General features: G+C 60.9%; 49 protein-coding genes (1 of these 49 running past the window's edge). 30 read left to right on the plus strand and 19 right to left on the minus strand.

Going from position 1 to position 56,758, the window contains the following annotated elements:
* The 3 genes from gabD to MKZ87_RS13230 form a co-directional block, all read left to right on the plus strand.
* On the plus strand, positions 1–1,214 hold the 3' portion of the coding sequence (gabD, locus tag MKZ87_RS13220) for an NADP-dependent succinate-semialdehyde dehydrogenase (protein ID WP_085697961.1). 229 nt of this gene lie to the left of the window's left edge; 1,214 of the gene's 1,443 nt are visible here — the last part of the coding sequence; its start codon lies beyond the left edge, outside the window; it ends in the stop codon at positions 1,212–1,214.
* 186 nt (positions 1,215–1,400) lie between these two features.
* Complete coding sequence (gabT, locus tag MKZ87_RS13225; RefSeq protein ID WP_085697962.1) at positions 1,401–2,678, plus strand: 4-aminobutyrate--2-oxoglutarate transaminase; 1,278 nt, start codon at positions 1,401–1,403, stop codon at positions 2,676–2,678.
* Between the two features lie 141 nt (positions 2,679–2,819).
* A complete protein-coding gene (locus tag MKZ87_RS13230) occupies positions 2,820–4,031 on the plus strand; it encodes a response regulator (RefSeq protein WP_234206225.1) in 1,212 nt (403 codons plus the stop codon).
* A 138-nt stretch (positions 4,032–4,169) separates the two neighbouring features.
* On the opposite strand, the gene MKZ87_RS13235 is transcribed toward MKZ87_RS13230, so the two are convergent.
* Entirely contained in the window at positions 4,170–5,159 is a 990-nt protein-coding gene (locus MKZ87_RS13235) for a GGDEF domain-containing protein (RefSeq protein ID WP_085697964.1), read from the minus strand.
* Positions 5,160–5,304: 145 nt separating this feature from the next.
* Positions 5,305–6,489 carry a delta-9 fatty acid desaturase DesA gene (gene desA, locus MKZ87_RS13240; protein ID WP_085697965.1) on the minus strand — a complete coding sequence of 395 codons (1,185 nt, stop codon included), beginning with the start codon at positions 6,487–6,489 and terminating at the stop codon, positions 5,305–5,307.
* 146 nt (positions 6,490–6,635) lie between these two features.
* Here desA and dibA point away from each other — a divergent pair, with 146 nt between their 5' ends.
* The 6 genes from dibA to MKZ87_RS13270 all read left to right on the plus strand — a co-directional run bounded on the left by dibA (position 6,636) and on the right by MKZ87_RS13270 (position 12,952).
* A complete protein-coding gene (gene dibA / locus MKZ87_RS13245; protein WP_266201065.1) occupies positions 6,636–8,555 on the plus strand; it encodes a phosphodiesterase DibA in 1,920 nt (639 codons plus the stop codon).
* A gap of 190 nt (positions 8,556–8,745) precedes the next feature.
* Positions 8,746–8,928 (plus strand): sulfur starvation response protein OscA, encoded by a 183-nt coding sequence (oscA, locus tag MKZ87_RS13250; RefSeq protein WP_022643503.1) that lies wholly within the window; start codon positions 8,746–8,748, stop codon positions 8,926–8,928.
* A 140-nt stretch (positions 8,929–9,068) separates the two neighbouring features.
* Entirely contained in the window at positions 9,069–10,082 is a 1,014-nt protein-coding gene (locus MKZ87_RS13255; protein WP_085702780.1) for a sulfate ABC transporter substrate-binding protein, read from the plus strand.
* A gap of 172 nt (positions 10,083–10,254) precedes the next feature.
* Entirely contained in the window at positions 10,255–11,073 is an 819-nt protein-coding gene (cysT, locus tag MKZ87_RS13260; protein WP_007952818.1) for a sulfate ABC transporter permease subunit CysT, read from the plus strand.
* 13 nt (positions 11,074–11,086) lie between these two features.
* Positions 11,087–11,959, plus strand: coding sequence for a sulfate ABC transporter permease subunit CysW (gene cysW / locus MKZ87_RS13265; protein WP_007952817.1), 873 nt, complete (start codon positions 11,087–11,089; stop codon positions 11,957–11,959).
* Between the two features lie 3 nt (positions 11,960–11,962).
* On the plus strand, positions 11,963–12,952 hold the full coding sequence (locus MKZ87_RS13270) for a sulfate/molybdate ABC transporter ATP-binding protein (RefSeq protein WP_085697968.1): 990 nt from the start codon (positions 11,963–11,965) through the stop codon (positions 12,950–12,952).
* 182 nt (positions 12,953–13,134) lie between these two features.
* Here MKZ87_RS13270 and MKZ87_RS13275 read toward each other — a convergent pair whose 3' ends face one another.
* A complete protein-coding gene (locus MKZ87_RS13275) occupies positions 13,135–13,659 on the minus strand; it encodes a DUF962 domain-containing protein (RefSeq protein WP_085702778.1) in 525 nt (174 codons plus the stop codon).
* A gap of 85 nt (positions 13,660–13,744) precedes the next feature.
* Between MKZ87_RS13275 and MKZ87_RS13280 the strand changes: the two genes are divergently transcribed.
* On the plus strand, positions 13,745–14,428 hold the full coding sequence (locus MKZ87_RS13280; RefSeq protein ID WP_234206228.1) for a Crp/Fnr family transcriptional regulator: 684 nt from the start codon (positions 13,745–13,747) through the stop codon (positions 14,426–14,428).
* 123 nt (positions 14,429–14,551) lie between these two features.
* On the opposite strand, the gene uraH is transcribed toward MKZ87_RS13280, so the two are convergent.
* Together uraH and MKZ87_RS13290 are read right to left on the minus strand one after the other, a co-directional pair.
* On the minus strand, positions 14,552–14,962 hold the full coding sequence (gene uraH / locus MKZ87_RS13285) for a hydroxyisourate hydrolase (RefSeq protein WP_234206230.1): 411 nt from the start codon (positions 14,960–14,962) through the stop codon (positions 14,552–14,554).
* Between the two features lie 16 nt (positions 14,963–14,978).
* Positions 14,979–15,461: a GlcG/HbpS family heme-binding protein gene (locus tag MKZ87_RS13290; RefSeq protein WP_234206232.1), complete on the minus strand. Its 483-nt coding sequence runs from the start codon at positions 15,459–15,461 to the stop codon at positions 14,979–14,981.
* A 136-nt stretch (positions 15,462–15,597) separates the two neighbouring features.
* Between MKZ87_RS13290 and MKZ87_RS13295 the strand changes: the two genes are divergently transcribed.
* Both MKZ87_RS13295 and MKZ87_RS13300 read left to right on the plus strand, forming a co-directional pair.
* The gene (locus MKZ87_RS13295) at positions 15,598–16,278 is read left to right on the plus strand and encodes a heavy metal response regulator transcription factor (protein WP_085697973.1); all 681 of its coding nucleotides are present in this window, start codon (positions 15,598–15,600) and stop codon (positions 16,276–16,278) included.
* Positions 16,268–17,653 (plus strand): heavy metal sensor histidine kinase, encoded by a 1,386-nt coding sequence (locus MKZ87_RS13300; protein WP_234206233.1) that lies wholly within the window; start codon positions 16,268–16,270, stop codon positions 17,651–17,653. The genes MKZ87_RS13295 and MKZ87_RS13300 overlap by 11 nt, the downstream gene beginning before the upstream one ends.
* A gap of 131 nt (positions 17,654–17,784) precedes the next feature.
* Here the strand turns inward: MKZ87_RS13300 and MKZ87_RS13305 are convergent, their stop codons facing one another.
* Positions 17,785–18,789, minus strand: a complete 1,005-nt coding sequence (locus MKZ87_RS13305; protein ID WP_085697975.1) for an AraC family transcriptional regulator — start codon at positions 18,787–18,789, stop codon at positions 17,785–17,787.
* Positions 18,790–18,889: 100 nt separating this feature from the next.
* On the opposite strand from MKZ87_RS13305, the gene MKZ87_RS13310 reads away from it, so the two are divergent.
* Entirely contained in the window at positions 18,890–19,966 is a 1,077-nt protein-coding gene (locus tag MKZ87_RS13310) for a fatty acid desaturase (protein ID WP_085697976.1), read from the plus strand.
* A 118-nt stretch (positions 19,967–20,084) separates the two neighbouring features.
* On the opposite strand, the gene MKZ87_RS13315 is transcribed toward MKZ87_RS13310, so the two are convergent.
* The 3 genes from MKZ87_RS13315 to MKZ87_RS13325 are packed head-to-tail and all read right to left on the minus strand — an operon-like array spanning position 20,085 to position 24,120.
* The gene (locus MKZ87_RS13315) at positions 20,085–21,695 is read right to left on the minus strand and encodes an arylsulfatase (RefSeq protein ID WP_234206235.1); all 1,611 of its coding nucleotides are present in this window, start codon (positions 21,693–21,695) and stop codon (positions 20,085–20,087) included.
* Between the two features lie 14 nt (positions 21,696–21,709).
* Entirely contained in the window at positions 21,710–22,525 is an 816-nt protein-coding gene (locus MKZ87_RS13320) for an ABC transporter ATP-binding protein (protein WP_085702770.1), read from the minus strand.
* Positions 22,522–24,120: an ABC transporter permease gene (locus MKZ87_RS13325; protein ID WP_085702769.1), complete on the minus strand. Its 1,599-nt coding sequence runs from the start codon at positions 24,118–24,120 to the stop codon at positions 22,522–22,524. The genes MKZ87_RS13320 and MKZ87_RS13325 overlap by 4 nt, the downstream gene beginning before the upstream one ends.
* 303 nt (positions 24,121–24,423) lie before the next feature.
* On the opposite strand from MKZ87_RS13325, the gene MKZ87_RS13330 reads away from it, so the two are divergent.
* Positions 24,424–25,437, plus strand: coding sequence for an ABC transporter substrate-binding protein (locus MKZ87_RS13330; protein WP_085702768.1), 1,014 nt, complete (start codon positions 24,424–24,426; stop codon positions 25,435–25,437).
* A gap of 39 nt (positions 25,438–25,476) precedes the next feature.
* Here MKZ87_RS13330 and MKZ87_RS13335 read toward each other — a convergent pair whose 3' ends face one another.
* Positions 25,477–26,397: a LysR family transcriptional regulator gene (locus tag MKZ87_RS13335; protein ID WP_085702767.1), complete on the minus strand. Its 921-nt coding sequence runs from the start codon at positions 26,395–26,397 to the stop codon at positions 25,477–25,479.
* Positions 26,398–26,578: 181 nt separating this feature from the next.
* Between MKZ87_RS13335 and MKZ87_RS13340 the strand changes: the two genes are divergently transcribed.
* Complete coding sequence (locus tag MKZ87_RS13340; RefSeq protein WP_007952791.1) at positions 26,579–27,499, plus strand: TauD/TfdA dioxygenase family protein; 921 nt, start codon at positions 26,579–26,581, stop codon at positions 27,497–27,499.
* Positions 27,500–27,627: 128 nt separating this feature from the next.
* Here the strand turns inward: MKZ87_RS13340 and MKZ87_RS13345 are convergent, their stop codons facing one another.
* The gene (locus MKZ87_RS13345; RefSeq protein WP_234206237.1) at positions 27,628–29,238 is read right to left on the minus strand and encodes an alkaline phosphatase family protein; all 1,611 of its coding nucleotides are present in this window, start codon (positions 29,236–29,238) and stop codon (positions 27,628–27,630) included.
* A 322-nt stretch (positions 29,239–29,560) separates the two neighbouring features.
* On the opposite strand from MKZ87_RS13345, the gene MKZ87_RS13350 reads away from it, so the two are divergent.
* Both MKZ87_RS13350 and MKZ87_RS13355 read left to right on the plus strand, forming a co-directional pair.
* The gene (locus MKZ87_RS13350; protein ID WP_085702765.1) at positions 29,561–30,607 is read left to right on the plus strand and encodes an AAA family ATPase; all 1,047 of its coding nucleotides are present in this window, start codon (positions 29,561–29,563) and stop codon (positions 30,605–30,607) included.
* Position 30,608: 1 nt separating this feature from the next.
* The gene (locus MKZ87_RS13355; RefSeq protein WP_085702764.1) at positions 30,609–31,112 is read left to right on the plus strand and encodes a hypothetical protein; all 504 of its coding nucleotides are present in this window, start codon (positions 30,609–30,611) and stop codon (positions 31,110–31,112) included.
* Between the two features lie 35 nt (positions 31,113–31,147).
* Here MKZ87_RS13355 and MKZ87_RS13360 read toward each other — a convergent pair whose 3' ends face one another.
* Positions 31,148–32,092, minus strand: a complete 945-nt coding sequence (locus tag MKZ87_RS13360) for a LysR family transcriptional regulator (RefSeq protein WP_085702763.1) — start codon at positions 32,090–32,092, stop codon at positions 31,148–31,150.
* A 165-nt stretch (positions 32,093–32,257) separates the two neighbouring features.
* Here MKZ87_RS13360 and MKZ87_RS13365 point away from each other — a divergent pair, with 165 nt between their 5' ends.
* The 9 genes from MKZ87_RS13365 to MKZ87_RS13405 all read left to right on the plus strand — a co-directional run bounded on the left by MKZ87_RS13365 (position 32,258) and on the right by MKZ87_RS13405 (position 41,600).
* The gene (locus MKZ87_RS13365) at positions 32,258–34,618 is read left to right on the plus strand and encodes a TonB-dependent receptor (protein ID WP_234206239.1); all 2,361 of its coding nucleotides are present in this window, start codon (positions 32,258–32,260) and stop codon (positions 34,616–34,618) included.
* A gap of 24 nt (positions 34,619–34,642) precedes the next feature.
* Positions 34,643–35,986, plus strand: coding sequence for an aryl-sulfate sulfotransferase (locus tag MKZ87_RS13370; protein ID WP_234206241.1), 1,344 nt, complete (start codon positions 34,643–34,645; stop codon positions 35,984–35,986).
* 181 nt (positions 35,987–36,167) lie between these two features.
* Positions 36,168–36,494, plus strand: a complete 327-nt coding sequence (locus tag MKZ87_RS13375) for a hypothetical protein (protein WP_007952780.1) — start codon at positions 36,168–36,170, stop codon at positions 36,492–36,494.
* Positions 36,495–36,873: 379 nt separating this feature from the next.
* Positions 36,874–37,686 carry an energy transducer TonB gene (locus MKZ87_RS13380; RefSeq protein WP_266201076.1) on the plus strand — a complete coding sequence of 271 codons (813 nt, stop codon included), beginning with the start codon at positions 36,874–36,876 and terminating at the stop codon, positions 37,684–37,686.
* A gap of 86 nt (positions 37,687–37,772) precedes the next feature.
* Positions 37,773–38,498 carry a MotA/TolQ/ExbB proton channel family protein gene (locus MKZ87_RS13385; RefSeq protein WP_227234097.1) on the plus strand — a complete coding sequence of 242 codons (726 nt, stop codon included), beginning with the start codon at positions 37,773–37,775 and terminating at the stop codon, positions 38,496–38,498.
* 1 nt (position 38,499) lies between these two features.
* Positions 38,500–38,901 carry an ExbD/TolR family protein gene (locus tag MKZ87_RS13390; RefSeq protein WP_227234098.1) on the plus strand — a complete coding sequence of 134 codons (402 nt, stop codon included), beginning with the start codon at positions 38,500–38,502 and terminating at the stop codon, positions 38,899–38,901.
* A gap of 168 nt (positions 38,902–39,069) precedes the next feature.
* Positions 39,070–39,651: an alpha/beta hydrolase gene (locus MKZ87_RS13395; RefSeq protein ID WP_085702757.1), complete on the plus strand. Its 582-nt coding sequence runs from the start codon at positions 39,070–39,072 to the stop codon at positions 39,649–39,651.
* Between the two features lie 54 nt (positions 39,652–39,705).
* Positions 39,706–40,638 carry a sigma 54-interacting transcriptional regulator gene (locus MKZ87_RS13400; RefSeq protein ID WP_085702756.1) on the plus strand — a complete coding sequence of 311 codons (933 nt, stop codon included), beginning with the start codon at positions 39,706–39,708 and terminating at the stop codon, positions 40,636–40,638.
* Between the two features lie 164 nt (positions 40,639–40,802).
* The gene (locus MKZ87_RS13405) at positions 40,803–41,600 is read left to right on the plus strand and encodes a MetQ/NlpA family ABC transporter substrate-binding protein (RefSeq protein WP_266201077.1); all 798 of its coding nucleotides are present in this window, start codon (positions 40,803–40,805) and stop codon (positions 41,598–41,600) included.
* A gap of 412 nt (positions 41,601–42,012) precedes the next feature.
* Here MKZ87_RS13405 and MKZ87_RS13410 read toward each other — a convergent pair whose 3' ends face one another.
* Complete coding sequence (locus MKZ87_RS13410) at positions 42,013–43,173, minus strand: AAA family ATPase (protein WP_266201078.1); 1,161 nt, start codon at positions 43,171–43,173, stop codon at positions 42,013–42,015.
* A gap of 144 nt (positions 43,174–43,317) precedes the next feature.
* Here MKZ87_RS13410 and MKZ87_RS13415 point away from each other — a divergent pair, with 144 nt between their 5' ends.
* The 4 genes from MKZ87_RS13415 (at position 43,318) to MKZ87_RS13430 (ending at position 50,887) form a co-directional block, all read left to right on the plus strand.
* Positions 43,318–44,421 carry an efflux RND transporter periplasmic adaptor subunit gene (locus MKZ87_RS13415; RefSeq protein ID WP_085702754.1) on the plus strand — a complete coding sequence of 368 codons (1,104 nt, stop codon included), beginning with the start codon at positions 43,318–43,320 and terminating at the stop codon, positions 44,419–44,421.
* Complete coding sequence (locus MKZ87_RS13420; RefSeq protein WP_266201080.1) at positions 44,418–45,482, plus strand: efflux RND transporter periplasmic adaptor subunit; 1,065 nt, start codon at positions 44,418–44,420, stop codon at positions 45,480–45,482. Before MKZ87_RS13415 ends, MKZ87_RS13420 begins: the two co-directional genes overlap by 4 nt.
* A complete protein-coding gene (locus MKZ87_RS13425; protein WP_085697984.1) occupies positions 45,479–48,544 on the plus strand; it encodes an efflux RND transporter permease subunit in 3,066 nt (1,021 codons plus the stop codon). Before MKZ87_RS13420 ends, MKZ87_RS13425 begins: the two co-directional genes overlap by 4 nt.
* A 90-nt stretch (positions 48,545–48,634) precedes the next feature.
* Positions 48,635–50,887 carry a glycoside hydrolase gene (locus tag MKZ87_RS13430; protein WP_085702751.1) on the plus strand — a complete coding sequence of 751 codons (2,253 nt, stop codon included), beginning with the start codon at positions 48,635–48,637 and terminating at the stop codon, positions 50,885–50,887.
* Between the two features lie 3 nt (positions 50,888–50,890).
* On the opposite strand, the gene MKZ87_RS13435 is transcribed toward MKZ87_RS13430, so the two are convergent.
* The 6 genes from MKZ87_RS13435 to MKZ87_RS13460 all read right to left on the minus strand — a co-directional run bounded on the left by MKZ87_RS13435 (position 50,891) and on the right by MKZ87_RS13460 (position 56,751).
* On the minus strand, positions 50,891–51,517 hold the full coding sequence (locus MKZ87_RS13435; RefSeq protein WP_085697986.1) for a class I SAM-dependent methyltransferase: 627 nt from the start codon (positions 51,515–51,517) through the stop codon (positions 50,891–50,893).
* A 48-nt stretch (positions 51,518–51,565) separates the two neighbouring features.
* Positions 51,566–52,210, minus strand: a complete 645-nt coding sequence (locus MKZ87_RS13440) for a methionine ABC transporter permease (RefSeq protein WP_065261159.1) — start codon at positions 52,208–52,210, stop codon at positions 51,566–51,568.
* Positions 52,200–53,324, minus strand: coding sequence for a methionine ABC transporter ATP-binding protein (locus MKZ87_RS13445; RefSeq protein WP_085702750.1), 1,125 nt, complete (start codon positions 53,322–53,324; stop codon positions 52,200–52,202). Before MKZ87_RS13445 ends, MKZ87_RS13440 begins: the two co-directional genes overlap by 11 nt.
* 2 nt (positions 53,325–53,326) lie before the next feature.
* A complete protein-coding gene (locus tag MKZ87_RS13450) occupies positions 53,327–54,136 on the minus strand; it encodes a MetQ/NlpA family ABC transporter substrate-binding protein (RefSeq protein ID WP_085702749.1) in 810 nt (269 codons plus the stop codon).
* Between the two features lie 69 nt (positions 54,137–54,205).
* A complete protein-coding gene (locus MKZ87_RS13455) occupies positions 54,206–55,558 on the minus strand; it encodes an LLM class flavin-dependent oxidoreductase (RefSeq protein ID WP_266201082.1) in 1,353 nt (450 codons plus the stop codon).
* Entirely contained in the window at positions 55,558–56,751 is a 1,194-nt protein-coding gene (locus tag MKZ87_RS13460; RefSeq protein WP_266201083.1) for an SfnB family sulfur acquisition oxidoreductase, read from the minus strand. Before MKZ87_RS13460 ends, MKZ87_RS13455 begins: the two co-directional genes overlap by 1 nt.
* Positions 56,752–56,758 lie beyond the last annotated feature (7 nt).

Here is a 56,758-nt window from a genome sequence, read left to right on the forward strand (position 1 = left end):
GTCGCTGGTTCGAACTGATGATCGAGAACCAGGACGACCTCGCTCGCCTGATGACCCTCGAACAAGGCAAACCACTGGCCGAAGCCAAGGGCGAAATCGTTTACGCCGCTTCGTTCATCGAGTGGTTCGCCGAAGAAGCCAAACGCATCTACGGTGACGTGATTCCGGGCCACCAGCCGGACAAGCGCCTGATCGTGATCAAGCAGCCGATCGGCGTGACCGCCGCCATCACCCCGTGGAACTTCCCGGCGGCGATGATCACCCGTAAAGCCGGTCCTGCGCTGGCCGCCGGTTGCACCATGGTGCTCAAGCCTGCTTCGCAAACGCCGTTCTCCGCCTTCGCCCTGGCTGAACTGGCCCAGCGCGCCGGCATCCCTAAAGGTGTGTTCAGCGTCGTGTCCGGCAGTGCCGGCGACATCGGCAGCGAGCTGACCAGCAACCCGATCGTGCGCAAACTGTCCTTCACCGGCTCGACCGAAATCGGCCGTCAGCTGATGTCGGAATGCGCCAAGGACATCAAGAAAGTCTCCCTGGAACTGGGCGGCAACGCGCCATTCATCGTGTTCGACGACGCGGACCTGGATAAGGCCGTCGAAGGCGCGATCATTTCCAAGTACCGCAACAACGGCCAGACCTGTGTTTGCGCCAACCGTCTGTACATTCAGGATTCGGTCTACGACGCATTCGCCGAGAAGCTGAAAGTGGCAGTCGCCAAGCTGAAGATCGGCAACGGTCTGGAAGAAGGCACTACCACTGGCCCGCTGATTGACGAGAAAGCCGTGGCCAAGGTGCAAGAGCACATCGCTGACGCCGTGGGCAAAGGCGCAACTGTGCTGGCCGGTGGCAAACCGATGGAAGGCAACTTCTTCGAGCCGACCATCCTGACCAACGTGCCAAAAGACGCAGCTGTCGCCAAGGAAGAAACCTTCGGTCCGCTGGCGCCTCTGTTCCGCTTCAAAGACGAAGCCGACGTGATCGCGATGTCGAACGATACCGAGTTCGGTCTGGCCTCGTACTTCTACGCTCGCGACCTGGGCCGTGTGTTCCGTGTGGCTGAAGCCCTGGAATACGGCATGGTCGGCGTCAACACCGGGCTGATCTCCAACGAAGTGGCGCCGTTCGGCGGCATCAAGGCCTCGGGCCTGGGCCGTGAAGGCTCCAAGTACGGCATCGAAGATTACCTGGAAATCAAATACCTCTGCCTGGGCATCTAAGCCTCGGTAGAAGATCGCTGTAAACGCAAAGGGCACGAGAGCGCTGTCCCTTTGCGTCGTTTCAAACCGGAATTTTCTCTGCGGCCGGGAACGCCGTGGCAGTCGATCATCGCATGCTGCCACCGCCGATTCCTCCCGCTTAATCCTTGAACCACGCCGCCCGATGAGCGGCGAATGAGGACTGTAATGAGCAAGACTAACGCTGATTTGATGGCCCGCCGTACCGCTGCTGTTCCACGTGGTGTTGGCCAGATTCACCCGATCTTCGCCGAGTCCGCGAAGAACGCGACCGTGACCGACGTTGAGGGTCGTGAATTCATCGACTTCGCCGGTGGTATCGCCGTACTGAACACCGGCCACGTGCACCCGAAAATCATCGCCGCCGTGACCGAGCAGCTGAACAAGCTGACCCACACCTGCTTCCAGGTGTTGGCCTACGAGCCGTACGTCGAGCTGTGCGAGAAAATCAACGCTCGCGTACCAGGCGACTTCGCCAAGAAAACCCTGCTGGTGACCACCGGCTCCGAAGCCGTTGAAAACGCCGTGAAGATCGCCCGTGCCGCCACTGGCCGCGCTGGCGTGATCGCCTTCACCGGCGCTTACCACGGTCGCACCATGATGACCCTGGGCCTGACCGGTAAAGTCGTGCCTTACTCGGCCGGCATGGGCCTGATGCCAGGCGGCATCTTCCGCGCGCTGTACCCGAACGAACTGCACGGCGTGAGCATCGACGACTCGATCGCTTCCATCGAGCGCATCTTCAAGAACGACGCCGAGCCGAAAGACATCGCCGCGATCATCATCGAGCCTGTGCAGGGTGAAGGTGGTTTCTACGTCGCACCGAAAGAATTCATGAAGCGTCTGCGTGCCCTGTGCGACCAGCACGGCATCCTGCTGATCGCTGACGAAGTGCAGACCGGCGCTGGCCGTACCGGCACTTTCTTCGCCATGGAACAGATGGGCGTTGCTGCCGACCTGACCACTTTCGCCAAATCCATCGCCGGCGGCTTCCCGCTGGCCGGTGTGTGCGGCAAGGCCGAATACATGGACGCCATCGCACCAGGCGGCCTGGGCGGCACCTACGCCGGTAGCCCGATCGCTTGCGCCGCGGCCCTGGCCGTGATGGAAGTGTTCGAAGAAGAAAAACTGCTGGACCGCTGCAAGGCTGTCGGCGAGCGTCTGGTCACCGGCCTGAAGGCCATCCAGGCCAAGTACCCGGTGATCGGCGAAGTCCGTGCCCTAGGTGCCATGATCGCAGTCGAGCTGTTCGAAAACGGCGACAGCCACAAGCCAAACCCGACCGCTGTCGCGGCTGTCGTGGCCAAGGCGCGTGAAAAGGGCCTGATCCTGCTGTCCTGCGGCACCTACGGCAACGTTCTGCGCGTCCTGGTACCGCTGACTTCGCCGGACGAGCAACTGGACAAAGGCCTGGCGATCATCGAAGAGTGCTTCTCGGAGCTGTAATCCGTAGCACCGTGTGATCGGATCGACAAAAAACCCGCTTCGGCGGGTTTTTTCATGCCCGGAGAAACACTTGCGCGGTTTTCAGGTTGTACCGAAACGCAAGCATTGGCTAAGGTTCAAGCATTGCAAGGGAGGGCGAGCATGACTGCCGTCGATTTACCCGCTGTACCCCGGGTGCTGATTGCCGAGGCCGATCCCTGGTCGCGTGATCTGCTCAAACAAGTGCTGCTGAATGTGCGCTGCGATGCGCGGCTGGACCTGTGCGCCGATGGCCAGGAGGCGATGTCGCTGCTCAGCGAAGTCCCGTATGACCTGGCGATCGTCGACTGGGAATTGCCCGGCGTCGATGGCTTGAGCGTGTTGCGCAGTGTCCGCCAGCGCAAACGCAACCCGCCGCTGCCGTTCATTTTGATGAGCAGCCGCAACGACAGCGCCAGCGTGCGCGAAGCCCTGCCGATGGCGCCGACCGCCTACCTGGCCAAACCCCTGAACATGGAAAGCCTGACCGAGCGTTTGCAGGGACTGCTGCTGAACGCCGGCGAGGAAGTGTTCTGTGAAGTACCTGCACTGGCGCCGGGCATGACCCTCTCGGTATTCCTCGAACGTCGCCGCGAACAGGCCGATGGCGCACCGCTGATGACCGACGTGCAGGTGGCAGTCAAACGCAGCCTCAATCCCGTTGGCCTGGACCTGAAGCTGCTTGAAGAGGAAATCCGCACCGATCCGCAGATCACCGCCGTGTTGATTGCCGCCGCCAACAGCGCCGCCCAGCACCATGGCGCGCCGGTGCAGACCTTGGCGCAGGCGCTGCATCGCCTGGGCACCGGGCAGAGCATGAACCTGATCCTTGGCCTTGCACTCAAGCGCAGCGCCCGACTCAGCGATCCGTGTCTGGCCGATTACGCCGAGCGCTATTGGGGCCTGTCGCTGCACACCGCCGAGTACGCCCGCACGCTGGCGCGGTTGCTCGATCTGGATCAGGAACGCTGCTATTGCGCCGGGATGCTCCATCGCCTCGGCGACCTGGCACTGCTGCGTTGTCTGCAGGAATGGAAGCAGGCCGGCGGCGAGCTGGATGAACTGGAGGAAGTCGGCGATGCGCTGGCGGAATTCGGCGCAGCGTATGGCTCGGCGTTACGCACGCGCTGGCGCTTGCCGCTGGAGTTGCGCGAGCTGATTGCCGCGGTCTACCAGCTCGGTGGCGGGGTGTACTCCCGCGAGGCGCTGGTGATGAACATGGCGGCGCAAATGGCGCGGCTGACCGAGCATGAAGGCGTTGAGGAGCTGGCGAAGAGCCGCACGGCGCGCTTGCTCAAGATCGGCTTGCCGGAGCTGATGCGGATGCGTAAATAACCGCGCGCACTACGAATCCCTGTGGGAGCGAGCTTGCTCGCGAAAGCGGTATGCCAGTCAGCGCTATGTTGACTGACAAGACGCCTTCGCGAGCAAGCTAGCTCCAACAGTAGTCTTGTGTTGGGCTGAGGTCTTGAATCAGGCGGAAATGATCCGGTTCTTGCCCTGCCGTTTGGCTTCGTACATCGCTGCGTCCGCGCGGGCGAACAGGGTGTCGAGGCTTTCGTCATCCGGGGTGAGGCTGGTCAGGCCCTGGCTGACGGTGATGCCGAACGTCTGATCACCGTGGTTGAAACTCAGCCGCTGAATTTCCCGTTGCAGCCGTTCGGCCACCTGCATCGCCATGTCTGGCGCACAGCCCGGGAACACCGCAGCAAATTCTTCACCGCCAATCCGCCCGAACAGGTCGCCCCGGCGTAACGATGCTCGCCCGCATTCGGCGATCCGTTGCAATACGTTGTCGCCTTCCGGGTGGCCGTAGGTGTCGTTGATCACCTTGAAGTCATCAATGTCCAGCAGCAGAAACGCCAGTGGCACGCCTTGCAGGCGGGCGTCTTCGAACTCGCGGTGGGCGCATTCGAAGAAGTGCCGGCGATTGCTGCTCTGGGTCAGCACGTCGGTGGTGGCCAGGCGTTGCAGCTCGGTTTCCATCTGCTTCTTGTCAGTGATGTCTTCGGCGATGCCGACGATGATCACCGGTTGCCCTGGTTCGTCCTGACGGTTGATGAAGCACTTGTCGCTGATCCAGCGCACTTGGCCGTCGGCGGCGATGATCCGGTATTCGCGGTCTTCCACGGCGCCTTTGTGCAGCACTTCGGCGAGGCTGCGTTCGGCGTATTCCAGATCGTCCGGGTAGATGCTGTCGCGCCACTGGTTGTAGTCGGCCAACAGCAGGGCGGCGGAGCGACCGAATATCCGTTCATAGGCGGGGCTGACATACAGCACCTGACGGGTTTCCCAGTTGAAGGCCCAAAGCACGGCGTTGACGCTGACCAGCAGCGAGCTGAACAGTTGCTCGCGTTCGCTCAGCCGGGCGACTTCGCCCTGAGCGTGCATCAATGCCATCAGGGTTTGCGCGGCCTCGGGCCACTGGGGAGGGGATGAGTCTTTCTGATTGTTGTTGACCATCGACACGAATCTCAAAGGGCGTGCCGGGAAGTCGACAACGGCCACGGGAAAGCCCGCCGGGGGTGGCGAAGTGTCTTTGAGATAGGGGATCGGGGGTGAAGTTCCGAAGGGTGCGCCCGGGAATCGGGCGCACCGATCAACGGCATCAGGCGGTGGCAGGGCGCAGCGAGTAGGTTTTCAGCTGGTCGGCGAATTCACGCAGGGACTGGATGCCACTGGCCTCCGCCTCGTGTACCCATTCCTTGATGGCAGCGAGCATGTCGTGGCCATTTGCGCTGGTCTTGACCCAGATCTGCTGCAGGGCCAGGCGTTTCTCGTAGATTACCTTCAGCGCCTGGCTGTGCTCGAACATGTTCTGGATGCGCACGTGGTGGCGATCTTCCAGCAGGCTGGTTTCCCGCGACAACAGGCGTTTGGCCCGGTGGAACTGGTGGCGTACCGAATGATCGACCTTGGCCAGCTCCTGCTTCACCAGCGGCCCGATCACCAGCTTGCGGTACTGGGCCATGATCTGGAAGCGGTTGTTGAGGATCGCCATGGCGGTGTCCATGTCCAGGCTGCCCTTGCCTTCGACGCGGTGGGCGATCGGGGCGACCCGTTGCACCTTGGCCAGACGCAGGAAGCTGAAGACCTGGATCCAGGCCCAGCCGAGGTCGAACTCCCACTTCCTGACCGACAGCTTGGCCGAGTTGGGATAGGTGTGATGGTTGTTGTGCAGTTCTTCGCCGCCGATCAGGATGCCCCATGGCACCAGATTGGTCGCCGCGTCGCGGCATTCGAAGTTGCGGTAGCCGACGGCATGGCCCAGACCGTTGACCACACCGGCCGCCCAGACCGGGATCCACATCATCTGGATCGCCCAGATGGTGATGCCGATGGTGCCGAACAGCAGCAGGTCGACGACGGCCATGATCGCCACGCCCAGCAGCCGGTAGCGGCTGTAGAGGTTGCGCTCGATCCAGTCTTCGGGGCAGTTCTTGCCGTATATGCGCAGGGTTTCCGGGTTCTGCGCTTCTTCGCGGTACAGCTCGGCACCTTTGCGCAGGACGGTGGACAGACCCTTGACGACCGGACTGTGCGGGTCGTCTTCGGTTTCGCATTTGGCGTGGTGTTTGCGGTGGATGGCGGTCCACTCGCGGGTGTTCTGCGCGGTGGTCAGCCACAGCCAGAAACGGAAGAAATGCTTCAGGCCGGCATTCAGCTCCAGGGAGCGATGGGCCGAGTAGCGGTGCAAGTAGACCGTGACGGCAACGATCGTCACGTGGGTCATCACCAGGGTGACGGCGACCAGTGACCAGGCCGACAAGCCAAGAAAACCTTCGTACCACATAGGCTATAGGGCCCTCGATAAAGAAAAAACAGCCGTTGCATTATCACCAAGCACACAGATAAAACCAGTCGCCCTTTCAGATAAGAGATGGCTGGATGTTTCTTGACTTATAATCCCGACAATTTTGTAGGGACATGGACGGCCGAATGTCTGCCACTTACCGCGATGCCTTGCGTGCAGCGCTGCTTTATCTGGTCCTTGCGGTTGTGTGGCTGCAAGGCACTGGCTATTTATTGAACAGTTTCTTCGATAACTCAGACGAACTGCTGCGCTGGCAACTGATCAACGGCTACGTGTTCGTAGCGCTCAGCGCCGGGTTGATCTTCCTGGCCCGTGCGCGGCTGTTCGAATGCCTGGGCATCGGTGCCCGACTGCGTGAACGCCAGGCGGATCGCGAACGCCTGCGTCAGGCTGCTGCAGTATTCGATTGCACCCGCGAAGGCGTGCTGGTCACGGACCGACAGGGGCTGATCGTCCACGTCAATCGCGCCTTCATGGAAATCACCGGCTATCAACGCGAGGAAGTCATTGGCCAGCAGCCCAGCCTGTTCAAGTCCGGGCACCATCCTCCGGGGTTCTATCAGGCGATGTTCGCCACCTTGCAGACGAAGGACGAGTGGAGCGGCGAAATCTGGAACCGGCGCAAGAGCGGCGAGATTTATCCACAGTGGCAAACCATTCGGGTGATCCGCGACGAGGACGATCGGCTCAGCCATTACGTCGCGGTGTTTTCCGACATCAGTGCCATCAAGGATTCCGAGCACGAGCTCAAGCACCTGGCCCATCACGATCCGCTGACCGACCTGCCCAATCGCCTGCTGTTCAGCGACCGTGCCGAACAGGCGCTGGCATCGGCGCAGACCCACAAGCGCGGTTGCGCGTTGCTGATGATCGACCTGGACCATTTCAAACTGATCAACGACAGCCTCGGCCACACCATCGGTGACCGTTTGCTCAAGGCGGTCGCCGTGCGTTTGCAGGCGTTGTTCGGGACGGGCATCACCCTGGCGCGGCTGGGTGGCGACGAGTTCGCAGTCCTGCTGGAAAGTTGTCCACAGCCGGCGCAGGCGGCGGCGCTGGCCCAACGCATTCTCGATGCGCTCAAGGAGCCGTTCTGCCTCGATGGCCATGAGCTGTTCATCAATGCCAGCCTCGGCATCAGTCTGTTTCCCAGCGATGCATTGAGCGCCGAGCAGCTGTTGCGCAACGCCGATGCGGCGCTGTTCAAAGCCAAGAGCAGTGGCCGCAATGGCTACGCACTGTATACCGAAGAGCTCACGGCTCACGCCCAGCAACGGGTCGAAATCGCCTTTGAACTGCGCCGCGCGCTGGAGCAGCAGGAGCTGCGGGTCTACTACCAACCGGTACACGACCTGAAAACCAGTCGCCTGATCGGCGTCGAGGCCCTGGTGCGCTGGGAACATCCGCAACGTGGCCTGGTGTCCCCGGCGGAGTTCATCCCGATTGCCGAGCGCACCGGGCTGATCTCGGAAATCGACGCCTGGGTCATGCAGCAGGCCTGCCGGCAGATGTGCCAATGGCAGCAGGCGGGAGTCGTGCTGTCGTTTGTCGCGGTGAACGTGTCATCACGCTTGTTCGCCCGCCGCGAGTTGTACGAGCAGGTTGCGCAGGTGCTGCACGACACGGGCCTGGATCCGGCCTACCTGGAGCTGGAAGTTACCGAAAGCGCGGTGATGGACGATCCGGAAGTCGCGCTGGAACAGATGCATCGTCTGCGCGAGCTGGGCATTCGTCTGGCCATCGATGACTTCGGCACCGGTTATTCGTCGTTGCTGCGGCTCAAGCGCCTGCCGGTGCAGAAGCTCAAGATCGATCAGGGTTTTGTCGCCGGCCTGCCGTGGGACGAGGACGACGCAGCGATCGTCCGCGTGATCATTGCCCTGGCCCGCAGCATGGGGATGCAGGTGCATGCCGAGGGCATCGAGCAGGCGGAACAGGCGGCGTTCCTGTTGGGCCAGGCTTGTGATCTGGGGCAAGGCTATTGGTTCGGGCGGCCGGTCCCGGAAGCGCAAATCGACTGGAACCGCGCGCCTATGATCGGTTGATGGCGGCGTACGGCGGGTTTGCCGGCGGGCGAATCCGCCGCAAACCCTTGCTGCATCACATAATGTTTTCCAGTTATATAAACATTCTTAAATAGTCTTTTTAAGAATATCTGCGCCTCTCTTATATTGCTCCCACGCCGAACGCAGTACCGCCCACTGCCAGGCATATCCCATCCAAAGGAGCAGCACCATGAGCGCATCCCTGCGTAGCGTTGACGGTCAGGACGAAGCCACCATCCTTCGCGAAATCCAGAGCGCCTTGCGCGACCTGCGATTCGGCGCGGTGGAAATCACTGTGCACAACGCCCAGGTGGTCCAGATCGAACGCAAAGAAAAATTCCGCTTGCAGCAACCGGGCAACAAGCCGAGCTGAATCGAAAAAAGATTCCAGCCTGCGCCCGCTCTTGCCGGGGATCAACGCAAGAGTGGGCGCAGGCGGTGATCTTTACAGGCAACCCGATTTTCGAAATTCATAAGAAAAAGCCACCACCAGGAATTCCAGGAGCTTTCACCATGTCGTCGATTCGCCGTTACGCTTTGGCCGCCCTGGCCAGTGCTGTGTTTGCCGGTTCCGCGGTTGCCAAGGATTACGAACTGCTCAACGTGTCGTATGACCCGACGCGCGAGCTTTATCAGGATTACAACGCCGAATTCGTGAAGTACTGGCAGTCGGAACACGCCGGCGACACCGTGAAAATCCAGCAATCCCACGGCGGTTCGGGCAAGCAGGGCCGTGCGGTGATCGACGGTCTGCGCGCCGACGTCGTGACTCTGGCCCTGGCCGGCGACATCGACGAAATCGCCAAGCTCGGCAAGACCCTGCCGGCCGACTGGCAGAAGCGTCTGCCGGAAGCCAGCACTCCGTACACCTCGACCATCGTGTTCCTGGTGCGCAAGGGCAACCCGAAAGGCATCAAGGACTGGGGCGATCTGATCAAGAACGACGTCTCGGTGATTACCCCGAACCCGAAAACCTCCGGCGGTGCACGCTGGAACTTCCTCGCGGCATGGGCCTACGGCCTGAAAGCCAACGGCGGCGACGAAGCGAAAGCCAAGGAATACGTACAGACCCTGTTCAAGCATGTGCCGGTCCTGGACACCGGCGCCCGTGGCTCGACCATTACCTTCGTCAACAACGGTCAGGGTGACGTGTTGCTGGCCTGGGAAAACGAAGCCTTCCTGGCGCTCAAAGAAGACGGCGGCAAGGACAAGTTCGACATCGTCGTGCCTTCGCTGTCGATCCTCGCCGAACCTCCGGTGGCCGTGGTCGACAAGAACGCCGAGAAGAAGGGTAACGAGCAGATCGCCGAAGCCTATCTCAAGCATCTGTACAGCCCGGCCGGTCAGGAAATCGCGGCGAAGAACTTCTACCGTCCGCGTGACAAGGACGTGGCTGCCAAGTACGCCCAGCAGTTCCCGAAACTGGAACTGGTGACCATCGACAAGGACTTCGGCGGCTGGAAAACCGCACAGCCGAAATTCTTCAACGACGGTGGCGTGTTCGACCAGATCTATCAGGCGCAGTAATCTGAAATAAGCTGCAACCGAGCTTTAGTGCCGGACACCCCATGTGGGAGCGAGCTTGCTCGCGAAGGCGGTGTGTCAGACAACGTAAGTGTTGAATGATGCTCCCTCTTCGCGAGCAAGCTCGCTCCCACATTAGTGCGTTCAGCGGAACGTTTTTTAACCAAGGACTTTTATGTCGCGTCGTATCTCCCCCGTCATACCCGGCTTCGGGCTGACGCTGGGCTACACCTTGGTGTACCTCAGCCTGATTGTGCTAATCCCGCTGGCGGCGATGTTCGTCCACGCCGCCCAACTCACCTGGGATCAGTTCTGGACGATCATCTCCGCGCCCCGGGTTCTGGCCGCACTGAAGCTGAGCTTCGGCACTGCGCTGTGCGCCGCGATCATCAACGGCATCATCGGCACGTTGCTGGCCTGGGTTCTGGTGCGCTACACGTTCCCGGGACGCAAGGTGATCGACGCGATGATCGATCTGCCGTTCGCCCTGCCGACCGCGGTGGCCGGTATCGCGCTGACGGCGCTGTACACGCCGACCGGGCTGGTCGGGCAGTTCGCTGCAGACCTCGGTTTCAAGATCGCCTACACCCCGCTCGGGATTACCTTGGCGCTGACCTTCGTGACCCTGCCGTTCGTGGTGCGCACGGTGCAGCCGGTGCTGGCGGACATCCCGCGGGAAGTCGAAGAAGCCGCGGCGTGCCTCGGTGCCAAACCGCTGCAGGTGTTCCGTCACATCCTGCTGCCGGCGCTGTTGCCAGCCTGGCTGACCGGTTTTGCCCTGGCGTTCGCCCGGGGCGTTGGCGAATACGGTTCGGTGATTTTCATCGCCGGCAACATGCCGATGAAAACCGAGATACTGCCGCTGCTGATCATGGTCAAGCTCGACCAATACGATTACACCGGCGCTACCTCCATCGGCGTGTTGATGCTGGTGGTTTCTTTCGTCCTGTTGCTGCTGATCAACTTGCTGCAGCGGCGCATCGAAACCCCATAAGGAGGCGCGAACCATGTCCCAATCGTCTATTGCGGCCGCTTCCTCGGCCAATGCCGCCCGCCGTGGCAGTGCCACTTCGCGGCGGATTCTGATCGGCCTCGGCTGGCTGATTTTCTTCCTGTTCCTGGTGCTGCCGCTGTTCATCGTGGTGTCGCAGGGATTGAAGAACGGCCTCGGTGCCTTCTTCACTGCGATCTTTGAACCGGATGCCTTATCGGCGCTGAAACTCACCGTGATCGCGGTGCTGATTTCGGTCCCGTTGAACCTGGTGTTCGGTGTCAGCGCCGCGTGGTGCGTGAGCAAATACTCGTTCCGTGGCAAGAGCATGCTGGTGACGCTGATCGACCTGCCGTTCTCGGTGTCGCCGGTGATAGCCGGTCTGGTCTACGTGTTGATGTTCGGCGCCCAGGGCCTGTTCGGGCCGTGGCTGCAGGATCACGACATCCAGATCGTCTTCGCCCTGCCGGGCATCGTACTGGCGACGATCTTCGTCACCGTGCCGTTCGTGGCCCGCGAGCTGATCCCGCTGATGCAGGAACAAGGCACTCAGGAAGAGGAAGCCGCGCGTCTGCTCGGCGCCAACGGCTGGCAGATGTTCTGGCACGTGACCGTCCCCAACATCAAGTGGGGCCTGATCTACGGCGTGGTGCTGTGTACTGCGCGGGCCATGGGTGAGTTCGGCGCGGTGTCGGTGGTTTCCGGGCACATTCGCGGGGTGACCAACACCTTGCCGCTGCACGTCGAGATCCTCTACAACGAATACAACCACGTGGCCGCGTTCGCCGTGGCGAGCCTGTTGCTGATCCTGGCGCTCTTCATCCTGCTGCTCAAGCAGTGGAGCGAAAACCGTATCAACCGCCTGCGCGCCAGCGCCGCGGAGGAATAATTCATGTCGATCGAAGTGCGTAACGTCAGCAAGAATTTCAATGCGTTCAAGGCGCTGGACAACATCAGCCTGGACATCCAAAGCGGTGAGCTGGTGGCGCTGCTCGGCCCGTCCGGCTGCGGCAAGACCACCTTGCTGCGCATCATTGCCGGTCTGGAAACCCCGGATAACGGCAACATCGTGTTCCACGGTGAAGACGTTTCCGGCCACGACGTGCGGGATCGCAACGTCGGGTTCGTGTTCCAGCACTACGCCCTGTTCCGCCACATGACCGTGTTCGACAACGTCGCGTTCGGCCTGCGCATGAAGCCGAAAAACCAGCGCCCGAGCGAAAGCCAGATTGCGACCAAGGTTCACGAGCTGCTGAACATGGTGCAACTGGACTGGCTGTCGGATCGTTATCCGGAGCAACTGTCCGGCGGTCAGCGTCAACGTATCGCCCTGGCCCGTGCCCTGGCGGTAGAGCCGAAAGTGCTGCTGCTCGACGAGCCGTTCGGCGCCCTCGACGCCAAGGTGCGTAAAGAGCTGCGCCGCTGGCTGGCGCGCCTGCACGAAGACATCAACCTGACCTCGGTATTCGTGACCCACGACCAGGAAGAGGCAATGGAAGTGGCCGACCGAATCGTGGTGATGAACAAGGGTGTGATCGAGCAGATCGGCTCACCGGGCGACGTCTACGAAAACCCGGCCAGCGATTTCGTCTACCACTTCCTCGGCGACTCGAACCGTCTGCATCTGGGCGATGACAATCACGTACTGTTCCGCCCCCACGAAGTGTCGCTGTCGCGGCATGAGCTGGAGGATCACCATGCCGCTGAAGTCCGCGATATCCGGCCGCTGGGCGCGACCACGCGGGTGACGCTGAAGGTTGAGGGGCAAACCGATCTGATCGAGGCGGAAGTGGTGAAGGATCACGACAGCCTGACCGGGTTGGCGAAGGGTGAGACGTTGTTCTTCAAGCCGAAGGTCTGGCAGAAAGTCGCCAACGTTTGACCTCGCGCGTTCCCACGCTCCGCGTGGGAACGCCGCTATGGACGCTCCGCGTCCACTGCGACGCGGAGCGTCACGGGATTCATTCCCACGCAGAGCGTGGGAACGAGCGAAAGTTTTTCAGCGAACACGACATTTGTGAACGACTGGATCCCTGTGGGAGCGAGCTTGCTCTCGAAAGCGGCCTACACAGCGGCCCTGTTCGGATTGACCCGCACCACACCCGCCCGCGCTTCGATCTGTTCTTTCAGCTCATGCCGCATCCCGAGCATGAACGCCAGTTCAGCCACCACAAACAGCGGCCCGACAATCAACCCGCTCAAGTCATCGACAAACGCCGGTTTGCGCCCCTCGTAGTGGTGACCGACAAACTGGATCACCCAGCCGATCACAAACATCGCCAGACCGCTGCTGAGCCAGACCATGGTGCTCTGCTGCGCCAGGACGTGCCCGGCCCAGACCGATAGCCCCATGAGTGCGGTCATCAACACACCAAGTTTCACTTCCAGTCGCAGGTAAAACCATGCTGAGGCCAGCGCCACGATAACGACAGGCGAAATCCACAACTCGCCCACCGACCATTCCGGCCGCGACAACAGCACGGCCACCGCCACTACGATCAGCGGAATCCCGATAAAGTGGCTGGCGATGTTGCGCGGGTCACGGTGGTAAGCGGCGTATTGACTCAAATGATCGACGAGGCTTTTCATTGTTGTTCCTCCTGTAGGGTGATCGAATCATGCCCCGGGTTCACGGCTCGCTCTGTCAGGCAGGCGACAATCTTTAGGAGAACGCATGGATAAGGTCTGGCGCGAGCGCCTGTTGACCGGGCAATGGTTCAGTCATCTGCCTTCGTCCTTTCAGGATAGTCTGCTGGCGGCGGCAAAGGAGCGGCGGCTGGCGGCGGGGCAGCGGCTGTTCCAGCGCGGTGATGCGCCGTGCGGGCTGTACGCGGTGCTCGATGGCGCGGTACGCATCGGCGCGGTCAGCGAGCAGGGCAAGGAGGCGTTGCTGAGCCTGGTGGAAGCGCCGCACTGGTTCGGCGAAATATGCCTGTTCGACGGCCAGCCCCGCACCCATGATGCTTATGCGGTCGGCCCGTGTCTGTTGCTGAATATCCCGCAAGCCACATTGCTGAAATTGCTCGACGAGCAACCTGTCTACTGGCGGCATCTCGCTTTGTTGATGAGCCACAAACTGCGCCTGACCTTCATCAACCTCGAACAGCTGAGCCTGCTGCCGGCCCCGGCGCGTCTGGCTCATCGCTTGCTGATGATCGCTGAAGGCTACGGCGAACTCGACCCGCCGCGCCGCGTGCTGCAACTGCCTCAGGAACAGCTGGCGTCGATGCTGTCGCTGTCGCGGCAGACCACCAACCAGATTCTCAAGGAGTTGCAGGGGCAGGGGATTATCGGCTTGAGTTATGGCGAAATCGAAATCCTCGACACTGATCGCCTGCGGGCACTTGCCACACTTTAGTGTTCACTACTATCCCTGTGGGAGCGGGCTTGCCCGCGATTGGGGGCTGTCAGTTGTCCTCTATGTCGATTGACACGACGCCATCGCGGGCAAGCCCGCTCCCACAGGGGAATTGTATGTGGCTTACGAGCCGCGATAGGTCGAGAAGCCATAAGGGCTCAGCAGCAGTGGGATGTGATAGTGCTGATCCGTCTGCTTCACTTGAAAAATCACCGGAATCTCCGGAAAGAACGTCTCGTGCTTCGCCTTCTCGAAGTACTCGCCGGTCTTGAACACCACCCGATATTCACCCGCCTCGAACGGTTTGTTCGCCGGGAACAGTTCGGCGATCCGTCCCTGTTCATTGGTGGTGCCCTGCGCCAGCGGCTGCCAGTTCTGGCCGACGTGACGCTCCAGCGTCACGTTGATGCCCGGCGACGGCAGGCCGTTTTCCAGATTGAGCACGTGCACGCTCAGCGGGTTGCCAGCGGCCAGCGCCAGGCTCGAAAAAGCGCTCAGGCCGAGCGCGGCGAAAGTGATGCGCAGTGGGGTCATGGTGATGCTCCTGGGTTCAAGTACGGTTGATGGACAGGCCGACGATGTCGGCAGCCTTGATTGCGCAGGTTTCGTCCTGCTCGCCGCCGCCGGAACCGGCCACGCCCATGGCGCCGACCAGTTCTTTTCCGGCAAACAAAGGGATGCCACCGCCGAGCAACAGCAACTCGTCCAGCGTGTTGAGGTTGGCGGTTTCCGGGTTGTTGCGGGCGCGCTCGGCGAACAATCGAGTCGGGGTTTTCGTCGACAGCGCGGTGTAGGCCTTGCGTTGGCTGGCGGCGGTGTTGTGCGGGCCGATACCGTCGCCACGCAAGGTCACCAGCAGATTGCCGCCACGGTCGAGCACCGACACCGTGGCGGTGCAGTTTTCCAGCGCCGCGTCGGCCAGCAGCCGGGCGGTTTTCAGATCGAGATCGGCGTGACGGGGCAGCTCAGGCGTGGCGTGCGCCGCGCCGCTGAGGCCGATCGCGAGGCTGGCAAGCAGGTATTTGACGGACATGGGCAGGTTCCAAAAGCGAAGGCCATCACCTTATCCGCCGGTCCTCGTCGAAACCTCGTCAGTCGGATTACAAGTTTGTAATGGGCAACACGGTCGAAGGAGCCTAGCCTGTGTCTCTGATCAATTGAGGTGTGCCATGCGTTTGCTGGTCGTAGAAGATGAAGCCAAAACCGCGAATTTCCTCGCCAAAGGGCTGGGCGAGTCGGGTTTCGCCGTGGACGTGGCACTCAATGGCCTCGACGGGCGCTACTTCATCGAGCAGCAGGAATACGACCTGATCATCCTCGACGTGATGCTGCCGGGCCTCAACGGCTGGCAATTGCTCCAGCTGATCCGTCAGCGCGGCGCCACGCCGGTGCTGTTCCTGACGGCGAAGGATGCCATCGAAGACCGCGTGCGCGGCCTCGAACTGGGGGCCGATGACTATTTGCTCAAACCGTTCGCCTTCGCCGAATTGCTGGCGCGGGTGCGCACGTTGTTGCGGCGCGGGCCAATGCGTGAGGCTGAGTCGTACAGCATCGCCGATCTGGAAATCGACGTGCTGCGCCGCCGCGTCAGCCGGGGCGGCCAGCGCATCGCCCTGACCAACAAGGAATTCGCCCTGCTGCATCTGCTCGCCAGCCGCCAGGGCGAAGTGCTGTCGCGTACGCTGATCGCTTCGCAGGTGTGGAACCTGAATTTCGACAGCGACACCAACATGGTCGAAGTTGCGGTGCGTCGCTTGCGTTCGAAAGTCGATGATCCGTACATGCCCAAACTGATCCACACCGTGCGCGGAGTCGGCTATCAACTCGAAGCCCCCGACGATGCGCGCTAGATCCATCGCCTGGCGCCTGGCCCTGGCGTTCGCTGCCGTCTGCGCGCTGGTACTCAGCGCGATCGGCGTGTTCCTGTATCGCTCGCTGGCCTCGGAAATCGCCTGGCGCGACGACATGGCGTTGCTCGGTCGCCTGGAACAGGTGCGCGCGCTGCTCGCCGACAGCGACAGCCTAGACGCCTTGCAGGCGCGGCCACGGCTTTACCAGAACATGCTGGGCAACCTCGACAGTCTGCTGCTGGTGCAACGCGCGGACGGCTCGAATGTGATCACGATCAACCCTCGTCAGCGCGAACTGCCGTCCATACAGGCCATTGCGCGAGAGCAGCCGCCGCAACGCCGCGATGTGCTGACCTGGCAAGCGGCGGACGGTGTCGAGCTGGCGCTGTTGTCAGGTCAGGCTCAAGGTCCGAACGGTGAAGCGCTGACCGTGATCGCCGGCAAGGTCTTAAGCGAGCGCGAGCAGATGCTAGGCAGCTATCGGCTGCGCTTGTATCTGGCAGTCGGGCTGGGTGCCGTGCTCGCCTTCACGCTGGGCCTGGTGCTGCTGCGCCGAGGTTTGCGGCCTCTGCGCAAGCTGAGTGAAGCGCTGCGCGGCATCGACCTGCGCAGCCTCGATCAACGCGTTCCCACCGCCGGCACGCCAGCGGAATTGCTGGAACCGGTGCACGCGCTGAACGGCATGCTGGTACGGCTGGACGATGGCTTCCAGCGCCTCTCACAGTTTTCCGCCGACCTCGCCCATGAAATCCGCACGCCCCTGCACACCTTGCTCGCGAGCAACGGCCAGGCACTCAATTACCCGCGCAGCAGCGCCGAATATCAGGAAGTGCTGGCGTCGAACATGGAGGAGTTCGAGCGGCTCAAGCGCATGGCCGAAAACCTGATGTTTCTCGCCCGCGCCGAGCAAGCCGAGCGAGCGCTCGATCTGCGCACGCTGGAACTGCACGACATCGGCGATGAGTTGTGCGACTACTTCGAAGCCCTGGCCGACGACCGGGGAATCCGCCTCGAAAACACGTTCAGCGGAGAATTGCTGGCCGATCAGCAACTGCTGCAACGCGCCTTGGGCAATCTGTTGGCCAACGCCGTGCGCCATGCCGACGCCGGTTCGATCATCAGCCTGCGCCGGCGCGACGAACCCGGCATGTGCTGGCTGCAAGTCCACAACCTCGGCCCGGCCATCGCGCAGGAGCATCTGGACAAACTGTTCGACCGCTTCTACCGCGTCGACCCGTCCCGCACGCAGCCTGGAGATTCCGGCGGCTTGGGACTGGCGATCGTGCAGTCAATCATGCAGTTGCATGGAGGGCGGGTGCGGGTCAGCAGTGGTGCAACGGGTACGGTTTTTGAGCTTGGATTTGCAGCGATCTGAATGGCCTCTTCGCGGGCAAGCCCGCTCCCACGGTTGTCGAGGTGTGACGCAGGATTTTGTACGCCCCAATCCTTGTGGGAGCGGGCTTGCCCGCGAAGAGGCTGGTCGATTCAGTACAAGTTCCGGCCCCTTCAGCGCAATTGATCCCGAAACTGCCCCGGTGTCATCCCCGTCCAGCGTTTGAACGCGCGACTGAAGCTGCTGGTGTCGGCAAATCCCAACAGATAACTGACCTCGCTCAATGAGCATTGCGGATCGCGCAGGTGCAGCAGCGCGAGGTTCTCGCGGCTTTCATTCAGCAGGGTGTCGAAACGACAACCCTCGTCCGCCAGGTGCCTTTGCAGGCTGCGCAGGCTCAGGTGCAGGGCCTGGGCGATGCGTTCGGCGCTGGGTTCGCCTTCGGGCAGTTGTTCTTCGATGGCGTCGCGCACCTTGCGCTCCCAGGTCAGCGGCTTGAGCTGGGCGAGGGTGCGTTTGAGCACGGCTTCGTTGTGCTCGGCCAGTTCCGGGTTGGCATCGTCGAGATGGCTGTCGAAGTCGGCGAGAGCGAATTCGATGCGGTCTTCTTCGGCGGAAAAATGCACGGGTGCGCGGAACACCTTGTGCCATTGATGCGCGTCAGCGGGTTCCGGGCGGCGCAGGTACACCGCCAGCGGCGCGTAGTCGCGGCCGAGGCGATTGCGGCAGGTGCGCACGTAGATTGCGGCGAAGGCGTCGATGGCCTCGAAGGCGGGCGCCGGGTTGTCCGCCGGGATTTTCAGGCGAAACCGATAGCGGTCTTCGGTGCGGGTCAGCTCCAGTTCCAGCGCGTCGCTGACCACCTGGTGATAACGCACGATCCGCTCGAACACTTCCCGCAGGCTGCCGCTGGCCACCAACGCGTAGCCCAGTGCGTGAAATGTCGTAGGGCTGACGAACCGCGAAACCCGCAAACCGATCGCCGGATCACCGCTGACCTGCACCGCGATTTCCCACAGGCGTGTCGTCGCGGATAGCGGGTAGCGGGCGTTCGGGTCGTCCATCAGTTGCGGATCGAGCCCGGCCTGCTGGCACAGGGCAGTGCTGTCCAGCCCCAGCGCGTCGAGTTGCTTGCGCAGGGCACGGGTCCAGCTGGCGAGAGAAGTCGGTTCCTTCATGCTGGTTGGCGCTTCCGGTCAACAGGTTGGCGTTCTCGGCTACCGCGTTCGGAACCCGCGCGGGGCAGGATGCGAACATCAATAACCAGAGGATGGAAGCATGGACCGTACTTCTGCAAGTCCCCGGCGACACAATGCTGCCCAGCGATCAGCGCATATTCGCGAAGTGGTGCTGGCCAAGGGCGTCGAGCTGCGCGAGCGCTACCCGATTCTCAAGCATCAGGACGCCCTCGGTGCGGGGATTCTGGCGTTTGCCCTGGCCGGGATGATCGGTTCGGCGGCGCTCTACATCACCGGGCACATGGCAGGGTGGGCGTGCCTGTTGCTCAACGCGTTTTTCGCCTCGCTGACCCACGAACTCGAGCACGACCTGATCCACAGCATGTATTTCCGCAAACAGCGCGTGCCGCACAACCTGATGATGGGCCTGGTGTGGCTGGCGCGGCCGAGCACGATCAACCCGTGGATTCGTCGCCATTTGCACCTCAATCACCACAAGGTGTCCGGCACTGAAACCGACATGGAAGAACGCGCGATCACCAACGGCGAACCTTGGGGTTTTGCGCGGTTGCTGATGGTGGGTGACAACGTGATGTCGGCGTTCATCCGCATGCTGCGAGCCAAGACCTGGGCGCATAAATTCAGCATCATCAAGCGCTCACTGAAGGTCTACGCGCCGTTGGCGCTGGTGCATTGGGGCGCGTGGTATGTGTTTCTCGGGTTTCATGCGGCCAACGGAATTGCTGACTTGATGGGTTCGCCGATTGAATGGTCAGCGACCACGTTGTCGGTGATGCAGGTGATCGATATCGCCGCCGTGGTGATCATCGGCCCGAACGTATTGCGTACCTTCTGCCTGCACTTCATCAGTTCGAACATGCATTACTACGGGGATGTGGAGCCGGGTAACGTTCTTCAGCAATGCCAGGTATTGAACCCTTGGTGGCTGTGGCCGTTGCAGGCGTTCTGCTTCAACTTCGGCAGCAGCCATGGCATCCATCACTTTGTGGTGAAGGAGCCTTTCTACATCCGCCAGATGACGGTGCCGGTGGCGCATAAGGTGATGCGGGAGATGGGGGTTCGTTTCAATGATTTCGGGACGTTTGGGCGGGCGAACCGGTTTGTTCGAAAGGATGAAGCAGAGGTGCAAGAAAACGCACGTACAGCCCGGGCTTGATGGTGAGTTTGCGGGCCTCTTCGCGGGCAAGCCCGCTACCACAGGGGAATGCATTTCAACTGTGGGAGCGGCGGTGCGACGATTCGACTTGCCCGCGAAGGCGTCAGGTCGGGCAACCTCAATCCGGCTGAAACGGCGAGGCACTCAAAATCACGCCAGTCTCTTCCACATACTTTTGCCAGTGCTCGATCAAGGTGTTGAGCTTGTCCGGCTTACTCGACGCCAGGTCATGAATCTCCCCAGGATCACTCCCCAAGTCATAAAGCTGCCAGGTCGCCGGCCCCACCGGCCCGGGGATCCACACTGCCTTCCACTGACCCTGCCGAATCGCCCGGCGCCCGAACAACTCCCATCCAGTGACGGTGTGTTCGTCATGCACCTGCGCCGTCTCGCCGGACAGGAAACCCAGCCACGATTTCCCGCGCAACGGCGCCACCGGTTTGCCGTGCCACTGCTTGCCGGGATGGCGCACGCCGGCCAGATCGAGGAGGGTCGGCGTGATGTCCATCACCGTGCCGAAACCATGCCTGATCTGCCCCTTGAGCGGCAGCTGCGGATAGTGCAACAGTGCCGGAACGCGAATCCCGCCCTCGGTGGTGAACGCCTTGAACAGGCGTGACGGCGCGGTCGCCACCTGCGCCCAGTTCGGTCCGTACCAGACGTAGGAATTGGCGCGGCCTATGTTGTCGAGGCTGTTGTCGTAATGCTGGTTCAGATAGGTCAGCAATTGCGGGCCGAACTTGGGGAAGGCCTCCAGCAGCGCGCCTTCGGCACCGTTGTCGGACATGAACAGGATGAAGGTATTGTCGAGCTGGCCCTGCTGGCGCAGGTAGTCGACGACGCGGCCGATGTTCCAGTCCATGCGCTCGACCATCGCGGCGTAGACCTCCATCGCCCGCGCGGAAATGCGTTTTTGTTCATCGCTCAGCGCAGCCCATTGCGCGGTCAGCTGGACCAGCGGATGCGGCTCGACATCCGGTTCGATCAGCCCCAGCAACTTGAGTTTTTCCAGTCGCTCAAGGCGCAACACTTCCGGCCCCGCGTCGTAGCGGCCACGGTATTTTTCGACGATATCGGCGGGCGCCTGCAACGGCCAGTGCGGCGCGGAAAACGGCAGGTACGCGAAGAACGGCCGGCTCTGGTCACGCTCCTTGAGGTACTGCAACAGCTTGTCGCCGAAGGCGTCGGAGGAATAGAAATCCTTCGGCAATTCGTCGATGAACGTGTCGTCCTCGATGTACAGCGCCGGGGTGGATTTCAGCAGGCCGGGCGTGTGCTCATCGTAGGTCGGTTCGAATCCGTAGTGGTTGGCCGCACCAGGCAGCAGCGAGAACGAACGCTCGAAACCACGGGCGTGGGGCGCCAGTTCGGCGGTCAGGCCCAGGTGCCATTTGCCGCTCATCAGGGTCTGATAACCCGCTTCGCGCAACAACTCCGGCAATGCGACGACACGGTCGTTGAGGTAACCCTCGTAGCCCGGTTTGCCGATCAGATCCGGGGTCAACGCTTCGGCCATGGTGCCGATGCCGGCGATGTGGTGATCGGTGCCGGTAAGCAGCATCGAGCGGGTCGGTGAGCAGGTCGGTGCGGTATGAAAGTCGGTCAGGCGCAGACCGTTGTTGGCCAGGGCATCGAGGTTCGGCGTGGCGATTTCGCCGCCAAAAGCACCGATGTCGGAGAAGCCGAGGTCATCGGCCAGAATCACCAGAAAGTTGGGACGTTGCGGCATCAACAGGCTCCTGTTCAGCAGGCAATGAACGACAACGGCAGATCACGGATCTGTACCGGTGCGCTCGGTTGGTAATGATCGTCACTGGTCAGTTCGTGCAGCAACTCTTCGCGCAACTGATGGAAGTCAAAACTGCTGCGCTGGCGTGGATGGGGCAGGGTGATGCCCACCACCTGTTTGATCCGGCCCGGGCGTGGCTCCATCACCACTACGCGATCAGCGAGGAAAATCGCTTCCTCGACATCGTGGGTGACCAGAATCGTGGTGATTTTTGCCCGTTCACGAATCGCCAGCAGTTCGTCCTGCATCTGCTGGCGGGTCAGTGCGTCGAGGGCACCGAAGGGTTCGTCGAGCAGCAAGATCCGCGGGCTTGCCACCAGCCCGCGAGCGATCGCCACGCGCTGGGCCATGCCGCCGGAGAGTTGATGCGGATAGGCGCGAGTGAAATCGCGCAGCCCCACCAGCTCGATGAAGTCGTTGATGCGCTGCTGTTTTTCGGAGGCAGCCAGCGGCTCATTGACCAGGCCCAGACCGATGTTGTCGGCGACCGTCAGCCACGGGAACAAACGATGTTCCTGAAACACGATGCCGCGCTCGCCGCCGATGCCGTTGACGGCTTTGCCATCGACTGTGATCTGCCCGCGAAATTGCGTATCGAGGCCCACCAGCAAGCGCAGCAGGGTGGATTTGCCGCAGCCGCTGGAACCGACGATGGCGACGAACTCGCCCTCCGCAATGTCGAGGTTGAACTCGCGAATCGCCTCCAGTTCGAAGCCGTCGACGTCGAAGGATTTGCCTACATGGTTGAAGCTGACAATCGGTGCGTTCATGCGTGTCTCCAGCGGGTGGCGCGGATTTCCAGGCGTTGGCCAATGAGGTTGAGCAGGGCGCCAGTGAGGCCGACCAGCAGCATCCCGGCCATGATCAGGTCCATGCGCAGCAGTTGTTGGGCGCCGATCATCTGGCTGCCGATGCCGCCGTTGGACGGCATGAAGTATTCGGCGCCGATGGTGCCGAGCCACGCGTAGATCAGGCTCAGGCGCAGGCCGGCGAAAATCCCCGGCGCAGCGCCCGGCAACACCAATCGACGCAGGCGTTGAGCGAGGCTCAGGCGCAGTACTTGTGCGGCTTCGTTGAGCTGCGGTGAGAGGTTGGCGACGCTGCGTTGGGTCGCGACAAACAACGGAAAGAAAGCGGCGAGGGCGACGAACACCCACTTCGCCAGTTCGCCCAGACCGAACCAGGCGGTGAGCAGCGGCACCCAGGCGAAAATCGCAATCTGCCTCAGGGCGGCGAGGGTCGGGCCGAGCACGCGTTCGCTGGTGCGCGACAGACCCAGCAGCAAGCCCAGAACGAGGCCGAGGCTACCGCCAATCAATAATCCACCGAGGGTGCGGCCCAGGCTCAGGGCCATGCCGGAGATCAACGTGCCGTCTAGCAATCCGTTTTTCGTCGCCTCAAGCACTGCCCACGGGCTGACCAGAATGTTGGCATCGATCCATTGCTGATCGACCGCCAGTTGCCACAGCGCGAACAGCGCCAGTGGCAACAGCCACGGCTGCACGCGCTGCCAGCCTTCATAGCGTGGGCCGCGACGAATTTCTGCCGTGGCGGGATGCGGCCAGTGCACCAGTTTCCTGTCCAGCAGGCCGATGCCGCGATCCATCGCCACGCCGATCAGGCCGATCACCACGATGCACACGAACACGATATCGAGCATGAACAATTGACGCGCCCAGACCATCAGGTAACCGATGCCTTCGCTGGAGGCCAACAACTCAACGGCAAGCAACGACGTCCAGCCAGCGGCCAGTGCCAGGCGCACGCCGGCCATGAACGCCGGAAGGGCGGCGGGCAGCACCAGTCGGCGAATCAGCAGGCGTGGCGGCAGACGCAACACGGCGGCGGCTTCGCGCAATTTGGGTTGCGCATCGCGTACGCCGACCAGCGTGTGCAGGGTCACGGGCACCACGATGGCCTTGACCAGCACCACCAGTTTCAGCGTTTCGCCGATGCCGAAAAAAACCATGAACAGTGGAATCCACGCCAGCGTCGGCACCTGGGCCAGACCGGCGAAAGTCGGGAAGACCAAGCGTTCGAGGCGACGGCTCAAGCCCAGCGCCGCGCCGAGTACCGCGCCGGCGGTAATGCCCGTCAGCAGGCCCCAGAACAGCCGTTGCAGGCTGATCCACAAGTGACTCCACAACTCGCCTTGGGACAGCTCGATCGCGCTGTTCCACACCAGTGACGGCGCCGGCAGGATCTGTTCGCTCATCCATTGATTGCGCGCCGCCAGCCACCACAGGGCGAACAGTCCGAGCGGCAATATCCAGGGTAGGACGCGGTGGCTCAGGCTTGGCCAGGTGCGCCGGCTTTTCAACGGTGGTGCGGCCAGGGGCAGGCTGAGCAGGGATTCACGGGCCATGGTGACCTCCGTTGTCGGGTTGGATCGAGTCAGCGGAATTAGCTGAATAACAATGGTTATAAGCGAGTTTGAAAATAATCATTTTGGAGATAAGCAGCGCCATTTAAGGCCTCCAGCCCTGCGCGCATCCAATGCATTCGAAGAATATTTTCGATGCTCTCCCTGCATACCGCTCTGCATGGCCGGACTTTCCTGGCTTAGCTTGAAAAGCTATAAAAATGTGCTTTTTAAGTATTTAAGTGCTGGCGGGGATTGCGCCTACTTTCGGCTCCTCAATGCCCGCCGTGATCAGGAGCCGTACCCATGAACTTTCGTCTCAAACGTGTCATCAGTCTGTTTGCCGCGCCGGCCCTGGCGGGTCTGCTGGCGTTCTCTGCCCAGGCCGACGAGCTCAAGGAAATCAGGATTGCCGTGCCTGATCTGAGCGCCGGCACCCAGCACAGTGGCGGGGGCATCGTGGACGTGCTGCGCGATCAGCAGATCTTTGAAAAGGCCTTCGCCGATCAGGGCATCAAGATTCAGTGGAGCTTCTTCAAGGGCGCTGGACCGGTGATCAACGAGGCATTCGCCAACGGCCAGGTGGACCTGGCCTATCTCGGAGACCTGGCGGCGATCATCGGCAAGTCCAATGGACTGGATACGCGCCTGCTCAGCGCCAGCGCCCGGGGAGTGAAGCAATACCTCGGCGTGGTGCCGGGTTCCGGGATCAAGACGTTGCAGGATCTCAAGGGCAAGCGCGTGGCGATCTTCCGGGGTACGGCGACCCAGTTGTCGTTTGACGCGGCGCTGGCCAGCGTGGGCCTGAGCGAGAAGGACGTGAAAGTGATCAACCTCGATTTCAACGCAGCGGTGGCGGCGCTGGCGGCCAAGCAGATCGATGCGTCGTGGGGTAGCTCCGGGCTGACTGCATTGCAGGCCAAGGGCCTGGCCGAGTTGCCCCTGAACACCAAGGATCTCGGCGGTGCAGGCAGTGTGCAGTCGGTGCTGGTAGGGACCGGCAAGTTTGTCGATGGGCATCCGGACGCCGTGGCGAAGCTGCTCAATGCGCAGCAACAGGCGGTGGAGTGGCTGACTCAGGACAGCAACAAGGACGCTTACGTGCAGCTTGTGTCGGGACTCGCAAGTTACCCGCCGGTGATCCTGAGCCAGGATCTGAAGGATCAGAATCTGAGCGAAGTATTCCCGTCGACACTGGACCCGCTGTTCCTCGAAAACCTGCAGGGCAAAGTGGATCTGGCGGCGCAGCAGAAGCTGATCCGCAAGCCGTTCAAGGTGAACGAGTGGGTGGCGCCGAAGCTGGCGGCTGCGAAGCTGTGAGTCATGCGGTCATTCCCGCGCAGAGCGTGGGAATGACCCTCAAACCGCGACGCTGACTTCCTGTTTGTCCACCGCCACCAGCGTCTCGATCATCGCCCGCGCCGCCGGTGACAGCCGGAATCCCGTGCGGCTCACGATCCCGCACCGCGCATTCATGCTCTCCAGGTTCTGCGGCAGGTTGCGCCAGTGCAGCAACGCCAGCGAGCCTTGGGCGATGTCCTCGACAAACGCCTCTTCGGTGCCGACGCCGATCGCGTTGGACTGCAGCACCACTTTCACCAGCGCCGGAAAATGCTCGGTCTCGATGGTCGGCGAAAAGTCGATCCGTCCGCTGAGATTCGCCAGCAGTTTGCGAATGCCCGGCGGGATAAGCGTGGTCGCCAGCGGGTAGTCGAACATGTCGTTGGTCGACAGACTTTCCTTGGCCAGCAGCGGATGCCCCGGCCGGCAGAAAAACACTCCGCGCTTGGGAGTCAGCGGCTGGGTCTGGAAGTTCGGGTCGGACTCGAAATGGCGGATGTCGGCGATGAAGAATTCGATCTCCTCGCGGCTCAGGGCGCGGCTGAGTTTTTCCCAGTTATCTACTTGAAAACAGGTGCGCACTTTCGGGTGCGCGTTGATGAATTGCGCCACCGCGTCCGGCACCAGTTTCACCGCTGGCGCCGGGCCGCAACCGAAGTGCAGTTCGCCGGCGTCGAGCTTGGTCATCTGCGTCACTTCGGCGCTGAGCAATGCCGCGCCTTGCACCAGCGTCAGGGCGTGCTGCAGCACCACCTGGCCTTCGGGCGTAGGGCGCAGATCCTTGTTGCCACGATCCACCAGCACACAGCCGAACTCCTGCTCCAGCCCTTGAATACTGCGGCTGAACGCCGGTTGAGTGATGCCCATGGCGTCGGCCGCGCGGACAAAACTGCGGTGTTCGTTGAGGGCGATGAAGTAGCGCAACTGGCGAAGATCCATATGCTTTTCCGGCATCCTAAAAATAGCTCGAAGGCATTTGCGACGAGGGCTGCCTGAGGTTTTAAATGCAAGCTCTTATTCCGTCAACGAAGCATGTGAATATCTATTAGATGTAAATGGAATATAGATAGAGCGTTGTTTCGCTGCCGTCCAACCGCAAGCAGTCGATGAGGGTCTACCCATGAGCAATGCCGCACTCGCTGTAAAACCCGCTGTCCACGCGCTGGACATTCATCCGGTGGCCGGCCGCATCGGCGCCGAAATCCGTGGCGTGCACCTGTCCGGTGAGCTGGATGCCGCGACGGTTGAAGCCATTCAACAGGCGCTGATCCAGTACAAGGTCGTGTTCTTCCGCGAGCAGACCCAGCTCGACGATCAACGTCAGGAAGCCTTTGCGCATTTGCTGGGCGAGCCAGTGGCGCACCCGACCGTGCCGTCCCGCGAGGGCACCCGTTATCTGCTGGAACTGGACGGCGCCGAAGGGCAGCGCGCCAACTCCTGGCACACCGACGTAACTTTCGTCGATGCCTACCCGAAAGCCTCGATCCTGCGTTCGGTAGTGGCCCCGGCATTCGGCGGCGATACCCTTTGGGCGAACACCGCGACCGCGTACAACGAACTGCCGACCGAATTGCGCGAGCTGGCGGACAAGCTGGTGGCCGTGCACAGCAACGAATACGACTACGCCGCTGTGAAGCCGGATGTGTCGGCGGAGAAGCTTGAGCGCTATCGCAAGATCTTCACCTCGACGGTTTACGAGACCGAACATCCGGTGGTGCGTGTACACCCGATCAGCGGCGAAAAGAGCTTGCTGCTGGGGCATTTCGTCAAGCGCATCAAGGGCTATTCCCAGGCTGATTCGGCGCATCTGTTCGGCTTGCTGCAAAGTCATGTGATCCGCCAGGAGAACGTCGTGCGCTGGCGTTGGAAGGCCGGTGATGTGGCGATCTGGGATAACCGCTCGACGCAGCATTATGCGATTGATGACTACGGCACTCAGGATCGGGTGGTGCGGCGGGTGACGCTCAAAGGGGAAGTGCCGGTCGGGGCGAATGGGCAGCGTAGTCAGACCATCAAAGGCGCAGAAATCGTCGGTGTCTGACTGAATCGTTCCCACGCTCTGCGTGGGAACGCAGCCCGGGACGCTCTGCGTCCCAAAGCGGACGCAAAGCGTCCATTGAGGCATTCCCACGCGGACGGTTCGACGCCTCGACGTGGGAACGATCACTGTCACCACACGCCGATCTGCACCATCTTCTCCGTCTCCGGCTCCCCATAACGAAATCGCTGCCCACGCAAATCAATCTCCTGATGACTGATCGTCGTGCGGCGCTTCAACCCGCGCACCCACTCGAACAGATACCCCGCATGTTCCTCGCGCACCGCCGCATATGCCGGATCCGCGCCCAGATCCTGCAGCTCCTGCGGGTCATTCAACAGATCGAAAAGCTGCGGCCGGAAGCCGTCGTATGCCAGGTACTTCCAGCGCTCGCTGCGCACCATGGTCATGCGGCAGCGGTCGATCGGCTGGCCCAGTCGCTCACGTGCCGGGGCCTGGAAGGCATAGTCGTATTCGCTGATCGCATAGCGGCGCCAGTCAGGACTTTCACCGTGCAGCAGTGGAATCAACGAACGACCTTCAAGGCGATGTTCGGCTCCCGTCACACCCAGCGCTTCGAGAAAGGTCGGCACGCCATCGATGGTTTCCGCCAGGCGCTCGTCCACCGTGCCCCGTGTGACGTCCGCCGCTGCACGCGGGTCGCGCACGATCAAGGGAACGCCCACTGCCTGCTCCAGCAAAAACTCTTTCTCGCCCAGCCAGTGATCGCCCAGAAAGTCGCCGTGATCGCTGGTGAACACGATCAGCGTGTCTTCCCAGCGGCCGGTGCCTTGCAGGAAATCGAACAGCCGCCCCAACTGATCATCGACCTGTTTGACCAGGCCCATGTACGTCGGGATCACGTTCAGTCGTACCGGATCTTTGGAGAAATTCAGGCTTTCCTCATGCTGGCGAAAGGCCTGATAGACCGGGTGGTCGCTTGGAGAGGCATTACGTACCGGTTCGAGAATCGATTTCGTACTGTACAAGGTGTGGTACGGAGCCGGTACGATGTAAGGCCAGTGGGGTTTGATATAGGACAGGTGTAAAAACCACGGTTTTTCACCTTGCTCACCGATGAAGTCGATGGCTCGATTTGTAGTGTAGACAGTCTCTGAATGTTGCTCGGAAATTCGCGCTGGCAAATGGGCATTGCGCATTTGCCAGCCGCTGAGGATTTCGCCGTTGTCGCCTTCGGCAGCGTTGGCCCAGTCGTGCCAGGGGTTGCGTCCTTCGAAACCCTGTTCGCGCAGGTAATGGGTGTAGGGCGCGGATTCGCGCTTGTCATCGAACAGCGGGTCGTCGGGGAAGATGCCGTCGTGACGAAAGTACGGCTCGAAGCCGACTTCGTTGAGCACTTCGGCCTGGGCGCTTTCGGGGTTGATCGCCAGCCGCTGCAAGGCATCGACGTTGGCCGTGGCGTGGGTCTTGCCGACCAGCGCAGTACGAATGCCGTGGGGGCGCAGGTAATCACCGATGGTCAGTTCTTCCAGCGGCAGCGGCACGGCGTTCCACGCCACTTGATGGCTGCTGACATAGCGCCCGGTATAGGCCGACATCCGTGACGGGCCGCAGATCGTGCCTTGAGTGTAGGCGCGGCTGAAACGCACGCCGGCGGCGGCCAGGCGATCGATGTTCGGAGTGTGCAGGTGCGGGTGGCCGTAGCAGGACAGGTAATCGCGGCGCAGTTGATCGCACATGATGTACAGCACGTTGCGCACAGGGTTTTGCGGGTTGGACATGGGGTTCACCGGTCAGAAAGACAGGTGAGGTTTTTCGCTTTCGGCGAGGGTGTTCGGCAAGTGCATTCGGGGAATGCCTTCGATGCAGCAATTGCATAGTGCAGAGAGGGAAAAATCCTTAGAACACAGGTGATTCTTGAGTCTCTTTGATTAAGCAATGGCCAGCTAACCAAGCTATCATCCCTAGGCATTCTTGCGTGCGGCAGCCCTTGGCCGATTCAAATTTTGCTAATACAAATCTCCTGATGCCCCAGGTTTGGTAGTGTTAACGTCGCTAATGGCGACTTTATCTGTGCCGCTGCGCTCTTATCTCGAGGACACCATGCTCAAGCAACTCCACATAAAAAACTTCACAGTCTTTGAAGAGGCCGATCTCCAGTTCGCAAAGCATCTGAACGTGATTGTGGGGGAAAATGGTGCAGGCAAGACGCATCTCTTGAAGCTGGCGTACGCCGGTTTGGCGACTAGCTCTGAAGAAAGTAACAGGCCGGTGGCTCTCTCTATAGAACCGACCAAGGCGACGTTGCAGCTGCGTATGGCAGAAAAATTGATCGGTGTTTTCCGCCCCGAATCCTTAGGTCGGCTGGCTCGACGTAGGAGGGGGCGAGAACGGTGTGATATCAGGCTCTGTTTTGATAAGAATGAATATGATCTGGCTTTCAGCTTTGCAACTAACAGCAAGACGGAAGTCAGTGTGGAGCATCTTCCTCATCGTTGGTTAAAAGCTACACCTACTTATTTACCTACTCGTGAGTTATTGAGTATTTACCCAAACTTTCTCGCGGTTTATGACGGTCACTATCTAGAGTTTGAAGAAACATGGAGAGATACCTGTCGCCTGCTTGGGGGACTGCTGCGTAAAGGACCTACCGAAGAAAGGGTTAGGGAGTTGCTTGCCCCGTTGGAAGCCGCTATGCAGGGCAGCATCGAGCTTGATAAAAGTGGGCGATTCTATCTGCGCAATAACAGTGGGCGAATGGAAATGCCGCTGGTGGCGGAAGGTCTGCGCAAATTGGGAATGTTAGCCCGGCTCATCAGTACCGGTGCTTTGCTCCATCAAGGTTATTTGTTTTGGGATGAACCCGAAGCTAATTTGAATCCTCGGCTGATCAAGCAAGTAGCGAGGACTATCGTTGACTTGAGCGCCAGTGGAATTCAAATTTTTGTAGCAACTCATAGTTTGTTTTTGTTGCGCGAGTTGGAAATTCTTCTGGCCAATAGATCTCTGGATACCGCGTTTTTTGGTTTGCATTCCAGCGAAATCGGCGTTGTCGTTCAGCAAGGCAAGGGGCTGGAAGATATAGGCGATATCACAGCGCTTGAAGAAAGTCTTCAACAGTCAGATCGCTATCTGGAACTGGAGTCCTGATATGCCGAGATTGGATGTAGACGGGCTTTTTTTTAGTTTTCCCGAGGAGTGGCGGGCTAGCAAATTTGATGAGTGGGGATACTATCGAAATCATTTCTTGAAGCAGCGCGACAAGATTAAAGCGATAGATATTCTGGTTCTCTCTCCAGAAAACACTGCATTTTTGGTAGAGGTAAAAGATTATCGTCATCCGCAAGCGGTTAAACCTTCGGATCTCCCAGAGGCCATCGCCAATAAAGTCTTCTGTACTCTAGCTGCGCTTTTACCAGCTCGACTGCATGCCAGTACCGAGGACGATGAGAGAGAACTGAGTCGGGATGTCTTGAATTGTCAAAGGCTTCAGATAGTCGTGCACATCGAACAGCCTCAAGCTCATTTACCGAAGGTAGATTTGGCTGATGTGAAGCAAAAGCTGAAAAAGCTCCTGCGTGCTATTGATGCTCACCCCAAGATTGTCAGCATGACCAAACCTCAAGGTATGGTTTGGAGTGTGTCTGCCCGTTAGTCTGCCTCTGGGTTCATTGGTGTGAAAGTTGAAATTCAAACGGCCAGATTTGCCAGCGAGCAGACCTCCTCTTCCACCGCATCGATTGCCTTGATCTGCTCGATCATCGCCTCGGCCAACGGCGACAGGCGATACCCGGCGCGGCTGACAATTCCGTAACGGGTGTAAAGCTCATCCAGATCATCCGCCAACCCCTTGACCTTCAAACACACCAACTCGCCACGAGCCTGATGCAGCGCATCCGAATAGGCACCGACGATGCCGATTGCATCGGAGCGCAGCACCACGCCGAGCAGGCTGGCGCTGTTTTCACACTCCACGTTCGGGACAAAATCCGGGCGGCCACTGAGGTCGACAATGACCTTGCGCAGGTTCGGCGGACGAATGCTCACGGCCAGTGGATAACTCATCAATTGCTCTGCCGTGACTTGCTCGAAAGCGCCCAGCGGATGCCCGGCGCGGCAGCAGAAATGCCATTTGCGTGGCCGCAAGCGGTGGGTCAGATAATCCGGGTCCGCCTCGAAGTGCCGAGTGTCGGCGACGAAGAATTCGAACTCCTCGCTCAGCAGTCTTTTGCTCAGGCTCTGCCAGTCATCGACCTGGTAGTGCACCCGCGCTTTCGGGTAGCGGCCGATGAAGCTGCCGATCGCTCGCGGGATCAATCCTGCCGCCGGCGCCGGGCCGCAACCGAAGCGTAATTCCCCCGCCTCCAGCCCGTTGAACTGGCTGATCTCGTTGGCCATCTGCTGCGCACCGCTGACCAGTCGCCGCGCGTGTTCAAGCAGCACCTGGCCCTGTTTGGTCGGCGGCAATTCCTTGCGCCCGCGATCCACCAATTGGCAACCGACGCTGTGCTCCAGCGCCTGAATGCTGCGACTGAACGCCGACTGCGACAGGTTCACCGCCTGCGCGCCGGCGACAAAGCTGCGTTGTTCGGCAAGGGCGATGAAGTGTCTGAGTTGGCGCAAGTCGATATGCATTTTTCACATAAAAAATATCCGGGAAATGCATTGGATATGCATTAGGTCGACTCCTTATAAAGGCAATCTCTTATGCAGTAAATCTTTGTAAAAACATAAATAAATAACTTAGAAGAATATGCAGTGCGGTTGATGTCTGCGTGTTTTTTGACCAGGAGCAGCCCCATGAGTCCGTTGAATATCGCTTCACCGCCGCCGCCACGACGGCTCAAACATCTGCCTCTGGCCCTGTTGCTGGCGGGGAGTGCCATTTGGAGCCACGGCTACGCCGCTGAAGCGCAAACCCCTGCGCCGGCACCGGCAGACAAGACCACGAGCGCCACTTCGCAACTGGAAACCGTGACCGTCACCACCCGCCGTCGCGAAGAAAGTTCTCAGGATGTGCCGACGCCAATGAGCGTGGTCAGCGGCCAGACGCTAGAGACGCAAAGGGTCTACCGGATTCAGGATCTGCAGCAGCTGGTACCCAGCGTCAACGTCGCCTACATGCATGCACGCCAGTCCAGCGTGTCGATCCGGGGCCTGGGCAACAACCCGGCCAGCGATGGTCTGGAAGGCAGCGTCGGGCTGTACATCGACAACGTTTATCTGGGTCGCCCGGGGATGGCGGTGTTCGACCTGATGGACATCGAACAACTCGAAGTCCTGCGCGGGCCGCAAGGGACGTTGTTCGGCAAGAACACTACCGCCGGGGTGATCAACATCAGCACTCGTGCGCCGAGTTTCACCCCGGAGCGCAGCATCGAAACCTCGTTCGGCGAGGACGGTTACTTCCAGACCAAGGGCACGCTGTCCGGGCCGCTCAACGATCAGTTGGCCGGACGCATATCTGCCTATCGCACTCGCAGCGACGGCGACATCAAGAACGAATTCAACGGCCATGATCTGAACGGTGGTTCCCGCGACGGTTTCCGGGCGCAGTTGCTGTTCAAGCCCAACGAAGACTTCAATCTGCGCTGGATCGGTGACTACAACGAAGAGGATTCCAGCGCCGGCACCCGCGTGCTGTTCAACACCGGGCCGACCATCAATGGCGTCAATCTCTACTCGACCCGAGCCGCCGCTGCTGGCGCGACACTGGTCAACGGCTCGCACCGCAAAGTCAATCTGGACAACGACCAACACGTCACCGTGCATCAGGGCGGCACGTCGGTGGAGGCCAACTGGACGCTGCCGAGCGACTTCACCCTGACCTCGGTCAGCTCCTACCGCTTCTGGAATTTCACCCCGCGCAACGATGATGGCCTCAACGTGGCGGCGACTTACAACGCCGGGGTGTCGGTGGAGGACAAACAGTATTCCCAGGAATTTCGCCTGGCATCGCCCAAGGGCGAGTTCTTCGATTACGTCCTCGGTGCCTACTATTTCGGCTCGGACCTGGACAACAAATCCTTCGCCTATTACGGCCCACAGGCGGACATCTGGAACGGCACGCCACGGGGCGCGCTGGCCAACGTCAACAGCGTCGGTCGCGGCCATATCAAGACCGACAGCTTCGCGCTGTTCGCCCAAGGCACCTGGCACCTGACCCCGCGCCTGGATTTCACCGCCGGGGTGCGTGGCACTTATGAAGAGAAGAACGCCTGGGTCAATCGTGATGCGCCGGTGGGTGGCGCCGCTGTCACGGGTGCCGCCGCCACCGCGCGACGCGGCCGCACCGGCGCCTACGATTCCGGCGACCTGAATCAGTACAGCTCCAGCCCGTCCGGATTGCTCAACCTCAGCTATCGCTTCACCGATGAACTGCTCGGCTACGCCACGCTGTCCCACGGCGAGAAATCCGGTGGGGTCAACCTCGTGGTCGGCTCGGCTCCTACCGCTGGCGCCGACTCGCTGCTGATCGGCACCGAGCGCGCCAACAACGCCGAACTCGGCTTCAAGAGCACGCTGTGGGACCGGCGTTTGCAGCTCAACGCCAACGTGTTCTGGACCCAGGTCAACGCTTACCAGACCAACGCCTATGACGACGTCAACCGGGTGCAATACCTGACCAACGCCGGCTCAGTGCGCTCGCGCGGGCTGGAGTTCGACAGCACCGTGATCCCCGTGCGCGGCCTGACGCTGAACTTCAACGGCTCGTACAACGACGTCAGTTATCTCTCGTACAAGGACGCGCCGTGCCCGCCGGAAGTCAGCCTGGCGCCAGGCGCTCCGGCCTCTTGCGACCTCAGCGGTCATCAGGTGGTCGGCGCTTCGAAATGGATCGGCAACGCCAACGGCAAGTACGAATGGAATCTGGATAACGGCCTGCAACCTTACGTCACCGGCAGCTACGCATTCCGCTCCAAAGCGGTGGGCACGGTCGAGGATTCCGACTACGGCCAGATCCCGAGCTACGCGGTGGTCAACCTCTCCACCGGCTTGCGCGGCGACTTCAATCAGGGCCAGTGGGATGTCTCGCTGTGGCTGAAAAACGCCTTCGACAAAACCTACTACACGACCCTGTGGACTGGCGGCAACGGCGGCTATGAAGGCCTGCTCGGTACGCCGCGCACCCTCGGCGTCACCGGTCGCTACGACTTCTGATCGATCCTTCAAGGAGCCGCAATCATGTTGCCCATCACAACCGCTTTACCGGTGTTGTTGTCCGGCGCAGTGCTCAGTGCCGGGGCGCTCGCCGCGCCCAGCGTCTACCCCACCGGCGTTACCCGTTACGACCCGGCCAAGGCCTTCAATCAATATGTGATCTTCAGCGGTGCCGACAAGCAGACGCACCTGATCGACATGAACGGCAATGAGGTGAAGAGCTGGCCGCAATCAGGTTTTCCCTCGGCAATCATCGACCCGAAACTGGTCGGTGGAGAGCGCGGCCATGTGTTGCTGCAGCTGAGCGAAAAGGATCCCGGCAAGTTGGGCTCTGCCGGCAACGGCCTCGGCAATCAGAGCATCGGCGAGCTGGACTGGAACGGCAAAGTCGTCTGGCAGTGGGGCGACCAGGCACCCGGTGGTGCTGCGCAACAGCATCACGATCAGCGTCGCCTGAGCAACGGCAACACCGTGGTGCTGGCGAACAAGGTGCACAAGGTCAAAGGCTTCAAGGTGCCCGAGGTGATCGACGATGCGATCTACGAGGTCAGCCCCGCGGGCGAGGTGAAATGGCAGTGGCTGGCGTCGGATCACTTGAACGAGTTCGGCTTCACCGCCGAACAATTGAAGCTGGTACGTGCCAGCGAAAATCCGGATTACCTGCACATCAACAACCTCAGCCTGGTCGGGCCGAACAAGTGGTTCGATGCCGGCGACAAGCGCTTCAACCCGGACAACCTGCTGCTCGATTCGCGCAACGCCAATTTCATCGCGATCATCGACAAACACAGCGGCAAAGTGGTGTGGCGCCTGGGGCCGAACCTGCCGTTGGCCAATCCGAAAACCGCGCAGCAGATTCCGCGTCCGGTAGACCAGTTTGTAGGTCAGCATGACGCGCACATCATCCCGGCGGGGTTGCCCGGCGCGGGCAATCTGCTGGTGTTCGACAACCAGGGTTCGGCGGGTTACCCGAACGTCACGCTGGGGCTGATTTCCGGTTCGCGGGTGCTGGAAATCGACCCGGTGAAAAACGAAATCGTCTGGCAGTACAGCGCCGCCAATTCGAAGCAGCCGGGGTGGGCGTTCTACAGCTCGTTCATCAGCAGCGCGCGGCGCTTGCCCAACGGCAACACGTTGATTGATGAGGGCATGAACGGGCGATTTTTCCAGGTCACGGCCAATGGCGAAAACGTCTGGGAATACGTCAGCCCTTATTTGGGCAAGGCACCGGGCAGTGACGCGATCAGCAATTGGGTCTATCGGGCCCTTCCTGTGAGTTATGACTGGGTTCCTGCGGGAACGCCGCGTTCGGAGACGGCAGTGATTGCGCTGGCCATTGGTGTGCAACAAACCAATGCCAGTCGTTAGTTATCACGACTGTTCACAATCGAAATAAGTTATGAATGACTTGAATAGTGCATATAGCAATTTCGTTGAAAAGTCGCGTGGACAATAAATGAATGTCCAACCATCCTGAGTGTCGTGAGTTTCCAGGAGGAAACTTGCTCTCATCGGAAGACACTTATCCAACGATAAAGGAAATCTCGTTATGTCGAGCATTAATGGCAACTATGTAAACGCTAACGCTGGCGCCAAACTGACGATCACCGATGGCAACGACTCCAACGGCACCTTCAGCGGCAAGTTCAGCCAGAACGGCGTGAACTACGACATCGCGTACGGTCACTACCACTTCCAGAACAGCACCGGGCAGCCTACGATCATTACTTTCGCGGCTCTGAATGACGGCACTGGCTATCAGTCCTGGACCCTGTTCTCGCCGGATCACAACTACTCGAAAGTGCGTGCGGTGGGCTCTCGCACCAACTTTGACGGTGATGTAGTCGGTCTGGCCGGGGAGTTTGTCAAGCAGTAATAAATTCTGTAAAGCGAAGGCCGATGCATTAATCATGCATCGGCCTTTTTGTTTGCCGTATAAAAAATTGGTCAACTATCACCTTGGTATTAGTTGTCACTGAATCCCGGGTCATCGATAACCTGATGCCTTGGATGAATACTTTTTATGCCGGGAAAGCATGCCGATTTTGGCGAATCGCTGGAAGCCTTGCTGGTCGGGGCTTTGGCGGAAATGACTGTTTCTTATATTCCATATGCGTCTATCCATAAGATGAAAGATTACTTTCGGAGATAAGCGGCTGGCCCAATGATTGATCCATCGATCACGCCGTGGGGGATTCAACAAGCGGCGGATTGGTTAAGCGAAAAAACGCAAAGAGACCGCAGGGAGTCATTCAATGGGCAATGTCCAGACCGCCGCCAGTGCACAGGAGGTGCTGTGGCGCCAGGCGCCGAGCGGCGAGTTGGTCGATCTCGGCCGGCCTCATCGTGTGCCGTTGGGGCAGCTGCGTCTGCAGCGCGCGCCCAAGGGCATCCTGAGCCGCCGCGAAACGATTCTGCTCGGCGTTCTGGCGCTGGTAGTGCACGGCGCGGTGATCTACTGGATCAACCAGCATCCGACGCCGGCGCTGCCGATCGTGCCGCCGGAAATTCCACCGATGACCATCGAGTTTTCGCGTCCGGCACCCCCGGCGCCGCCTGTGGTTGTGCCGCCGCCACCGGTACCTGTGGTCGAGCCTCCGCCGCCGGTGGAAGACGAACTGGCGACCAAGCCACCACCGAAACCGAAGCCGATTCTCAAACCGAAACCGGTCGCCAAACCCGTGCCGAAACCAGCGCCAAAAGCGGTCGAGCAACCACCGGCTCTGCCACAACCGGCAGCCCCTGTCGCTGCGCCAGCGCCACCTGCACCACCGGCGCCTGCTCCGGTGACGCCGGCCTCGGCCAACGCCGCGTACCTGAAGAACCCGGCGCCGGAATATCCGTCGCTGGCCCAGCGTCGCGGTTGGGAAGGCACGGTGTTGCTGCGGGTTCATGTGCTGGCCAGCGGCAAACCGGGAGAAATCCAGATTCAGAAAAGCAGTGGCCGGCAACAGCTCGACGACGCGGCGCTGGACGCCGTGAAGCGCTGGAGCTTCGTGCCGGCCAAGCAGGGTGATGTCGCCCAGGACGGCTGGGTCAGCGTACCCATCGATTTCAAGATTCATTAATTGGTAATCAGCCGGCTTTATTCTCGCGGTGTGTCTGTAACCGTCATCGCGAGCAAGCTCGGCTCCCACACACGAGGGAACTCATCATGACGTTACTGGCATCTCCACTGGAATCCATCGAAAGCGCGGTGATCTGGCTGCTGGTGGTCTTCTCTGTCGCAACCTGGGGCCTGGCATTGCTCAAGGCTTTGCAGTTCGGCCGGTTGAAGGCGCAGGACCGCAAATTTCACAAGCGCTTCTGGGCGGCGTCGAGTCTGGACTCCGCCGCCGAGTTGAGCGAAACCCAGCCCGGCGCTGCAGCGCGGGTGGCACAAGCCGGTTATGCGGCGATTCAGGTGGGCGAGGCCCCGCAGGCCAATGACCTGAGCCAGGCGATCAACCATCAGGATCGTCTCGAACGTGCCTTGCGCCAGCAGATTGTCCGCGAGCGCCGTTCGCTGGAAACCGGTCTGGCGGTGGTCGCGAGTATTGGCAGCACCTCGCCGTTCATTGGTCTGTTCGGCACGGTGTGGGGAATCATGGAAGCGTTGAAAGGTATCAGCGCGGCGGGCTCGGCTAGCCTGGAAACGGTCGCCGGTCCCATCGGTGCAGCGCTGGTCGCCACCGGTGTGGGGATCGCGGTCGCGGTGCCGGCGGTGCTGGTTTACAACTACTTTTTGCGTCGTCTGAAACTGACGGCGGCGGACCTGGACGACTTTGCCCACGACTTCTACAGCCTGGCGCAAAAGAGCTCGTTCCGTGTGCTGATCCACCCGACCGCGCACAAGGCTGCGGTCCAGGGCAACGCGACAAAAGTGAAGGAGGCGTCCTGATATGGCCTTCTCCACGCAAGACAGCGACGAGGTGCTGAGCGAGATCAACGTGACGCCGCTGGTGGACGTGATGCTGGTGCTGCTGGTGGTGTTCATCGTCACCGCGCCGCTGCTGACCAACGCGATACCGATCAACCTGCCGAAAACCGAAGCGGTGGCACCGGTCGAGCAGAAAGACCCGTTGGTGGTGAGCATCGACGGTACGGGAAAACTGTTTATCAACAAGGACGAAATCCAGACGGATTTGCTGGAGTTCAACCTCAAATCGGCCAAGGCCAAGGACCCGGAAGTGCGCGTGCAATTGCAGGCCGACAACGGGGTGAATTACGGCGAAGTGGCGCGAGCCATGGCTTCGATTGAGCGGGCGGGCATCACCAGGCTGTCGGTGATCACTGCACGATAAGGGTTTGACGTTTTTCCGGGGCCGTCTCCTTGGCAGGGTGCGGCCCCTTTTTTGTTCGTTGCTTGATATTCGTTTAGGGTCTTAATAAATAGCTTCTTATTCCTTAACGAATATAAATCCCGTCCCTATACTCGTTCAGGAACAGACACGACGCAGGAGAGCTCCCCCATGCGCAACGAATCAATCCGCTATCTAATTGTGCCGGGCTGGCAAGGATCGCCAGAAGATCATTGGCAAACCCACTGGCAAAACAGCCTGCCGAACAGCGCGCGGGTGGAGCAGGCCGACTGGCTGACGCCGCGTCGTGAAGACTGGGTCGCGGCGCTGGCCGAGGCGATTGCCGCCGACAGCTCGCCGGTGATTCTCATCGCGCACAGCCTGGGCTGCATCACCGTGGCGCACTGGGCGGCCACCGCGCCGCTGCATCACCTGCGTCAGGTGCGCGGCGCGCTGCTGGTCGCTCCGGCGGATGTCGAACGCCCGGCTTGCGCGCCGGCACTGCGCAATTTCGCACCGATTCCGACCGATCTGTTGCCGTTCCCGAGCCAGGTCGTCAGCTCCGACAACGACGCCGCCGTCAGCGCGCCGCGTGCGCTGGAACTGGCGCGCAACTGGGGCGCCGAGGCGGGGATTCTCGCAGGCGCCGGCCATATCAACGTGAAGTCCGGGCATCAACGCTGGGAGCAGGGATTCGCTTATCTGTATCGCCTGCAAAACCGCATGGAACACCACGCCCGGCGCCGTGCCTGACCCATTTTTTTTTCAACGCCCCCGTCTCCCGGCGATTTGGGGCGGGAGTCTGCCATGAGTTTTGAAACCTTCGGTCAGCCGTTGCTGACCTTTCCCGATGCGGAAAAAAGTCCCCTGAGCATTCGCGCCAAGGCGCTGGTGTTCGTCGATCCGCGCTCACGCCAGTTGCGCGAGGAAATGGCCCAACTCGCACCGCGCTCGATCTCGGTGTTGATTCGCGGTGAGACCGGCACCGGCAAGGAATTGCTCGCCCGCCACATCCACCGTGCCAGTGATCGCAGCGGGCTGTTTGTCTCGGTCAATTGCGGTGCGATCAGCCCGACCTACGCCGATGCCGAATTGTTCGGCTACGCCGCCGGCAGTTACAGCGGTTCGGCCAGCAGCCGCGCTGGCTGGTTCGGCTCGGCCAACGGCGGCACCTTGTACCTGGACGAAATCGGCGACCTTCCACTGCCGATCCAGATCAAGTTGCTTGCCGCCCTGGAAAACCACGAAGTCACCCGCGTCGGTGCTCATCAACCAAGCCCTGTGGACGTACGCCTGGTGGCGGCGACCAGCATCGATCTGGCGCAAGCGGTGGCGGCGGGGAAATTCCACGAGCGGCTTTATCACTATCTCAGCGAAGGGCAACTGGAACTGCCGGCACTGCGCGCGCGGGTCGGCGACATTCTGTCGCTGGCCGAGTACTTCCTCGGCATCTACAGCCAGCGCCTCGATCTGCCGGTGCCGCTGATAAGCGAAGCGGCGCAGCAGGTGCTGGAACAACACAGTTGGCCGGGCAACACTCGGGAGCTGGAAAATGTCATTCATTTTGCGCTGCTGGTGAGCACCGGCGACGAAATCCTGCCGGAGCACCTGAACCTGCCCGAGGTGTCTGGGCCGCTGGTTCAGATCGAGCGTCAGGCGGCGAGCATCAGCCTCAATGGCACCGCCGACGAACGTAAGGCATTGAAAGAATTGCTGTTGAGTCTGAGCGAGGCGTTGTAACCATTTTGTTCAACATGAACAAAATGGAATATGAAGCTGAATAAACGTTATTGTCCGGGAATAAAAAATCCCGGTATTGTCCGCTTCACGCCAGCAGTAGCACATCGCTGGCACACGTATTAATGCCGTCGTCGATGACGACCGATTTTCGATAAGGACACTGCATGAAAAAGGTTCTGTTGTTTACCGCATTGGCGGCTGCTCTGACTGCTTCCCTGGCCCAGGCCGGCGAGAAACTGGTGGTGGCCGCGACGCCAGTGCCGCACGCCGAGATCCTCGAACTGATCAAACCGACCCTCGCCAAAGAAGGCGTGGATCTGGAAATCAAAGTCTTCACCGACTACGTTCAGCCGAACGTACAAGTGGGCGAGAAGCGTCTGGACGCCAACTACTTCCAGACTCTGCCGTACCTGAACAGCTTCAACCAGGGCAAATACAAGGACGACAAGGCCAAGTACCTGGTAACCGTGCAAGGCGTTCACGTTGAACCGTTCGGTGGTTACTCGAGCAAGTACAAGACCCTGGCCGAATTGCCTGACGGCGCCACCATCGCCATTCCGAACGAAGGCAGCAACAGCGGTCGCGCACTGATCCTGCTGCAGAAGGCCGGCCTGATCGAGCTGAAAGATCCGAAGAGCGCCCTGGCCACGCCAAAAGACATCGCCAAGAACCCGCACAACTTCAAGTTCAAGGAACTGGAGTCGGCCCTGCTGCCGCGTGTTCTGAAAGAAGTCGATCTGGACATGATCAACACCAACTATGCGCTGGAAGCCAAGCTGAACCCGACCAAGGACGCCCTGGTGATCGAAGGCGCGGATTCGCCTTACGTGAACTTCCTGGTCGCCCGTGAAGACAACAAGAACAGCGATGCCATCAAGAAACTGGCCGCTGCCCTGACCAGCCCTGAAGTCAAAGCGTTCATCGAGAAGAAGTACGACGGCGCGGTACTGCCGGCGTTCTGATCCGACGCAACAGCAACCCTCTTCAAGGCTGAAAAAAACGCCGATGACCAGCGATGGTCATCGGCGTTTTGTTTGGGGCGTGGGTCACTCAGGCAGCGCTGGTTTTCAGCGCCCTGCGCAAAGCCACCAGCCATTTCACGAAGTCCTGCGGGTCCGGTCGCTGCGGCACTTTTACGTCCATGTTCTCTTCCTTGTTATGGTTTGGCCGGGGGAGTCTGGCCAAAAGCTGTTCGTCCTTGGAGGGCCTTCATGAAAAAAAGATCCGTCCTACAGCGGAAGGAAAAATAGCTTTCTTATTCTGTCGGGGCAAATCCCGCGCAGCAGTTCCTGAAGAAGTTCTCCGACGTCGAAGCGCTGACTGGGAGATGGCCAGGCGGGCGGTTTTCCGATGATGGGCTCTTGGCTGGCAGGGCTAATCAGGCCAACTCCACGCCGGCTCATCCAGAACCCTCTGCCCGACGATCCCGGTCTGGCCGAGGGTTTTTTCCAGCACGATGCAATTGCATTCCGGGTCTTGCTGCAGCGCCGAAATCAACCGCCGGGCATGGGATACCACCCACACCTGACACTGCTCCGACACGCGGATAATCAAGCGCGCCAGCGCCGGCAGCAGGTCCGGATGCAGGCTGGTTTCCGGTTCGTTCAGCACCATCAGCGACGGCGGGCGAGGCGTCAGCAGCGCGGCGACCAGCAGCAGATAACGCAATGTGCCATCCGACAGTTCCGCCGCCGACAACGGTCGCAACAAACCCTCCTGAAAAAACTCGATGGCAAAGCGGCCGCCCGCCAGCGGTGCAATATTCAGCCGTGCGCCGGGAAACGCATCACTGATCGCGGACTGCAACGCGTCGGGATCGCCGATCTCGCGGATCGTCTGCAACGCGGCTGCCAGATCTCGCCCGTCGTGATGCAGCACCGGCGTGCGGGTGCCCAGTTGCGGCTGGCGCACCGGGGCGTCGGCGTCGCTGCGAAAGTGATCGTAGAAGCGCCAGCGGCGGATGAACTCGCGCATCTGGAACACTTCCGGCGAGCTGCGCAGGCTGCCGACCTGATCGAACAGGCTGTCGAAGTTCGGTGTGTGCTGGGCCAGCACGTCCCAGCTGCGGCCGTCACGGACACGGATCATCCGCCCGTCGCGATCCACCAGCAAACTCGCCGGACGATACAGCGGGCCGGCCCAGATGCATTCCTTTTTGATTTCCGGGTCGAGGGAGAAGAACGAAAGACTCGGCTCCGGCAATCCCAAGGCGATCGAATAGCTGAAGTCCTCGCCGGCAAAGCCCAGGCGCAGGCGTTTGACGCCCCGGCGCACGGTGGACTGGATCGGCACCTCGCCGTTGCGCATGCGCCGGGTGATGGTTTCCGGCCCGGCCCAGAAGGTCGAATCCAGCCCACCCTCGCGGGCCAGCGCATTGACCACGCCGCCCTGAGCAGTTTCCGCCAGCAGCCGCAGCGCCCGGTACAGGTTGGACTTGCCGCTGCCGTTGGGGCCGGTGATCAGGTTAAGACGGCCCAGCGGAATCACCAATTTATTGATCGAGCGGTAATTGGCTACCGCGAGGGTCTTGAGCATGAAAATCCTTCTTGGGTGCCCCGAAATCCGGGTCAGGATACTCGCTGCACAGAAATGCCTGTATCGCGCGGACGAAGGTTGAACCCTGTTCTAAGCTCACAGTCGTATCGTCACTTGCACGTTCGTACACAGGAAGGAGTCTGCATGGCGAGTCCCGGATTGAAAACAGCGGTCATGCTGAGTCTTTTCGCTTTGTTGAGCGCATGCGGCGAGAAAAAGGCGCCCGAAGAGTACCTGCCCCGGGTCTTCGTCCAGGAAGTGAGCCCCGTCAATTACGCCGCCGCCGTGACCCTCACCGGCGATGTTCAGGCGCGGGTGCAGACCGAACTGTCGTTCCGCGTCGGCGGCAAGATCATTCAGCGCATGGTCGATGTCGGTGACCGCGTCTCCGCCAGACAAGTGCTGGCCAAACTCGATCCGAAGGATTTGCAGACCAACGTCGATTCCGCCCAGGCCCAGGTGCTGGCCGAGCAGGCGCGGGTCAAACAGAGCGCCGCCGCGTTCGTCCGCCAACAGAAACTCTTGCCCAAGGGCTACACCAGCCAGAGCGAATACGATTCCGCGCAGGCCGCATTGCGCAGCAGCCAGAGTGCCCTGAGCGCGGCCCAGGCGCAGTTGGCCAACGCCAGGGATCAATTGAGCTACACCTCGCTGATCGCTGATGCGCCAGGTGTCATCACCGAGCGTCAGGCCGAAGTCGGCCAAGTGGTTCAGGCCACAGCGCCGATTTTCAGCCTGGCCCGGGACGGCGACCGCGACGCCGTGTTCAACGTGTACGAGTCCCTGCTGGCCGAGCGGCCGGCGGAACGTTCGATCGTCGTGAGCCTGCTCGACAACCCCGCCATCAAGACCACCGGTACCGTGCGCGAAATCACCCCGGCGGTGTCCGCGCAGTCTGGCACGGTGCAGGTCAAGGTCAGCCTCGACAGCCTGCCGCAGGGGATGCAACTGGGCTCGGTGGTGAGCGCTACGGCCAAGGGCACTGGCAAGTCGGCCGTTGAATTACCGTGGTCGGCGCTGACCAAGAACGTCAGCGATCCAGCGGTGTGGATGGTCGACGATAACGGTGAAGCGCAGCTGCACAACGTCACCGTCGGCCGCTACCTGATCGGCAAGGTCATCATCAGCGAAGGTCTCAAGGGCGGGGAAAAAGTCATTGTCGCGGGTGGGCAATTGCTGCATCCGGGCATGAAGGTCGAAATTGCCGAAAACACCTACAAGGGCCTGCAACCGGGAGCGCAGCCATGAAGCGTCTGGGGCTGATTTCCATTGGCGTGTTGCTGGCCGCCTGTTCGAAAAGCGAGCCACCGCCGGAGCCGGTACGGCCGGTGTTGTCGGTCAAGGTCGAGGCGATGAACGAGGAAAACCTCGGGCGTTTCGCCGGCAGCATTCAGGCGCGCTATGAAAGCAACACCGGTTTTCGCGTCGGCGGGCGCATTGCCAGCCGCAACGTCGATGTCGGCACCGAGGTGCAAAAGGGCACGCTGCTCGCCACCCTCGATCCGTCCGATCAGCAGAACCAGTTGCGTTCGGCCCAGGGCGACCTGGCCAGGGTTCAGGCACAGCTGATCAACGCTCAGGCCAACGCCCGCCGTCAGCAAGCGCTGTTCGACCGGGGCGTGGGCGCGCAGGCGCAGCTGGACATTGCCATGACTGACCTGAAAACCACCCAGGCTTCGCTGGATCAGGCGCGGGCGGCAGTCAAACAAAGCAAGGATCAACTCGACTACACCGAGTTGCGTTCGGATCACAAAGCCGTGGTGACCGCGTGGAATGCGGAGGCCGGGCAAGTGGTGACGGCGGGCCAACAGGTGGTGACCCTGGCGCAACCGGACATCAAGGAAGCCGTGATCGATCTGCCCGACACCCTGGTCGATGAGATCCCGCCCGACGTGGTGTTTCTGGTGGCCGGGCAACTCGACCCGAGTATCAACACCACGGCGACCCTGCGCGAGATCGAACCGCAGGCACAAAGTGCGACGCGCACCCGACGCGCACGGCTGACCCTGGCCAATACGCCCGACGGCTTCCGCCTCGGCACGGCGATCAGCGTCACCCTCAGCTCGGCGATCAAGCCGCGTATCGAATTACCAGCCACGGCGTTGCAGGAGGTCGACGGCAAACCGCGAATCTGGGTCATCGACACCCAGAGCAAAACCGTCAACCCGCGCGACGTCAGCGTGATCAGCCGCACCGACAGCAGCGTGGTGCTCGCGGGGGGCGTGAAGAACGGCGAGCGCGTGGTCAGCGCCGGCGTCAACAGCCTCAAACCCGGACAATCCGTGAAACTTGACGAGGACAGTCAATGAAAGGCTCTTTCAATCTCTCCGAATGGGCCCTCAAGCATCAGTCTTTCGTCTGGTATCTGATGTTCGTGGCATTGCTCATGGGGGTGTTTTCCTACTTCAATCTGGGGCGCGAGGAAGACCCTTCGTTCACCATCAAGACCATGGTGATCCAGACCAGATGGCCAGGTGCGACTCAAGAGGAAACCCTCAAGCAGGTCACCGACCGCATCGAGAAAAAACTCGAGGAACTCGATTCCCTCGACTACGTGAAAAGCTACACGCGCCCCGGCGAATCGACGGTCTACGTGTACCTGCGCGACACCACCAGTGCCAAGGACATACCGCAAATCTGGTACCAGGTGCGCAAGAAGATCGACGATATTCGCGGGCAGTTTCCTCAAGGCATTCAAGGGCCGGGATTCAACGACGAATTCGGTGACGTGTTCGGTTCGGTGTACGCCTTCACCGCCGACGGCCTGACCATGCGCCAGTTACGCGATTACGTGGAACAGGCGCGGGCCGAGATCCGCAGCGTGCCGGGGCTGGGCAAGATCGAGATGATCGGCCAGCAGGATGAAGTGATTTACCTGAACTTCTCGACCCGCAAACTGGCGGCGCTGGGCATCGATCAACGACAAGTCGTGCAGAGCCTGCAATCGCAGAACGCGGTGACTCCGGCCGGTGTGATCGAGGCGGGCCCCGAGCGGATTTCGGTGAGAACGTCCGGGCAGTTCGCTTCGGAGAAAGATCTGGCCGAGGTCAATCTCAAACTCAACGACCGCTTCTATCGCCTGGCCGATATCGCCGAAATCACCCGTGGTTACGTCGACCCGGCCACCCCCGAGTTCCGCTTCGACGGCAAGCCGGCGATCGGTCTGGCGATTGCCATGCAGAAGGGCGGCAACGTTCAGGAGTTCGGCAAGGCCCTGCACAAACGCATTGATGAAGTGACGGCGGATCTGCCGGTGGGCGTGGGTGTGCACACGGTGTCCGATCAGGCGGTGGTGGTAGAGGAAGCCGTCGGCGGCTTCACCAGCGCGCTGTTCGAAGCGGTGGTGATCGTGCTGGTGGTCAGCTTCATCAGCCTCGGGGTGCGCGCCGGGCTGGTGGTGGCGTGCTCGATTCCGCTGGTGCTGGCGATGGTGTTTGTGTTCATGGAGTACAGCGGCATCACCATGCAGCGGATTTCCCTCGGTGCTCTGATCATTGCCCTCGGCTTGTTGGTGGACGACGCGATGATCACCGTGGAAATGATGGTCACGCGCCTGGAAATGGGCGAGAGCAAGGAAGAGGCCGCGACATTCGCCTACACCTCGACCGCGTTCCCGATGCTCACCGGTACGCTGGTGACGGTCGCCGGTTTCGTCCCCATCGGTCTCAACGCCAGCTCGGCCGGCGAGTACACCTTCACGCTGTTCGCGGTGATTGCCGTGGCGATGATCGTGTCCTGGATCGTGGCGGTGTTCTTCGCCCCGGTGATCGGCGTGCACATTCTCAGCACCAACGTGAAACCCCATGAAGCCGAACCGGGACGCGTCGGCCGCGCATTCAATGGCGGTTTGCTGTGGTGCATGCGCAATCGATGGTGGGCCATCGGCATCACCGTGCTGTTGTTTGTGCTGGCGGTGTTCTGCATGCGGTTTGTGCAGAATCAGTTTTTTCCGTCCTCGGACCGGCCGGAAATCCTGGTCGACCTCAACCTGCCGCAAAACGCCTCGATCGACGAAACCCGCAAGGCCGTCGACAAACTCGAGGCCACGCTCAAGGGCGATGCGGACATCGTGCGCTGGAGCACCTACATCGGCCAGGGTGCGATTCGTTTCTACCTGCCGCTCGACCAGCAATTGCAGAACCCGTACTACGCGCAACTGGTGATCGTCAGCAAAGACTTCGAAGCCCGCGAGGCGCTGAGCAAGCGCCTGCGCGAACGTCTGCACAAGGATTTCGTCGGCATCGGCAGCTACGTGCAGGCGCTGGAAATGGGCCCGCCGGTGGGACGTCCGATCCAGTACCGGATCAGCGGCAAGGACATTGATCAGGTGCGCAAGCACGCCATCGACCTGGCGACTGAACTGGACAAGAACGAGCACATCGGCGAGATCATTTACGACTGGAACGAGCCTGGCAAAGTCCTGCGAATCGACATCGCCCAGGACAAGGCGCGCCAGCTCGGCCTGTCGTCCGAAGACGTGGCGAACCTGATGAACGGCATCGTCAGTGGCGCGCCGCTGACCCAGGTCGACGACGATATCTACCTGATCAACGTGGTCGGTCGGGCTGTGGATTCCGAGCGCGGTACGCCGGAAACCCTGCAGAACCTGCAAATCGTTACGCCCAACGGCACGTCGATTCCACTGCTGGCCTTCGCCACGGTTCGTTATGAGCTGGAGCAGCCGCTGGTGTGGCGTCGTGATCGCCTGCCGACCATCACCATCAAGGCGTCGGTGCGTGACGAGATTCAGCCGACCGATCTGGTGAAAATCCTCAAGCCGTCCATTGATGCCTTCGCCGAAAAACTGCCTGTGGGCTACAAGGTCGCCACTGGCGGTACGGTCGAGGAAAGTGGCAAGGCGCAAGGGCCGATCGCCAAGGTGTTGCCGTTGATGCTGTTCCTGATGGCGACTTTCCTGATGATCCAGCTGCACAGTGTGCAGAAGCTGTTCCTGGTGGCCAGCGTCGCGCCGCTGGGGTTGATCGGCGTGGTGCTGGCGCTGGTGCCGACCGGTACGCCGATGGGCTTCGTGGCCATCCTCGGGATTCTGGCGTTGATCGGCATCATCATCCGCAACTCGGTGATCCTCGTGACCCAGATCGACGAATTCGAGCGCAAAGGCTACTCGCCCTGGGATGCAGTGGTGGAAGCGACCGAGCACCGACGCCGGCCGATTCTGCTGACCGCTGCGGCGGCGAGCATGGGCATGATCCCGATCGCCCGGGAAGTGTTCTGGGGGCCGATGGCCTACGCGATGATCGGCGGGATTGTGGTGGCGACCCTGCTGACACTGCTGTTTCTGCCGGCGCTGTATGTGGCCTGGTACAAGATTCGCGAGCCGAAGAAGGACGCTTCGACATCGGCCCATTAAGCAGGCTTGTTACATATTTGCGAAGGGTCTGACTTACAGCGTCGGCGTATTCAGTTAACGTCCCCGATCCTTTGGGAGAAGGGACGTCTGATGTCTACCGTTATTCGCTGGCTGCGCGCGCTATTGCTGATTGCCGGATTGTGCGTTTCATCCCTGTCATGGGCCGACACGTCATTGGAAAACTCGCTGTGGCGCGTGCAACTCGATCCTGCAACGCTGGCTGTCCGTGTCACCCCGGCCGGCGGCGAGACGGTGCAGGCATCGGCGGGGATTGCCCCACACAAAGTCAGTCAGTTGAGCAGACGCGACAACCGCATCGACTGGCAATGGGATGGCGGGGCCTGGACCCTCAGCGCCACGCTCGATCAACGTGATCTGTCCTTCTCGATCAAGGCGCGTGAGCCGGCAGAACTGGAATTTCTCCATCAGCCCGCCAGCGCGCTGGGCAAGGCGCTGATCTGGCCTCTGGCCGAGGGGCACTATGTGCCGCGTGGCGATCCGGTATGGCAGGCCTTTCTGTTGAGTCAGGGGGAATTCAATACCACTCAGGATCTGAGCTTGCCGCTCTGGGGCGTTGAACATGACGGGTTCAGCCTGCATTGGCTGATGACCAATCCCTACAACAATCGGCTGCTGTTCAGCGACCAGGGCAAGGCTCTGGCACTGTCCGCCCGGCATCGTTTCACCCCGCTCGAGCCGTCCACACCAATGACATTCACCCTGTTTCTCGGGGCGGCCGACCCGTTGGCTGGCGCCAAACGCTACCGGCAGTGGCTGATCGATAACGGTCGCCATGAAAGCTTGAACAGCAAATTCGAAAAAACACCTGAGGCGAAGCGGCTGTTGGGCGCCAGTCATCTGTACCTGTGGGGCAACGACCTGCTGGGCGCCAGGGATGTACGCAGTTGGCCCTTGCTGCTCGACACCTTGCGCGGGGGTGATGCGTTGATCCGTGAACTGAAAGCGGGAATGGATCATGAGGCGTTGCAGATCCTTGCCAGTGGCACGGTGTTGAACGGTTATCAGAAAAAAGTGCTTCTGCGCAGTCTCAACCACGCCTTGAATACGCTGGCGCGCAAGACCTGGCAGGCCCGTGCCGTGCCGGACATGCAGGCGCTGGCGAGCGGTTACGCTGATGTGCGCGCGCAAGTGGCAGCTTCACTCGGTGAAGCGCTGACCCCCGAGCCCGAGCGCTGGGGCAGCACCTTGTCATTGGAAACGATCAGGCAAGTACAGAATGCCGGTCTGTCGCGTCTGTGGGTGGGATTGGGCGAAGGCTGGGAAGGTGGCCTGTGGCACCCCGAGGCGATCAAGGCCGGCGTGGCGGCGGGTTATCTGATCGCACCGTATGACTCCTATGAAACGGCGCTGAGCCGCAATGAAAACCCTGACTGGACCACGGCCCATCTGGGGGACAAGGCAAATCTTGAATGCGCAGTCGTAAAGAGCGACGGAACGCTGAAAAGCGGCTTCCAGCAATCGGGGCATTACACCGATCCCCGTTGCGTGCGGCCGTTGCTTGAACAGCGGGTCGCGGCGATTCGCGACGCCGCCGGTTTCAACAGCTGGTTTCTCGATGCCTATGCCACCGGCATGCTGTTCGACAGCTACCGACCCGGGGCAACGATGACCCAGGCCCAGAATGCCGAAGGCAACATCGGGGCATCACGCTGGATCAATGAAGTGTTGAAACTGCCCACCGGTTCAGAGGATGGCAACGCAACGACCGCGCAAGGCGTGTTGTTCACCCATGGCATGCAGACCCCGGTGATCGGTTGGGGTGACGTCGAAATGAGCAAGAACCCCGAATCCAGGTACTTTGCAGGCAAGTGGTATCCGCCGGAGCAGCCAGAGGTTTTCTTCAAACCTGTGCCGATCAAAGAGTCTTTGCGGCGTATTCACTTTGACCCGGCCAGCCGTTTGCCGTTGTATCAGGCGGTGTTCCATGGGTCGGTCATCACGTCCCACCATTGGCTGTTCGATAGTCTGAAACTGACCAATGTACGGGCGGACAACGAACTCGCACAGTTGCTCTACAACGTTGCGCCGCTGTATCACCTCAGTGCTGACACGCTTGCACAGCGATTGCCGCAGATTGCCCGTCAGGATGCGTTCTTCCGGCCTTTGCATGAACGTCTGGCGACCCAGGCGCTCACCGGTTTCGAATGGTTGAGCGCGGACCGGCTGGTTCAGCAGACCTCCTTTGAAGACGGCACGCGATTGCTGGCCAATTTTGATATTCAGGCGCGTGAAGTACAGGGACAGACGCTGCCCGGGCGGAGCCTTACGGTGCGTTCACCCGCAAGTCCGCCGACCCGGTTTCAGGTTGAGGCGAGGCCCTGAGTTTCAGGTTTTGCGCCAGACACTCGCCAGCCATGGCTGCTGCTCCCGAGGTAGCCCTGCCGGCCGGTAGTAATGCTCAAGTTCCACGAATCCGGCAGCGGTCAACAACCCGCGCCATGCCTCCAGATCGTGGTACGAGCCATAACGCGGCCCGTTCCAGCCTTCACGGTTGTCCCCGCGAGGATTGGAGCTGAACAACACGCCCCCCGGTTTCAGTGTCCCGTGCAACTGCTTCAACACCCGTGGCAATTCCTGCAACGGCACATGAAACAGCACCGCATTGGCGAAGATTCCGTCGAAGCGTTCTGCCGGCAGATCCAGCTTCAGAAAGTCCTGACACCACACCTCACAGCCACTGTCCTCTCGAGCCATCTGCGCGAATTTTTCCGCGCCGTCGAGGCCGACGGCGATGTGACCCATTCGTGTGAAGGTCTGCAAGTCCCGGCCCGGCCCGCAGCCGAAGTCGAGAATGGAAAGCGGCCCTTCAGCCTGAATATGCCGCAGCAGGGCGTCGATGTTCTGGCTGACATCATGGTCGCGGGTGCCTTCACGAAAATCCTCGGCCACCGCGTTGTAGTGGCCGAGAGTGGTGGAGGTGATCTGTTCCAGATCGATAGGCGTCTGTTTCATGGTCGGGCTGCGCTGGCAATGGATGTTGCCGACTATACGCCATGGGATTCAGCGCTTGTTCAACCCTCGCGCCAGACGGTCGCCGCCCAGTTGAATCACCGCCACCAGCGCCACCAGCAGCACGATCACGGTCAGCATGATCTGGCTGTCGAAGCGCTGATAGCCGTAGCGATAGGCGATGTCGCCCAGACCGCCGGCGCCAATCGCTCCGGCCATCGCCGATGAGTTGATCATCGTCACCAGCGTAATGGTGAACCCGCCGACGATGCCCGGCAGCGCTTCGGGCAGCAGCACATGCCAGACGATGTGCCAGCGCCGGCAGCCCATGGCCTGCGCGGCTTCGATCAAGCCGTGGTCGACTTCACGCAGGCTTACTTCGGCAATCCGCGCAAAAAACGGCGTGGCCGCGATGGTCAGCGGCACAACGGCCGCCCAGACACCGTAGGTGGTGCCGACGATCAGCCGGGTGAACGGGATCAGTGCCACCATCAGAATCAGGAACGGAATCGAGCGAAACAGGTTCACGAAAGCACCCAACGCACGATTGAGCACTGGCGCCTCGTAGATGCCGCCCTTGTCGCTGGTGACCAGAATCACTGCCATGGGAATCCCGGCGAGCAATGCAATCAGCGATGACACGCCAACCATCAGAAACGTGTCGATGAAACCCTGCAGCAAGCGATCAAACCACATAACCCAGCACCTCCGTGCCTTGTGCCCACTGGCCCGCACGCTGACGCAGTTCCTCGGTGTTCAGCTTCGATCCCGCGACTGCCAGCAGCAATTGTCCGAGTGCATGGCCCTGAATCCGCTCCACGCCCCCCTGCAGCAATTTCACCCGACCACCGAGGGCGGCGAACAGCGCGGCCAGATCCGGTTCATCCTGCTGGCTGCCGGTGAACTGCAAACGCAGCACCACGGCCGCATCGGACGAAGACGGTTGCGCCTGCAAACGGCTCTGCAACTCTTCGGGCAAGGCATGTTGCAGTGGCGCGAGCAATGTCTGGCTGACGTCGTGCTGCGGGTTGCCGAACACTTCCCAGACCGGACCCTGTTCGACGATGCGGCCATGTTCCAGCACGACGACGCGGTCGCAGATTTCCCGGATCACCGCCATTTCGTGAGTGATCAGCACGATGGTCAGGCCCAGGCGTTTGTTGATCTCGCGCAGCAGGCCGAGGATCGACTGTGTGGTTTCCGGATCCAGCGCCGAAGTGGCTTCGTCACACAGCAGAATGTCCGGGTCGTGCACCAGCGCGCGAGCGATGCCGACGCGCTGTTTCTGCCCGCCGGACAATTGCGCCGGATACGCCTTGTGCTTGGCTTGCAGGCCCACCAGCTCCAGCAGTTCGCGAACCTTTTTTTCCCGTTGCTCCTTCGGGACGCCGGCGACTTTCAGTGGCAGTTCGACGTTCTGCCACACCGTTTTCGCTGACATCAGGTTGAAGTGCTGGAAGATCATGCCGATCCGCCGGCGCAGGGCGACGAGGCGATCTTCGTCGTACTCGCCGATGTCCGCCTGATCGATCAACACCCGGCCCGAGGTCGGTTGTTCGAGGCGGTTGATGGTGCGGATCAGCGATGACTTGCCGGCGCCGCTGCGGCCGATAATGCCGAACACTTCACCGCGCTGGATTGCCAGGTCGATGCCTTGCAGGGCCGCGACCGGGCCTTGTTTGCCGTCGTAGGTTTTGCCGAGCCCGACGAAACGCACATGGGCGCGGTTCAGTTCGGGATGCAGTTCGGTGCGCTGCGCAAGCGCGGGTGACTCTGGAAGATCCAGTCGCCGTTGAATGGCTGCCGTCATCCTCAGCTTTCCCAACCGGCCTGGTACAGCTTGCCGTGGGCCTTATCCAGCGCCGCGCGAACGGCCGGCGAATGCTGGTAGATATCGACGAATTTGATCAGGCGCGGGTCGTTCTGGCTCTTGGGCTGGATCACGAACTGAATCACGTACTCCTTGTGATCGAGGCCGTCGAACAGCAGCGCGGAACCGGCATCGAAAGTCTTCGCCAGACGAATATAGGCCGGGTAGCCCTGGACCAGATCGGCGTCGTCGTAGGCGCGCACCAGTTGCACGGCTTCGACCTGGAGGATCTTGATCTTCTTCGGATTGGCGACGATGTCGTCTTCGGTGGCCTTGTAGCCGACACCCGGTTTCAGGGTGATCAGACCGGCCTTGGCCAACAGTTGCAGACCGCGTCCGCTGTTGATCGGGTCGTTGGCGATGGCGACGCTGGCGCCCTCAGGCAGTTCGTCGAAGCTTTTGTATTGCTTCGAGTACAGGCCGACGTTGTTGATGATGCCCGGCGCGAACGGCACCAGGTCGAAACCGGAAGCGGCCTTGGCGTTTTCCAGGAACGGGATGTGCTGGAAGTAGTTCACGTCGATGTCACCGGCGGCGAGGCTGACGTTCGGTGCGATCCAGTCGGTGAACTCCACCAGTTCCACTTTCAGGCCCTGTTTGGAGGCTTCTTCGACGGCCGCTTCCAGCGGAATCGCGAACGCGGCGGTGGTGCCGATTTTCAACGGCGCATCGGCGGCGAACACCGCCGAGCTGAACAGGCCGAAGGCCAGGGCCAGTGCTTTGACTGGGTGGGAGAGCAGTTTCTTGGTCATGGTGGTTTTCCAGTCAGTTGAATCAGCCTGATCGCTCCCACGCGGAGGTGGGAACGATCAGTGCAAGGGTTAGTGTCGGTAGTGGGCGCCCGTGTGTTGCTGCGGCAGGTGCGCTTCGCCGTGAAACAGTTTTTCCCGCAGGCTGCCGGTGTCGTATGCGGTCTTGTACGAGCCGCGCCGTTGCAGTTCGGGAATCACCAGGTCGATGAAATCCACATAGCTTTCCGGGGTGACGATGCGGGTCAGGTTGAAGCCGTCCAGACCGGTCTCGGCGATCCACGATTCCAGCTCATCCGCCACTTGTTGCGGTGAGCCGACCACGGTGATGTAGCGCCCGCCGAGGGCGTGCTGGTCGAGCAATTTGCGCCGGGTCCAGTCGTTGTTCTGCAGGTTCGTGGTGGCGGACTGGATCGCGTTGCTCTTGACGTACTGGATCGGCTCGTCGATTTCGTAGCGGGAAAAATCGATCCCGGTGGACGCCGAAAAATGCGCCACGCCCGCCTCGGCGCTGGCGTAGCTCAGGTATTCGGCGTGCTTGGCCCAGGCCGCTTCCTCGGTCTCGCCGACGATCACGTTCAGGCCCATGAACACCTTGATGTCCTCCGGGTTGCGACCCGCTTCGACGGCGCTGGCGCGGACCTTGTCCACCTGCACCTTGGTCGATGGCTTGTTCTGGCCGCTGATGAACACGCACTCGGCATGACGCCCGGCGAACAGCAGACCGCGATCCGAACTGCCGGCCTGGAACAGCACCGGCGTGCGCTGCGGCGACGGTTCGCACAGGTGATAACCCTCGACCTGATAGAACTCGCCCTTGTGTTCGACCTTGTGCACCTTGTCTGGCTGCGCGTAGATCCGCTGTTGTGGATCGTTGAGTACCGCGCCGTTTTCCCAACTGCCTTCCCAGAGTTTGTAGAGCACTTCGAGGTACTCGTCGGCCTGGTCGTAACGCCGGTCGTGCTCGACCTGTTCGCTCAGGCCCATGGCCTTGGCGGCGCTGTCCAGGTAACCGGTGACGATGTTCCAGCCCACCCGCCCGCGGCTCAGGTGATCGAGGGTCGACATGCGTCGGGCGAACAGATATGGCGGCTCGTAGGTGAGGTTGGCGGTCAGGCCGAAACCCAGGTTTTTGGTCACGGCGGACATGGCCGACACCAGCAGCAGCGGATCGTTGACCGGCAACTGGATCGACTCTTTCAGGGTGATGTCCACCGAGTTCTGATAGACGTCGTACACGCCGACGATGTCCGCGATGAACAGCCCGTCGAACAGCCCGCGCTCCAGCAGCTGTGCCAGCTCGGTCCAGTATTCGAGGGTCTTGTACTGGGTCGAGGTGTCGCGTGGATGAGTCCACAAGCCGTGGTTGATGTGGCCGATGCAGTTCATGTTGAACGCATTGAGCAGGATCTTTTTCTTGCTCATCAGATGGTCCCTCGCAGCGGAGGGTTTTCATCGTTGAGGTAGTAATTGCCCACCGCGTGATACTTCCAGCGCACCGGATCGTGCAGGGTGTGCACCCGGGCGTTGCGCCAGTGACGGTCGAGGCCGTGCTCGATCAGGGTGGCCTGGCTGCCGGCCAGTTCAAACAGCGTGCTGCCGGCGGCCAGGGATATTTCGGTGCTGATCGCCCGTGCTTCGGCGACGGCAATCGAGGCTGCTGCAACCGTCTCGGCGTTGGTCTCGGCCTGCGCTGCATCGAGGTATTCGCCGGCGCGTTCGAGCAAGGCTTCGGTGGCGTGCAGACGAATGCTCAGATAGCCGAAACTCTTGAGGGTCAGCGGGTCTTCGGTGGCCTTGTCGTTGCCCGAATCGATCCATGGCCGGGTCTTGCTGCGCACGAAGTGCAGCGCATCTTCGTAAGCGGCGCGGGCGATGCCGGTGTCGATGGCGGCGTGAAGGATCTGCGCCAGCGGGCCGACCGGGGTCGGGCGTTCGAAAGCACTCTGGAACGCGATGACATCTTCGGCAGCGACATACACGTCTTCGAACACCACCGAACCGCTGCCGGTGGTGCGCTGGCCGAAGCCGCTCCAGTCGTCGATCACGGTCAGGCCTTTGCTGTCGCGCGGGACGAAGACCAGTTGCTGCACGCCGTTTTCATCGACCACGGACGTTGGAATCCGTTGGGCGTAGATCGCGCCGGTCGCATAGAACTTGCGGCCGTTGATGCGATAGCCGCTGCCGTCGCGTTTGAGGCTGGTGACTCGGTCGTGGGCGGTCCTGGTGCCCAGTTCTGCCAGGGCATTGCCGAAGCGCCGGCCGGCGAGGACTTCGGCGTACAGGCGTTGTTTCTGCTCGTGGCTGCCATTCACCCGAAGCACTTCCAGGGCATAGAAATGGTTCTGTGGAATCTGCCCGAGCGAGCCGTCCGCCCGGGCGATCAGGGCGATGACTTTGGCCAGGGTCACGTTGGATACGCCGGCGCCGCCGTATTCCTTGGGCACGCTGATGCCCCACAGGCCGGAGCGGGAAAACACGTCGAGCTCCGGCAGCGGCAGCCGGCGTTCGCGGTCGCGCAGGTTGCTGTCGCGCTGGAAATCTTCGGCCAGGTCGCTGGCGACGATCAGGGCTTGCTCGTCGCTGGTGATGACCGCGACGGGGTGGGAAAGAGTCATGTGTTTC

The organism is Pseudomonas sp. MCal1 (genome assembly GCF_026341415.1).
Classification (GTDB): domain Bacteria; phylum Pseudomonadota; class Gammaproteobacteria; order Pseudomonadales; family Pseudomonadaceae; genus Aquipseudomonas.

Coding starts and splice junctions, on each gene's coding strand:
- gabT (WP_085697962.1), top strand. CDS start 1,401: ATGAGCAAGACTAACGCTGATTTGATGGCCCGCCGTACCGCTGCTGTT.
- MKZ87_RS13230 (WP_234206225.1), top strand. CDS start 2,820: ATGACTGCCGTCGATTTACCCGCTGTACCCCGGGTGCTGATTGCCGAG.
- MKZ87_RS13235 (WP_085697964.1), bottom strand. CDS start 5,159: ATGGTCAACAACAATCAGAAAGACTCATCCCCTCCCCAGTGGCCCGAG.
- desA (WP_085697965.1), bottom strand. CDS start 6,489: ATGTGGTACGAAGGTTTTCTTGGCTTGTCGGCCTGGTCACTGGTCGCC.
- dibA (WP_266201065.1), top strand. CDS start 6,636: ATGTCTGCCACTTACCGCGATGCCTTGCGTGCAGCGCTGCTTTATCTG.
- oscA (WP_022643503.1), top strand. CDS start 8,746: ATGAGCGCATCCCTGCGTAGCGTTGACGGTCAGGACGAAGCCACCATC.
- MKZ87_RS13255 (WP_085702780.1), top strand. CDS start 9,069: ATGTCGTCGATTCGCCGTTACGCTTTGGCCGCCCTGGCCAGTGCTGTG.
- cysT (WP_007952818.1), top strand. CDS start 10,255: ATGTCGCGTCGTATCTCCCCCGTCATACCCGGCTTCGGGCTGACGCTG.
- cysW (WP_007952817.1), top strand. CDS start 11,087: ATGTCCCAATCGTCTATTGCGGCCGCTTCCTCGGCCAATGCCGCCCGC.
- MKZ87_RS13270 (WP_085697968.1), top strand. CDS start 11,963: ATGTCGATCGAAGTGCGTAACGTCAGCAAGAATTTCAATGCGTTCAAG.
- MKZ87_RS13275 (WP_085702778.1), bottom strand. CDS start 13,659: ATGAAAAGCCTCGTCGATCATTTGAGTCAATACGCCGCTTACCACCGT.
- MKZ87_RS13280 (WP_234206228.1), top strand. CDS start 13,745: ATGGATAAGGTCTGGCGCGAGCGCCTGTTGACCGGGCAATGGTTCAGT.
- uraH (WP_234206230.1), bottom strand. CDS start 14,962: ATGACCCCACTGCGCATCACTTTCGCCGCGCTCGGCCTGAGCGCTTTT.
- MKZ87_RS13290 (WP_234206232.1), bottom strand. CDS start 15,461: ATGTCCGTCAAATACCTGCTTGCCAGCCTCGCGATCGGCCTCAGCGGC.
- MKZ87_RS13295 (WP_085697973.1), top strand. CDS start 15,598: ATGCGTTTGCTGGTCGTAGAAGATGAAGCCAAAACCGCGAATTTCCTC.
- MKZ87_RS13300 (WP_234206233.1), top strand. CDS start 16,268: ATGCGCGCTAGATCCATCGCCTGGCGCCTGGCCCTGGCGTTCGCTGCC.
- MKZ87_RS13305 (WP_085697975.1), bottom strand. CDS start 18,789: ATGAAGGAACCGACTTCTCTCGCCAGCTGGACCCGTGCCCTGCGCAAG.
- MKZ87_RS13310 (WP_085697976.1), top strand. CDS start 18,890: ATGGACCGTACTTCTGCAAGTCCCCGGCGACACAATGCTGCCCAGCGA.
- MKZ87_RS13315 (WP_234206235.1), bottom strand. CDS start 21,695: ATGCCGCAACGTCCCAACTTTCTGGTGATTCTGGCCGATGACCTCGGC.
- MKZ87_RS13320 (WP_085702770.1), bottom strand. CDS start 22,525: ATGAACGCACCGATTGTCAGCTTCAACCATGTAGGCAAATCCTTCGAC.
- MKZ87_RS13325 (WP_085702769.1), bottom strand. CDS start 24,120: ATGGCCCGTGAATCCCTGCTCAGCCTGCCCCTGGCCGCACCACCGTTG.
- MKZ87_RS13330 (WP_085702768.1), top strand. CDS start 24,424: ATGAACTTTCGTCTCAAACGTGTCATCAGTCTGTTTGCCGCGCCGGCC.
- MKZ87_RS13335 (WP_085702767.1), bottom strand. CDS start 26,397: ATGGATCTTCGCCAGTTGCGCTACTTCATCGCCCTCAACGAACACCGC.
- MKZ87_RS13340 (WP_007952791.1), top strand. CDS start 26,579: ATGAGCAATGCCGCACTCGCTGTAAAACCCGCTGTCCACGCGCTGGAC.
- MKZ87_RS13345 (WP_234206237.1), bottom strand. CDS start 29,238: ATGTCCAACCCGCAAAACCCTGTGCGCAACGTGCTGTACATCATGTGC.
- MKZ87_RS13350 (WP_085702765.1), top strand. CDS start 29,561: ATGCTCAAGCAACTCCACATAAAAAACTTCACAGTCTTTGAAGAGGCC.
- MKZ87_RS13355 (WP_085702764.1), top strand. CDS start 30,609: ATGCCGAGATTGGATGTAGACGGGCTTTTTTTTAGTTTTCCCGAGGAG.
- MKZ87_RS13360 (WP_085702763.1), bottom strand. CDS start 32,092: ATGCATATCGACTTGCGCCAACTCAGACACTTCATCGCCCTTGCCGAA.
- MKZ87_RS13365 (WP_234206239.1), top strand. CDS start 32,258: ATGAGTCCGTTGAATATCGCTTCACCGCCGCCGCCACGACGGCTCAAA.
- MKZ87_RS13370 (WP_234206241.1), top strand. CDS start 34,643: ATGTTGCCCATCACAACCGCTTTACCGGTGTTGTTGTCCGGCGCAGTG.
- MKZ87_RS13375 (WP_007952780.1), top strand. CDS start 36,168: ATGTCGAGCATTAATGGCAACTATGTAAACGCTAACGCTGGCGCCAAA.
- MKZ87_RS13380 (WP_266201076.1), top strand. CDS start 36,874: ATGGGCAATGTCCAGACCGCCGCCAGTGCACAGGAGGTGCTGTGGCGC.
- MKZ87_RS13385 (WP_227234097.1), top strand. CDS start 37,773: ATGACGTTACTGGCATCTCCACTGGAATCCATCGAAAGCGCGGTGATC.
- MKZ87_RS13390 (WP_227234098.1), top strand. CDS start 38,500: ATGGCCTTCTCCACGCAAGACAGCGACGAGGTGCTGAGCGAGATCAAC.
- MKZ87_RS13395 (WP_085702757.1), top strand. CDS start 39,070: ATGCGCAACGAATCAATCCGCTATCTAATTGTGCCGGGCTGGCAAGGA.
- MKZ87_RS13400 (WP_085702756.1), top strand. CDS start 39,706: ATGAGTTTTGAAACCTTCGGTCAGCCGTTGCTGACCTTTCCCGATGCG.
- MKZ87_RS13405 (WP_266201077.1), top strand. CDS start 40,803: ATGAAAAAGGTTCTGTTGTTTACCGCATTGGCGGCTGCTCTGACTGCT.
- MKZ87_RS13410 (WP_266201078.1), bottom strand. CDS start 43,173: ATGCTCAAGACCCTCGCGGTAGCCAATTACCGCTCGATCAATAAATTG.
- MKZ87_RS13415 (WP_085702754.1), top strand. CDS start 43,318: ATGGCGAGTCCCGGATTGAAAACAGCGGTCATGCTGAGTCTTTTCGCT.
- MKZ87_RS13420 (WP_266201080.1), top strand. CDS start 44,418: ATGAAGCGTCTGGGGCTGATTTCCATTGGCGTGTTGCTGGCCGCCTGT.
- MKZ87_RS13425 (WP_085697984.1), top strand. CDS start 45,479: ATGAAAGGCTCTTTCAATCTCTCCGAATGGGCCCTCAAGCATCAGTCT.
- MKZ87_RS13430 (WP_085702751.1), top strand. CDS start 48,635: ATGTCTACCGTTATTCGCTGGCTGCGCGCGCTATTGCTGATTGCCGGA.
- MKZ87_RS13435 (WP_085697986.1), bottom strand. CDS start 51,517: ATGAAACAGACGCCTATCGATCTGGAACAGATCACCTCCACCACTCTC.
- MKZ87_RS13440 (WP_065261159.1), bottom strand. CDS start 52,210: ATGTGGTTTGATCGCTTGCTGCAGGGTTTCATCGACACGTTTCTGATG.
- MKZ87_RS13445 (WP_085702750.1), bottom strand. CDS start 53,324: ATGACGGCAGCCATTCAACGGCGACTGGATCTTCCAGAGTCACCCGCG.
- MKZ87_RS13450 (WP_085702749.1), bottom strand. CDS start 54,136: ATGACCAAGAAACTGCTCTCCCACCCAGTCAAAGCACTGGCCCTGGCC.
- MKZ87_RS13455 (WP_266201082.1), bottom strand. CDS start 55,558: ATGAGCAAGAAAAAGATCCTGCTCAATGCGTTCAACATGAACTGCATC.
- MKZ87_RS13460 (WP_266201083.1), bottom strand. CDS start 56,751: ATGACTCTTTCCCACCCCGTCGCGGTCATCACCAGCGACGAGCAAGCC.